The sequence below is a fragment of the Halorubrum coriense DSM 10284 genome (genome assembly GCF_000337035.1).
GTDB classification, from domain to species: Archaea; Halobacteriota; Halobacteria; order Halobacteriales; family Haloferacaceae; genus Halorubrum; species Halorubrum coriense.
The window spans coordinates 1-44950 of record NZ_AOJL01000029.1 but is presented as its reverse complement, the minus strand read 5'-3'; the positions used below and the strand labels follow the sequence as shown (position 1 = coordinate 44950).

The following is a 44950-nucleotide window of genomic DNA, read 5'->3' as shown; positions in this document are numbered from 1 at the left end:
CCGTCCTGTCGGCGACGAGTTCGCCGTCGATCCGCAGCCCGACGTTCGTCGACCCCTCGGCGTCGCCCTCGTTTCGCAGGCGGACGGCCACCTCGGTCTCGGCGTCGGGAGCCACCTCCGCGGCGCCGAGCGACGCCTCCGCGACGGACACGTCGGACTGCGGGCCGCCGACGGCGAAGTACGAGAAGCCGGGGGTCTCGGCGACGTAGGCCCCGTCGCCCTCGTACGTCGTGGGGAGTTCGCGCCACCGGTCGTCGACGTAGCGGTACAGCGAGACGTCCTCGGGCGAGTCGGCGTCCGAGAACGCCGACATCTCCGTCTCGAAGCGGATCTCCGCGGCGTCGACGTCGCCGGAGTCGAAGGTCGTCGGGTCGATCTCGAAGACCGACACCACCTCCGCGTCCTCGTGGTCGCGCACGTCGTCGGGCATCGCGGAGGGCTCCATCGCCGTCACGTCGGTGCCGAAGGAGAGGATCTCGGACGAGGGAGAGACGGAGAGCCCCGCGAGCGTCGCGTTCGACGTCGACGCTTCGTCTGGGAGGTCGGCCTCGACGACCTCGCCGGCCCCGACGCTGCCCGCGGAGACGGTCGCCGTGCCGTTCGCCATCTCGACCGACGCCGCGGTCGTCTCGACGGTGTCGCCGGTCGGCGACGGGGCGACCGCGCCCCCGCCGGTGGCGCCGGAGCCGCCGTCGTCCCCGTCGCTGCCGTCAGAGCCACCGGAGCCGCCGGAACCGTCGCCGCCGTCCGAGCCGCCGCTGCCGTCGGAACCGTCGCCGCTGCCGTCGGAACCGTCGCCGCCGTCCGATCCGTCTCCGCCGCCCGACCCGCCTGAGCCGTCGCCACCGTCCGACCCGTCGCCGACCGAGAGGTCGACCCGGCGGACCTCTCCCGGCTCCCACTCGATCGCCTCGTCGGTCGCGGCGACCTCGCCGTTGACGCGGAACTCCACCGTCGCGCCCGCGTCGGCGCTCGTCCCCTAGGCGACGAGCTTCTGGTCGAACGCCGAGGGTCCGCTGTACGAGCCCGTCTGCGTGGTCGTGAGGCTCCCGCGTAGTTCGCCGTCGACGTAGGCGGTGACCTCGACGCCCTCCGGGGCGGGCTCCCCGTCGATGGTGACGTCCCCGAAGTAGGCGGCGGGCGTCGGCGGGGGCCCGTCCTGCGCGACGGCCGCCGGCGCGCCGGCGACCGCGGAGACGACCAGTACCGAGACGATGACGACCGCTATCGGCGTCGAGCGTGTTCGTGACATGGGGAAACGTCCCACGCCGGTTCGAACGGACCGACCCGTCGGAGGCGTCCGAACGTCGCGGGGGGAGGGACGGGCGGCACCAAGTCGCCCGGTATAAGTAGTTATTAACCGATTGCTACGACGGATTACCGGCGCGGCGTCAGCGGTAACAAGTCGTTTCGACGGCGCGCGATCCGGTTCGGTCCGCCGGTTTCGGAACCGACCGCCGAGCGCCGGCGGCGCGACGAACGCGGTCCCCGCTTCCGGCCGGAGCGCCGACACGCGGCCGCGGCAATGCCTCATGTTCGCGATCATATCGGCCAATACATACGACGGGCCTCGCCGTAGAGAGCAATATGTTACCAATAGACGCGAGACGCGGTCGAGGCGAGGGCGAGCGGTCCCGGTTTCGCGCCGACGGCGGCGCTCGGCGCGGGCGGCCCGACTCGCCGAGAGGCGATCGGGTCGCCGACCGAGAGACGCTACTCGAGATCCTCGGGAACCGTCGTCGTCGGCTCCTGTGGGCGCTGCTCCACCGCAGCGACGGCCCCGTCGACCTCGCGGACGCGTCCCGTCGGGTCGCGGCGCGCGAGCGGGGCGTCGACCCGGCGGCCGCCGGGAGCGAGGAGCGAAAGAGCGTGTACGCGTCGCTGTATCAACACCACTGTCCGGTGATGGCCGAGGCAGGGGCGATCGAGTTCGACCGCGACGCGTCGACCGTCGAGGCGGTCGTCGCGGCCGAGCGACAACGGTTCCTCGACCTCGAGGTCGATTCGCGGGCCGTCGCCCGGGCGGTCGCCGGCGCGCTCGCGGCCGCGGCGGGCGTCGTCGGCGTCGGCTGGACGCTCGGCGCGCCCGTCCTCGGGTCGCTTTCGCTCGCCGAGTTCGGGGCCTCCGTGGGCGTGAGCGTCGCGGTCTCGGCCGCGGTGTACGCGGCGGTGGTCTCGCGCCGGTATCCGGTCCGCCTCGGAGACCTCCTGCGCGCCGCGGACGGGACGGACCGGTGAGTCGGGCGAGCGGACGGGAGACGCGACCGCCGGCTCAGAGGGAGACGCGTTCGAGGTCGGCCTCCAACTCGTCGACGAACTCGTTGTACGCCGCGACGAACTCGCGGAACCGGTCGGCGTACTCCCGGACATCGGCCGCGGAGGGGGCTTCGTACTGCGAGAGGAGGTAGAGCCCGCCCGAGCCGCCGACTCGGAGGTACGAGACGGCCCCCTCGTCGTACTTCAGCTCCCACCGGTCGCCGCCGACGCGCGCCGTGAACGTCCCGTAGTCGTCGCTCTCGTAGCGGTACACCTCCCCGGCGATCACCGCGCAGGCGTCGCGGATCGCGTCGAGGACGCGGTCGCGCTCGGCCACCACGCCGTCGGTCGTCGCCGGGTCGGGGAACTCGGCGCTCACGCCGTCGAGGACGCCGGACAGGGAGTCGACGTGGTCGTTCCACGCCGCCACGAACGCCGCGTAGTCGTCGAGCGCGGTCGCCAGCGCGGCCGGCTCCGGCGGCTGCTTCGTCGATATCACGTACGTGTCCGAGCCCGACTTCGGCGAGAACAGCAGGAACTCCAGCTCGCCCGCCTCGTGTTTCACCGTCCACTCGCCGCCCGGCGTCGAGAGGGTCTCCCGGCCGTAGTCGCCCCCCTGAAGCCGCGCGAGCTGGTAGGCGATCCGTCCGGCGTGGTCGCGGACGGCGGCCACGAGCTCGTCCCGGCGCTCCGCGACGGCCGCGGCGTCCCGCACGTCGACGTCGATCCCGAGTTCGGCCTGCGTCGTCACGGGATCACTCGGCGCGCCACGGGGTTAATCGGTTCGGGTCACCCCCCGAGCCGCGGGCCGGGTCCGACCGACCGGGGTCACTCGATCGTCTCGCGCAGCTCGCGGACCCGCTCCGGCTCGTCGAGCCCCGACCGGATCACGACCGCGGAGACGGCGTCGCCGTCGTGGACCGGCGCGTCGCCGCTCAGGATGGCGTCCGACTCGGTCTCCTCGGCCAGCCAGCGCCGCCCGTCGGCGATCGCCTCCCGGTTGAGCCACGCGGGCGGCCCCCCGACGACGAGCAGCGTCCGGTCGGCGCGCCCGTCGGGGACCTCGACGGTGTTCTTCCCGCGGGTCGCCTTGCGGATGACCGTCTCGATGGCCGACACCGCGGCGCTCGTGTCCACCTCGGCCGGCTCGCCGGAGCCGAACAGCCCGAGCCCGAAGCGCGACCCCGAGTCGGGCGACTCCACCGCCTGCGTCGCGTGGCCGATCGCCGCGATCTCGCCGTCGCTCCCCACCGCGCGTGCGACGTCGCTCGCGTCGAGCACCTGCTGTGGCGTCTCGGTCCCCTCCGGCGTCTCGCCGGCACCGAACAGCGCCGCGACCCGCTCGACCGCGGCCCCGTTGAGCCGGTCGCGAGCCCCGCCGAGCGTCTCGCTCGGGCGGAGCCACGCCGCGTTGTCGAACGGGAAGACCGCCGCGCAGCGGTCCGAGAGCGCGTCGAGGGTCCGCGCGGCGTTCCGCTCGGCGAGCGGGCGGTGTGGAGTCCGGGGCGACTCGCGCTCCCGGGTCCCGCCGGCCGGCCCGTCGTCGCCCGGCGCTTCCGTCTCGCTCGGGACGGGGAGGAACCCGAAGGCGTAGACGGGGGCGTCGTAGAGCCGCGAGAGCTCCTCGGCGAGCGCCGGGGCCGCGCCCGCGCCGGCCGCGCCGCCGAGGCCGACAGCGATCAGGAACGCCTCCGCGAGGGAGGGTTGCTGGTCGTCCATCGCCCTGCCGAGTTCGCTGGCGTGGGCGTCGCCGAGGCGGCGTCCCGCGTGGAGGTCGCCGTCGAGCCCGTCCCCGCCCGCGGCGTCGCCGAACCGGTACCGCCGCTCCTCGCCGAGCGCGTCCAGCGCCCCGAGCGCGTCCATGTCGGTGTCGAAGGCGTTGACGCCCGCGAGGAACGGGTCGGAGCCGTGTGCGGCGGCGAGCCGGTCGGCGACGCGCCCGCCGGCCCCGCCGAGACCGATCACGTGTAGTCGCATACGTGGCCCGGTCGGCGAGCGGGGATATATGACTTCGGCTCGCCGCGAACGAGCGTCGGGTGCGCGGTGTCGCGGACGGGGGGAGAGGAGGCGGCGCGGCGAACGAGGAGCCGACTCAGAACTCGTCGATGCGGCGCTGTCGCTCGGGTATCTCCGGACCCGGGTCGGGTTCCACGCCGAGCAGGCGCAACAGCGCCGTGTTCGCGAACGTCAGCGCCAGCACGAGGACGATCGGCGCGAGGAACAGCCCGTGGAAGCCGAAGACGACCGGCCCGAAGATGTACGCGAGCATGAGCAGGCCGACGTGCGTCGTGTCGCCGCTGAAGTACGGCCGGAGGACGATGTCGGGGATGGTGTCGACGACCACGGCCGCGACGGCGAGGAACCCGGCGACGTACACGAGCAGCGAGACGTCGCCGTCGAGCGCGAGCGGTATCGATATCGCGGCCGCGATCGGAATGTAGACGATCTTCATCCCGATCACCGGGATCAGGCTCGCGACGCCGGTGAGCGCGCCGGCGAGCGTCGGGTAGGGGATCTCGACCGCGGCGGGGGCGACCGCGTTGTACCCGAGGTAGGTGACCACCGCGATGATCGAGATGGCGATGACGTTGAGCAGGTTCCCGTACAACACCGCCTCCAGTTCGTCGTCGGCGGTCTCGAGGTACTCGCGGACGACGGCGTCGTCGTCGAACGTGAGGAGCCACTCGTGGAACCGGGAGCCGTCGATCAGCAGGTAGTAGGTGACGACGACGGTGATGAGGAGGTTCAGGGCGAGCCCCGAGAGGGTGCTCGCGAGCAGGGACGCCTGTTCGGAGACGAGGTCGATGAGGGGATCGAACTGTCCGGACTGGTACGCCGCGAGCAGTTCGTCCGTCGTCGGGTTCGACAGCTCCGCGAGGTCGCCGATCACCGAGTTCTCCGCGCCGATGGTGTCGGCCACCGGGTACGTGTCGATGAACCGCCGCGCCTCCAAGACGAGCAACACGAGGGTGTAGCTGACGAGGCCGATGAGCGGGAGGCCGATGACGGACAGCGACACCACCGCGCGGACCCGAGTCGGCAGCCGGAAGCGTTCGAGCCGCTGGTAGAACCGCCGCGTCGAGTAGTAGAGGAAGACGGCGATCGTGAGCGGGGCGACGAACCGATAGGCCACGTAGCCGGCGACGACCGCGACCGCGAGGCCGAAGAGGGCGACGACGAACCGCTTTTCGTCCATGCGCCACGGTCAGCGGCGTCCGGGATAAACCATGGTGGTCACCGCGATCCCGTGCGACCCGTCGCGCGGATCCCAAAGCCCCTAACGGCGGGCGCTGAAGAGGGGGGTATGACCGACATTCACCCGGACCAGCGCGTCGCGGTGCTGGCGGACTCGCAGAACCTGTACCACTCGGCACAGAGCGTCTACTCCCGAAACATCGACTACTCCGGGCTCCTCGACGGGGCCGTTGCGGACCGGTCGCTCGTCCGCGCCATCGCGTACGTGATCCGCGCCGACTCGCCCGAGGAGGAGAGCTTCTTCGAGGCGCTCCGCGACATCGGCTTCGAGACGAAGATCAAGGAGATCAAGACGTTCGCCGACGGTTCGAAGAAGGCCGACTGGGACCTCGGGATGAGCCTCGACGCGGTCTCGCTGGCGAGCCACGTCGACACCGTCGTCCTCTGTACCGGCGACGGGGACTTCGCCCGGCTCTGTTCGCACCTCCGCCACGAGGGCGTCCGCGTGGAGGCGATGGGGTTCGGCAACTCGGCCGCCGACGAGCTGATCGAGGCGGCCGACGACTTCGTCGACCTCGCCGAGGAGGAAGAGAAGTTCCTGCTGTAAGCGGAAGCGGCGGCACAGCGCTCGGAGGGCTACTCGAGTAGCGCCGCCACCGCGCACTCGACGGTCGCCGCGGCCGCCTCGACCTCGCGCACCCGGACGTACTCCCGCTCGGCGTGCGCGACCGCGCCCGACTCGTCGGCGAGGTCGCCCGGCCCGAACACGACCGTCGGGGCCGGCGCGAAGTACGAGGCCTCGGTCGCCGCGCCGAACGGTCGGACGTCGCCGCCCCGGCCGGTCGGGAGGGCCGCCGCGTCGGTCGCGTCACGCGCCGCGTCGGCGACCGCCCGGACGAGTTCGTGGTCCGGCTCCGTCGCGAACGCCTCTAGGAACGGCGACTCGCGGTCGGTGAGCGCGACCGCGGCGTCGACGCCGCGGTCGGGGGCGAGCGATTCCCGCACCGCGTCCGCGAGCGACTCCCGGAACGCTTCCGCGGTCTCAGGCGGCACGCTCCGCCGATCGACCGTGATCTCGCAGTCCGCCGGCACCTGGTTCGTCGCCGCGCCGCCTCCGATGACGGTCGGCGTGAGCTTCGGAGCCCCCAGCTGCGGGTGGTCGGCCGCGGCCGCGTCGAACGTCCGAATCGCGGCGAGCGCGTCCTCCGCGGCGGCGACCGCGTTCGCGCCCGCGAACTCCGCGGCGTGCGCGGCGGTCCCGGACAGCTCGACGGTCGCTTGGAACCGCCCCTTCGCGGCGGTACAGACGTCGAGGCCCGTCGGCTCGCCGACGACGAACAGGTCGCCGTCGAGGCGGTCGTTGGTCCCCGGAAGCCGTCCGGTCAGCGCCGCCGCGCCGAGCGACAGCGCCTCCTCGTCGGGCGTGAGCGCGAGCGTGATCCGTCCCCGGTCGGGGTCGGCGACGAAGAAGCCCGCGAGGAGCGCCGCCAGCGGCCCCTTCGCGTCGCAGGAACCGCGACCGCGGATCACCGCCTCACCGGCGGCGTCCGACTCGGGTCCGCCGCGCTCGTCCGCGGTCGCCTCGCCGCGCTCGAACGGGACGTGCGGCGTCACCGTGTCGAGGTGCGTGTTCAACACGAGGTGCGGGCCGGCCTCGGGGGCCGGGGAGCGCTTCTCCGCGAGGACGCAGCCGTCCGCGACGACCGCCGGGTCGGCCCCGCGTCGGTCGAGCGTCTCGACGACGAACTCGCGGACCCCGTCGACCGACTCGTGAGAGGGGATCCGAACCGCGTCTTCGAGGAACGAGACCGGGTCGAAGTCGGAGCCGCGACCCGAGTCGGCGTCGCTGCCGGCGCTCATCGCGGGTCGGCGGGGAGCGTCCCCGAGAACTCGTGGGCGACGGGGCCGGTCAAGGTGGCGTGGCCCGCGTCGGGTACGGTGATCTCCAGTTCGCCGCCCGGGGGACGGCTCACCGCGGCCTCGCCGTCGATCAGTCCGAGTCGCCGGGCGGCCGCGACGACCGCGACCGCGCCGGTGCCGCAGGAGCGCGTCTCCCCCTCGACGCCGCGCTCGAAGGTGCGCTGGTCGAGGACCGCGGGGCCGCCGCCGCGCCCGTCGTCGACGACCGCCGCGAGGTTCACGTTCGCGCCCTCGGGGAAGGCGTCGGCGTGCCGGACCGGGGGCGCGACCGCGTCGAGGTCGGCGCCGTCGACCCCGTCGGGGTCGTCGCGGCCGCCGTCGATAAACGCGACCGCGTGCGGGACGCCGGTGTTGACGGCGGTGACGGTCAGCCCTTCGACCGGTTCGTCGATCAGGGGTTCGCCCGCCTCGGGGTCCTCGCGAGCGACCGGGACGCGGCGGGGGTCGAACGTCGGGACGCCCATCTCGATGGTGGCCGCGGCCGCGTCCGCGGACACGGTGGCGCGGCGGGTGCCGGCCTGCGTGTCGATCATGAACTCGCGGTCGCCGGTCCGGTCGTGGGCCCACCGCGCGACGACCCGGGCGCCGTTGCCGCACATCGTCGCGGTGGAGCCGTCCGGCTGGACCAGCGTCATCACGACGCGGGTCGGGTCGAACCGCTCCGCGACGCTGAGGAAGAGGACGCCGTCCGCGCCGCGCCGGTCCGAGCGCGCGCCGCGCTCGTCCGCGTCGAAGTCGCGGCCGTCGACGCCCGTCTCGCGGTCGCAGTGCGCCCGCGAGAACGCCGCGCGGTCCCCGACGCTCTCGGCGGCCGCGTCGACGACGAGGAAGTCGTTGCCCGTGCCGTGGTACTTCTCCACCGGGACGGCGTGGGTGTTCATCGCTCGGCCCCCTGCCGCGCCGCCTCGCGTTCGACCGTCGTCAGGTCCCCGAGCGTCTCTCGGCGTCGGGTCGTCGTCGCGGTTCCGTCGTCGATCGCGACCTCCGCGGGTCGCGGTCGTGAGTTGTATTGGCTCGCCATCTCGTATCCGTACGCGCCCGCGACGCCGACCGCGAGGAGGTCCCCGCGGGCCGGCGCGGCGAGCGCGCGGTCCCTGCCGAGGGTATCGCCGGTCTCACAGATAGGTCCGGCGACCGTGACAGGGGTTGCCTCCCGCTCGCCGGCCGACGGCTCCCCCTCGGCCCCGCCGAGGTTCCGGATCGGGTGGTACGCGTCGTACATCGACGGACGAAGGAGGTCCGTCATCCCCGCGTCGACGCCGACGACCGTCTCGTCCGGCGTCGGCTTCACCGTGTTCACTTGCGTCAGGAGGACGCCCGCGTCCGCGACGACGTAGCGGCCGGGTTCGACCGCGAGGTCGACGCCCTCGGGGAGCGGCGCGACCGCCTCCCGGGTGGCGTCGGCGACGGCCGGCAGGTCGAGCGCCGGGGCGTCCTCCCGGTAGGGGACGCCGAACCCGCCGCCGACGTCGACGTATTCGAGGTCGAGCGGGGCGACGCCCTCGCCGTCCGGGTCGGTCAGATCGCGCGCCAACTCGCCCATTCGCGCGACCAGTTCGCGATGGCTGTCGAGCTGGTCCGGGTCGATCCCGGAGCCCGCGTGGGCGTGGACCCCGACCACGTCGAAGCGCTCGGCCGCGTCCCGTGCCGCCGTCGCGGCGCGGTCGTAGGGGATCCCGAACTTCGCGGCCCCGCCGGTGGTGACCTTCTCGTGGTGGCCCGCGCCGACGCCGGGGTTCACTCGGACGCACACGCGACCGTCGTAGCCGCGCTCGGCCAGCCGGTCCAAGGTGTCGACCGCGCCGACGGTGACGGTGAGGTCCGGGTCGGCCGCCGCGACGCCGACGACGTAGTCGAGGTCGCGGGCGGGCGGATTGACCGCCGTGTAGTGGAGCCGCGAGCCGTCGAAGCCGGCCGCGAGCGCGCGGTCGACCTCGCCCGCCGAGGCGCACTCCGCGTCGAGGCCGGCGTCGCGGACGGCCTCCAAGACCGCTTGGCCCGTATGTGCCTTGACCGCGTACCGCACGTCTGCGTCGGGGAACGCCCCGAGCAGGCGCTCGCAGTTCTCGCGGACCCGGTCGAGGTCCTGGACGTACAGGGGCGTCTCGTGAGCGTCGGCCAGCCCGCGGAGGCGCTCGCCGTCCCAGTCGCTCACGCGACGGACCGGGGGGTCGCCGCCGGTCCCGCCGTCGGTCGCTCCGGCCGCCGCGTCGGGGTCGCTCATTCGCGGAGCGCGTCCTCCCGCCGGGTCGCCTCCAGCGTCTCCTCCTCGACGTGCGTCGCCACGACCGCGGGCTTGTACGCGCCGCCCTCGAAGAGGTCGTGGTCGCCCACCGACGACTCGACCATCCGGGTGAACGCGCGGCGCTCGGCCGGGAGGTGACCGTAGACGACCTCCTCCTCGACGAGGTCGTAGACCGGGATCCGCGGCGTGAGCAGGGTGTTCTCGCCGACGATCGAGTTCTCGCCGACGCGGAACCCGCTCGTGACCCGACAGCCCGCGCCCAGCGAGACGCCGTCCTCGATCACCACCGGCGCGTCCTCGACGGGTTCGAGGACGCCGCCGATCAGCGTGTTCGCGCCGAGCTTAACGTTCTCGCCCAGCTGGGCGCAGGAGCCGACGGTGTCACAGGAGTCGACGAGCGTGCCGTCGCCGACGTACGCGCCCATGTTGACGAACGAGGGGCTCATCATGATACAGTCGCTCCCGAGGTACGCGCCGCGCCGGATGACGGTGCCGTCCGGCGTGTTGCGGGTGCCGCGCTCCGCGAGGTCGTCGGTGTCGCGCAGCGGGAGCACGTCGTGGTAGGTGACGCCGCCGTACTCGCGCGGCGCCGTCTCGCGCAGCCCGAAGTTGAGCAGGATGCCCCGCTTGACCCACTCGTTGGCCTCCCACGAGGTCACGTCGTCGCCGGTCTTCTCGGCGGCGCGGACCTCGCCCGCCTCCAGGGCGGCGAGGAACTCGTCGACGACGGCCGCGTCCGCGTCGGTCGCGTCCGCGGCGGTCAGTCCGTCCTGATAGCGATTCCACAGATCGGCGACGTCGGCTTCGAGACTCATTGGATGGTGTATAGATGAGTGTCGGTATTTACTCGTCGATACTCGCATGTTCGGGAGTTATTCATCGGTCCCTCCGGCGTCCAACACGTCGCCGAACCCGTACCAGCCCGGGTCGCGGTCGGCGAGCCACGCGGCCGCGTCGAGCGCCCCCTCGGCGAACACCCCGCGGTCGCCGGCGCGGTGCGTGAGTTCGAGGGTCTCGCGGTTGCCGGCCAGCAGGACCTCGTGTTCACCGGTCACGTCGCCCGCGCGGCGGGCGTGGACGCCAATCTCTCCGGACCGGCGCGGCGCGTCGCCCTCGCGGCCGTGGACGCGCTCGTCGAGGTCGTGGCGGACGCCCGCCACGTCGTCGAGGATCGACTTCGCGGTGCCGGAGGGGGCGTCGCGCTTCGCGTTGTGGTGCGTCTCGGTCAGTTCGACGTCGTAGCCGGGCAGCGCCGCGGCGGCCTCGCGGACCGCCCGGCGGAGCGCGGCCACGCCGCGCGCGAAGTTCGACGCCTTGAGGACCGGCACCGCGTCGCTCGCGGCGCGGAGGGCGTCGATCTGGGCGTCCGCGAACCCGGTCGTACCCGTCACGAGCGGGACGCCGGCGTCGGCGCAGGCCCCGGCGTACGCGACCGCCGAGTCGGGGCCGGTGAAGTCGACGAGGACGTCCGGCGCCACGCTCGCGAGCAGTTCGTCGAGGCGGTCGGCGTCCTCGACCGCGACGCCAGCCACCGGATCGGTCTCGGTCCGGTTGACGGCGACCGCGACCGCGACACCCTCGCGGTCGGCGGCGGCCTCGATCACCTCGCGGCCCATGCGGCCGCCGGCACCCGTGACGGCGATCCTGAGGTCGGCGGCGGTCGGATCGACCGAGTCGGTCATTCCGCGTCCCCCGTCGCCGCGGGGTCGGCGACCGTCGGGTCGAGCGCGCCCGGCGCGTGCCCGTCGTACGCGGCCAGCAGCTCGCGGAGCGACTCGCGGCGGTCCGCGGAGAGCCGCGATAGCGGCGAGCGGACGCGGGGGCCGCCGCGTCCGCGAATGTGCATCGCCTCCTTCACCGGGATGGGGTTCGTCTCGGCGAACAGCTCGCGGACGAGCGGCGACAGTTCGTGGTGGAGCGTCCGCGCCCGGTCGTAGTCTCCGGAGAGCGCCGCGCCGACCATCGCGCAGGTGCGCTCGGGCTCGACGTTGGCGACCACGCTGATCGTGCCCGTCCCCCCGATAGAGAGGACGGGGAGCGTGAGCCCGTCGTCGCCCGACAGCACCGCGAACGCCTCGTCGCGAGTCCGTTCGACGACCTCGCTGATCAGGTTGAGGTCGCCGGAGGCAGCCTTGTACCCCCGGATGTTCGGATGCTCGGCGAGTTCGACCGTCACGTCCGCCGGGATCGACTCGCCGGTGCGGCTCGGGACGTTGTAGACGATCTGCGGGAGGTCGACCGCGTCGGCGACGGTCCGGTAGTGGTCGAGGAACCCCTGCGGCTCGGGCTTGTTGTAGTACGGCGAGATGAGCAGGAGGCCGTCGGCGCCCGCGTCGGCCGCGCGCCGCGACAGCGAGAGCGCCTCGGCGGTGTTGTTCGAGCCGGTCCCCGCGATCACGGGGATGTCGTCGAGCGCGTCGCGGACCGTCTCGATCACCGCGACGTGTTCGTCGTGGCTCATCGTCGCCGACTCGCCGGTCGAACCGACGGGGACGACGCCGTCGACGCCCGCGCGCTCGAGGTAGCGGGCGTTCGCCGCGAGCTGGTCGTGGTCGACGGCGTCGTCGTCGGTGAATGGAGTCGTCATCGCCGGGTAGACGCCCTCGAAGGGCGCGTCGGTCGGTTCTCGGTCGGTCGTCGCGTACGGCGTGGTTGTCGTCGTGTCCGTCATGGGTTCAGTGTGGGTGGGTGCTGTGTCGATCGCGAGCGGCGTCGGTCGTGAGACGAGACGGTCGCGGGATCCGGTCGCGAGGCGAGACGCCCGCGCGGCCGGAGCGCCGCGAGTCGGGGGTCGTCCGGGACGGGGTCGCCACTCCCGCCGGCGGACGGATCACGCGCGTTTTTTCGAGAAGAGCCGCGTCGCTGGCGCGGACGGCTGACCGCAGGCGAACGCGGGTCGGGTCACACCGACACATGGAACGGTCGCGCGCTTATACGTTGTGTCTCGGGTCGAAACTGCCGCGAGGGCGGTCGACGCGTCCCGCTCCCGGCGGAGAGCCGTCGCGCACCGGACGCCCGGACCCCGCGCCTCGCACATTTATGCCGACCGGGCGACTCTGTGAGACGCATGAGCGACCCTGCCGACGACGCCCCCGACCCGACCGCGAGCGGCGCGCCCGCCGCGCGCGACGAAGTCGTCGACGACACCGACGCGGACCGCCACGAGTACGATCCGGACGCCGCGCACGCGTTCCCGGACGAACGGCTCAACGAGGTCCTCGCGCGGCTCACGTCGGACGAGGAGATCGTCGCCTATCTCGAGGCGCAGAACGTCAACCCGGTCGCCAGGAAGGGGTACAACGACCACGGGGCCAAACACGTCGAGATCGTCCGCGACCGCGCCCTCCGGCTGTACGACCTACTCAAGTCCGGCGGCGTCGAGTTCAACGGCGCGCGCCAGCAGGGGCTCGACGAGGCCGACGAGCCGGTGATCGTCGCGCTGGCGGCGACGCTCCACGACATCGGCCACGTCGTCCACCGCCACGACCACCCGTACTACTCGATCCCGCTGGCGGCGGACCTCTTAGACGACCTCCTCCCCTCCTTCTACGGCGTGGCGGACCGCGTCCGCGTGAAGGCCGAGGTGCTCCACGCGATCCTCTGTCACCACACCGAGGAGCAGCCGCTGACGCTGGAGGCGGGCGTCGTCCGGATCGCCGACGGCCTCGACATGGAGCGCGGTCGCTCGCGGGTCCCCTACGAGGAGGGCGGCCGCGGGATCAACACCGTCTCCTCGCAGGCGATCGAGCGCGTCTCGCTGCGGCAGGGCGACGAGACGCCGGTTCAGGTCGTGATCCGGATGAACAACGCCGCCGGCGTCTACCAAGTGGACTCGCTGCTGAAGGCGAAGATCGACGGGTCCCTCCTCGAAGACCGGGTCCGGACCGTCGCGATCAACACCCACAGCGACGGGACGGACGGGAACGGCCCGATCGTCGACCGGATCGAGCTCTGAGGATCGGTCTCTCCGAGCGTCGCGCAGCCCACCGACGCTCGCGGCACACCGACGCCGGTCCGACTCAGGGGCCGCGAAGCGTGTCGCCCGCGCCGTTGCGGTGCGGCGCCCGGTCCGCGGTGCTCGTCGCCGCGACGGTCGCGGTCCGGGCGAAGTAGTCCGGCGTGAGTCCCCCGCACAGTTGGCTCCCCTCCGCCGTGCCGCCGCCCAGCACGGGGGCCGCCTCGAACCCGTTCGTCGGCCTGCCGACCGCCGCGATGCCGGGCTGGTTGACGACGAGACGACCCGGCGCGAGCCGCTCCGCGACCCGGCGTGCGCGGCGCTGCTGCGTGGTGTGGACCGCCGCGGCGTGGGGCGACCCGAGTTCGGCCGCGAGCGCGGTTGCGGCGTCGAACCCGTCGCGGCCGTGAACCGCCACCGCGGGGATCCCGGGCAGCGTCGCGAGCGGGTCGGCGGCGGAGTCGGGAGCGGCGACGAGGAAGGCGGCGTCGCGGGCCGCGCTCGGGAGGTCGAGCGCCGACGCGAACCACCGCGGCGAGTTCCCGCGCGGGTCCGTCTCGTCGTCGCTGTCGTCCAGAAGCGCGCGGAGGCGGTCGCTCTCGTCCGCGTCCATGACGTATCCGCCCTCCGCTTCGAGCGCGGCGCACAGCGGATCGACCGCGGGCGACACCGTGACGACCGCGGCGTCGCCCGCGGGGTGGGCACCGAAGTCGTAGGTCGCCCCGACGGCGACCCGCGTCGCCACGGCCTCGGCGGGGGCCGACCCGTCCGCGACGGCGACGACGCCGTCGGCGCCGGCGGCGACGTTCGGCGTCCCGCAGCGCTGCCCCGCGGCGACCGTCGCCTCGGAGCCGGCGGCGACCACGAAGTCGGCCCGCTCGAACAGCGCGTCCGTCGCGGGCTTCGAGGCCGGGGCCGGCAGCATCGACACCGCGTCCGCGGGCGCACCGGCGTCGGCGAGCGCGCGGCGGACGGTCTCGACGACCACGTCGCACGTCTCGACCGCCGACGGCGACGGCGCGAAGACGACCGCGTTCCGGGCCGCGAGCCCGTACAGCGAGAGGACCGCGGGGACCACGACCGGGTGCGTCGCGGGGACCGCCGCGCCGACGACCCCGATCGGCCCGGCGACGGTCACCGTGCCGGCCGCGCCGTCGCGGTCGACCACGCCGGCGGTTGGCGCGTCGCGGAGCGACCGGCGGGCGGCGTCGAGCGCCGTCGCGACCTTTTCCGCCTTCGTTCCCGGGTGGCCGCGTCCCGTCTCGTTGGCCGCCGACCGCGCGAGGCGGCTGACCGTCTCCCTGTCGGCCAGCCGCTCGCCGACCGACCGCACGAGCGAAGCCGCGTCGTCGGGGCTCCACGTCGCCAGTTCGTCCGTCGCCGTCCGCGCCGCCGAGACAGCGCGCGACGCGCGACCCGCGAGGTCGGCGCCGCTCGCTCCGCGCCGCCCGTCCGCCGGCGGCGTCCCCTCGGAGCCGACCGCGTTGGGTTCGTCGCACCCGTTCGTCGCCGCCCCGCCGAGCCCGTCCGCGGAACCCGGCTCGTCGCTCTCGCCGGTGGGGTCCCCGTTCATGAGGCCCACTGCGACGGTGTCCGACTTATTCTCACCCGGTGACACACTGTGCCACCACGCGGGATGAGTCGTCATCGAAGAAACAGTTATGTCGGTGGGTGCGGTGTAGGCGGACGTATGACCGAGCCGTCGGAACTCGTGGGCGTCGTCGAATGCCGCCTCGACTTCCTCGAACGGCTCGCCGCGGAGCCGCTCCGCAAGCACGAACTCGTCGACGCGCTCGGACACTCCCGGTCGACGGTGAACCGCGCGATAGACGAACTGGAAGCGGCCGGCCTGGTCGCCGGCGAGACGGACGGCTACCGGACGACGCTCTCCGGTCGGCTGCTCGCGAACAGCTACCGCGAGTTCCTGACGGCCGCCGACGACCTCGCGGCCGCGGGCGACGTGCTCGACCCCCTCGGCGCGGACGTCGACGTCTCTCCGGCGATCCTCCGCGGCGCGGAGACGTACCGGGCCGCAGCCCCGGACCCGTACCGACCGCTGGAGGTCCTCGACGAGGCGCTCGCCGACGCGGACGCGGTCGCCGCCGCGCTGCCGGGGTTCCCCTACCCGCGTGTCGCCGACCGGCTCCGGCGCGCGGCCGCCGGCGGCGGGAGCGTCGACCTCGCGCTGGCGGAGCGGGCGTACCGACACGCGACCGAGCGCTTCGCGGGCGACCTCGGGGCCGTCGCGCGGCGGGACGACTGCCGGATCGCCGCGGTCGACGCCGTCGACGCGGGGGTGGTCGCGGCCGACGACACCGCGCTGCTTCTCACCTTCGACGACGACGGCACGCTCCACGGCGCGGCGGCGTCGACCGACCCGGAGGCGGTCGCGTGGGCCGAGGCGACGGTCGGCGAACTGGTGGACCGCGGGCGCGAGACCGGCGAGGCGTTCGCGGCGATCAACGACACCGAAACGGTCGATTCGGGGAGTGAGCGACCCGAGAGCGGCGACTCGGGCGGGGCGTCCGGCGGTGACGCCGCGGACGCGGCAGACGGGGCGAGCCGGGACGGCGGCGCGGAGCCGAGGGGACGGAGCGACGCCGGCGGGCTCTTCAGCCGGGTCGGGTCGGGCGGCGGCCGCGGCGCGCTCTCGGCACAGGGGTTCCACGCGGTCGACGAGGAACGCCTCGCGGGCGATCCGGACCCGTACGGACCGCTGCGCGCCACGGCGTCGTTCCCCGAGGTCGACGCGGGACACGTCCTCGACAGGACCGCGGTGCGAGACGGCGAGCGGCGCTCGATCGCCGGACTGCTCGTCGACGGGCTCGCGGCGGGGACCGACCACGTGCTGGTCGGACCGCCGGGGAGCGGGAAGAGCACCGTCTGTCGGAGCGTCGCAGTCGAGTGGTTCCGGTCGGGACGCGGCCCGGTGACGTACCGACGGGGCGACGGCGGCGAGGCGTTCACCGCGACGGAACGCCTGCGGGAGCGCGTCGTCGAGGGGGCCGGCCACCACCTCGTGGTCGTCGAGGACGTCGTCGACCCGGGGGCCGCGGAGGCGGTCGCGGTCGCCCGCGAACTGGCCGATCGCGACGACGTGACGTTCCTGTTCGACGCGCGCGAGGAGCCGTACGACGACCCCGACGGGCTCCCGCTCTCGCCCGCGGACCTCCGCTACCGGCGGTCGATCGAGACCGTCCGGATGCCGCGGCTCGACGAGCGCGAGGTGGAGCGGTTCGTCCGCCACGTCGCCGACCGTACCGGGTCCGCCCCGGCGGCCGATCCCGCGGCGCTGCTCGCTGACGTGCGGCGCGCCGACGACGAGCGCGTCGGCGAGCTCCTCGCCCTCGTTCACCGGCTCGTCCGCGCGGCCGACGACCGGACCGACGGCCTCGACGGGGCGGCCGAGGACCCCGACAACGGAGCGGCGGCGGACCGGGACGCGGCGGCGGACCGAGACGCCGCAGCGGCGGACGCGGCTCGCGCGGGCGACGCGGGCCCCCGGTCCGGACTGGAGACGGCGGTCGGGGAGGCGGTCCGAGAACTCCGGAACCGCCCGCCGCCCACCGTGAGCGTCGCGGTGTTGGTAAACCTCCTCAACGTCGCCGGGGTGAGCGACGTCCGGACGCTGGCGTACACGCTCGTCGACGGTCTGGAAGGGGGCGGGGCGGCGGGAACCGACGACCCCTCGCCGAGCGTCGACGCGGTGCGCCGCGCGCTCGACCGACTCGTCGGAACGGCGCTCGTCGGGTCGGGTGACGGGGAGTACCGGACCGTCCACGACGAGTGGTCGGTCCTGTTCCTCGAGCGGCTCTTGGAGCGGGAGTCGGAGCCGGTCGTCGCGAGGTGCGTCGGGCGGGCGGTCTCGCGGGTGCTCGCGCTCGCGGACGACCCCGCGAGGCGCGCCCGCGTCCGGAGAGCCGTCGGCGGGGACGCGGCCACGGTCGACCGGATCGAGCGCGACCCGAGCGCGTGGGCGGCCGAGACGGTCCGAGCGGTGTACGGGGTCGGCCGACGCTACCCTCGGCTCGCGGGGCTGTACGGCCGGGTCCGCTACGCCTGGATCGACCTCCCGGACGCGTGCCCGGCCGACCTGCGCGACCGCCCGCCCGAGTGGGTGGTTCGGATGTACGTCGACGCCGGCGACCTCGCCGGCGCGACGGCGGCGCTGGACGCGTGGCGGCCGGTCGACGAGGCGGGAGCGGCCGAGCGACAGCGGGGCTACGGCGACGTCGCGCGGCGGCGCGGGGAGTACGACGCGGCGCGCGAGCGGTACGAGCGGGCCGAGGAGCTGTTCGGGGCCGCGGGCGACCGCGGCGGCCTCGCGGCGGCGGTCCGGGGGCGGGCGCAGGCGGCCCACTTCGACGGCGACTACGAGGTCGCCTACGAGGCGGCCTCGCGGGCGTACGCCATCGCCGCGGCGCTCGACGACCCCATCGCGATGGCGAAGGCGCTGATGGACGTCGGGAACGCCCTCGACGCGCTCGACGCGACGGACGCGGTGCTCGCCCACTACCGCGTCGCCGGCGACCTGTTTCGGGCGCACGACGACACCCACGGGGAGGCGAACGTCCGGACGAACCTCGCGGTCGCGCTGCGCCGGCGCGGCGACCTCGACGCCGCCACCCGGACGGCGAGCCGCGCGCTCGACGGCTACCGGACGGTCGGGGACGAACACCGGGAGGCGATCTCGCTGTTGAACCTCGCGGCGTTCGCCGAGCAGCGCGGTGCCGTCGGAGAGGCGGTCGCCCGCGCGTCCGAGGCGCGGGCGGTCGCCGAGCGCGTGGGGTCGGAGATGTACGAGGCGTTCGCCCTGAGCCACCTCGGCAGCGCGGCGCACCTCGCCGGCGACCTCGACCGGGCGGAGCGGTTCCTCGCGAGCGCGGCCGACCGCCTCGACGCGCTCGACGCCGACGCCCGGTGCGCGATGGTCGCGGCGATCCAGGCCGAGGTGGCGATCGATCGCGGCGACCTGGCCGCGGCCGAGCGGCGACTGGAACGGACCGCGTCGCTGCTCGACGACCACGCGGGGCACAAGATGCTGGCGGCGTTGGACCGCGTCCGGGGGCGGTTGGCGCTCGCCCGCGGCGACGGCGACGACGCGGCGACGGCCCTGCGGTCCGCGGTCGACGCCGCGCGGGCGGGCGGGTTCACGCACGTCGAGGCGGAGGCGCTCGCGGCGCTGGGAGCCGCGGAAGCGGAGCGCGGCGACGCCGTCGCGGCGGCCGACGGCCTGCGCGCGGCCCTCGATCTGGGCCACCGGATCGAGAGCGCGCGGGCGATCGTCTCCGCGGCCGACCGGATCGCCGACCTGCTCGCCGAGGCGTCCGACGCGGCCGCTGGGACCGATCGCGACGCGCTCGCCGCGGCGCTGCGCGAGTCCCCCCCGGAACCGATCGCGGCCGAGTCGGCGGCGGACCCGGCCGCGTACCGGGCGGTCGCCGATCGCTGGCGCGTCGACGGCGACGGGATCGACGCGGCGTACCCGTCGATCGGCTGACTCCGGTCGGTGTCGCAATCGCTTTCCCCGCGCGGTCGGAACCGCGGGTATGACCGACGCCGAGACGCTCGCGGACCTGCGGACCGCCGCCGACTACCAGTTCGGTGCCGGCGCGGGTGCGGCCCTGTTCCCCCCGGACGACCCGCTCACGGTGCGCCGGTCGAGCGGCGGCCGGCCGCGACAGGTGATCGACGGCAACGTCGACGACACTCCCGGAAGCAGCGAGGGCGACCGCCTCGTCTCGTACGGCACCGACGGCCGGTTCACGCTCGGCCTCGCGGGCGGTCGACGGGTCCACGAGGCGTTCGCGGCCCCCCGACATCGGGTGGTCGTCGGCGAGGAGAGCGAACCGTTCGTGCGCGAGGGGCGCAACGCGTTCGCGAAGTTCGTCACCGCGGCCGACGACGGGATCCGCCCCGGCGACGAGGTGTTGGTGGTCGACGAGTCGGACGAGGTATTCGGCGTGGGGCGCGCCGAACTCTCCGGCGCGGAGGCCGAGGCGCTCGGCTCCGGCGTCGCGGTGAAGACGCGCGACGGGAACCCCGCGGACGACGACTGACGCGTTTTTTACCACGGCGCGTGCCGGCGAGCGGCCGCTTCCGGCGGCCGCGAGGCGCACGCGCGAGGGACGCGGTGAGCGCTCGGAGAGCGCGAACCGCGAGGTTGGGGAGGTGTGAGGTGCTGGGCTGTGCGGTGTGGGGCGGGGCGGGGCTCGAAGGGGCAGCCGCGAGGACGAAGCACGACGACGCAAGCACCGCAAGGAGCGAGTGTGACGAGCGACTGAGGAGCACAGCGAGTCGCGCGAGTCCTCGCGGCTGGGGCTTCGGTGGTGTCCGTATCGGTATTCATGAGCAAAGTCGCCGTACCGCGGGGAAACCGAGCCCTCGGCGAACTCAGTGAACGATCGAACCGGTGCGCCCGAATCGACTCAGAAGAACGCCGCGAGCCCCAGCGCTTCGAGGAGCGGGACGCCGGCGACGACCGAACCGATCAGGTAGCCGCCGATCGCGCCGCCGTTCAACAGCGGGAGCCCCGCGTGCGCCCGGCCCCGGATCACCCACCGCATGAGCACGAGCAGCCCGCCGAGGGTCCCGACCATCGCGAGCAGCGCGGGGAGGTTGACGCCGAGCAACGGGACCGCGAGGTCCGCGGCCGGCGAGAACGTCGCGGCGCTCGCGATCAGCACCGTCGGGATGACGGCGTCGCCGAGGCCGATGAAGAAGGCGTCGCGGTCGCCGGGCTCGGGGGAGTCGAGCTCCTCGCCTCCGGCGTCGACCGCGTCGGCGGCGGTTTCCGCGTTCGCGTCGGCTTCCATCTCCGCGTCAGCGTTCGCGTCCGCGCCGACTCCCGCGGCCTCGTCGCTGGCGGACTCCCCGTCGAGCAGCGAGTACGACAGCGACAGCGGGATCACCAGCACGACGGGGATGTTCAGGTCCATCACGCCCTCCGCGAGCGACAGCATGTGCTCGGTGCCGTAGACGGAGACCGCGTCGTAGACGGCGAGGACGGCGAGCAGGATCAGCGCGGGCAGGAGACCGAACGAGATGCCGAACAACCCGGCCGCGCCCGCGCCCATCAACACCCCGGCGGTGTCGATCACGTACCACTCGGGGTGGACGAGCAGGCCGACCGCGACCGCGACCGCGGGGACGGCGGCGGCGAGCGGCGGGACGAGCGCGGAGAAGACGTACCACGAGAGATACGCCGACACGCCGACGATGACCAGGCGGATCGCGCCGTCGAAGTCGTACCGGAACGCCGCCAGCATCAGCCCGGTCATCGCGACGATGGCGACGACGTACAGAACGCTGTTGGCGGGGTTGTCGGGGTTCTCGACGGCCTGATACCCGCTCGCGGCGAACTCGGGGACCAGCGCCAGCGCGCCCACTTGGACGGTCACGAACAGCCCGACGACGAAGGCGACGCCGCGGTACTCGCGGGGGAACATTCGACCGCGGGTTCGTCGGCCGGGGGTTTCGTCCTTGCGCTTCACTCCGACGGCCGCCGGCCGGAGCCGTCGCTCTCCGGGGTGACACGAACAGAAACGGGTTCGGGCTCGGTGTGGGAGCGGGTGGGCCCGAACCCAAGCCGACGGACGACGGACGGTGGAAGCGAGTGGCCGGCCGGCCCGCCCGAAGCGGGATGGGGCCGACCGGATTCGTCCGCGGCGTTTACACTCTGCCGCGAGCGACGTAAGAACCTACCGACCGAGTTATCAGCATCGATATTTGTATCGGGCGAGGACTCATCCACCTCGCTTCGTTTCCGGATCCCACCGAGAACAGGCGACGGAAACCGTAGACGTCGGTGGCCAAACGGAACGCGAGGTGTCGAAGCCGGACGTGAACGAAAGCGGGTGGGAGCGAAGAGGTGGGCGAAAGGGAGGCGGCGACGAGAGGCGGCGGGCGGCGATGGCCGGACAGCGGACCCCCAGGCTGTCGTCGGCGTCGCCGCCCGGGTGGTCGGGACGGGCGCGCGGATCGATTAGCGCCGAATTCCAACGAGAAAAGCGTCGGTCTTCGGCAGTCGTGAATATGTCCTTCAGGCGTATAAATATGTTAGATCCGGAGCCGCCGCGACGCGCTCTCGTCCTCGGCGGACCGCACTGCCGCTCTCGCGGACGCCGCTACCGTCGGTCGCGGAGCGCGGGGAACTCCTCGCGGACCGCGGCGACCCGCTCGGGGTCCACCGTCGCGGTGACGACCCCGGGTTCGTCGCCGACCGACGCGAGCGTCGTTCCCCACGGGTCGTACGCCGCGCTCCGCCCGCAGAGGGCGTCGTCGCCGAACCGGCCGCTCCCGTTGACCGCGACGACGTACGTGAGGTTCTCGATGGCCCGCGCGCGGCCGAGCGTCCGCCAGTGTTCGACGCGGGGGTACGGCCACGCGCTCGGCACCAGCACGCACTCGACGCCCGCGTCGACCATCGCGCGGAACTGCTCCGGGAACCGGAGGTCGTAACAGGTCGTCACGCCGACCATGACGCCCGCGAGGTCGACGACCGGCGTCCGCTCGCCCGGGACCATCCGGTCCGTCTCCTCGGAGCCGTACCCGAACAGGTGCCGCTTCCGGTAGACGAGCCGCCGCTCGCCGTCGGCGTCGAACAGCACCGCGGCGTTCGCGAGGCCGGCGTCCGCCGGGGTGTCGAGGCCGTCGGCGGCCGACGCCGACAGGTCCTCCACGACCGTCCCGGCGAGGACAGCCACGTCGTGCTCGTCCGCCGCGGCGGCGAACCGGCCGAGGCGCTCGCCGGCGAGGCTCTCCGCGGCGCGGCCGTACGCGTCGAACGCGAAGTACCCGACGTCGAACAGCTCGGGCAGGACGACGAGGTCGGCCCCCTCGGCGGCGGCCGCCCGGACGCGGTCGAGCGCGCGCTCGACGTTCGCCTCGACGGCTCCGCCCTCGACCCCTAGCTGGACGCCCGCGACCCTCATGCCGGCGAGGCCAGCGAGGCGCGGAGCGCCGCCTCCAAGTTGTCGAGTTCGGCGTCGAAGTTGCGTTTGAAGAACGACTCGACGCCGGGAAGCTTCCCGTCGACGACGAACTCGTTGGCGAGCCGGCAGCCGCCGTCGTCGGTCTCGGTTATCTCGTGTTCGCCGGTCACGCGGAACGCCCGCGACTTCCCGACGAACTTCACTCGGTTCGGCGGGTCGCGCGCGACCTCCTCCGTCTCGACGTCGATCGTGGAGCGGATCATCGGTATCGGGAGCGCGACGTGCCAGGTCGCGGTCCCGTCGTCGTGAACGTCGAAGGAGTCGACCACGCTGATCGCGCCCGCGCGCTGCTCCGCGTCCGAGATGAACGCCCACACGTCGGCCGGCGGCGCGTCGAACTCGAACGTCCGGGAGACTCGAACGGTCATACGTTCACGTTTGGGACCACGGGGGTTAAAAATGCGCGCGTCGACGGAGTCGGGATCGGAGTCGGGGAACGCACCGAGGCGCGGCTGCTCGCGAAACGGCGCGCCGGTCGCGCGCCCGGGCGTCACCCGTCCGGTGTCACGCGCCACGTCGTCGACTTTGCGCGCCCCCACTTCTCGATGTCGACGTCGTCGGACTTCTCGGCGAGGCGCGGGAGGCGCGACCCCACCTGTTTCGCGGTGAGACCGATCGCGTCGGCGATCGTCTTCGAGCGAACGTACCGCTCGCCACGGGTGACGCTGTCCGTGAGGTACGCGAGGATCCGCTGTTCCTCCTCGGTGTACTCGCTCATTATCAGACATACGCGTCTGACGTTCTTAACGGTTTCTCGTCTGCGGGGCTGGTCGGCCGGAGCGCCCCGAGACGCGGACCGAGCGCGACGGTCGAAGCGTCGCGGGTGCGTCCGGGAAAGCGGCGCGTCGGCGCGTCGGAGGACGCGATCAGTCGAACAGCTGAACCGCGCCGACCGCGAGCGTCGCGAAGACGAACGCGCCCGCGAATCCCCACGCCTTCCCGAGCTGTCCCGGGTACGCCAGCATCACTACGGCCCCGACGACCGCGATGGCACCGAGCGCGAGCGCGACGCCGACCTCCTTGTCCGATTCGATGGAACCCTCGCTCATACGAGTCGCTTCGCGGGGGGCCACTTAGTTCATGCGAACCGCGCGACGCGACCGACGCCGGGAGTCCGAGACACGCGACCGACGCCGGGAGTCCGGGACTTCACACGCTCGGACGACGGCGGCGAGCGAGCACAGAACCCCGCGAGCCCGCGGATCAGATGATCTCGACGTGCTCCGACTCCTCGTTGAGCGCGAGGTTGGCCGCGATCTCCGCGTTCCGCATGGCGTACTCCGCGGTGTGCTGGAGGCTGACGAGCACCTCGCGGGTCATGAGCAGCGTCTCGTTGTCCAGATCGTTCGGCAGCTCGTCGAGGATCTCCTGTTCGCGGTCCTCCAGCCGCGAGAACAGGTCGCGACACTCGACGGTGAGGTCGTAGTCGCGCTCGACGACGGCCCGCACCGCGAGCGCGGTCAGGTCGTCCACTTGGTCCGTGAACTCGCGGATCTGCCGCATCGTCGCGCTGTCGACGTTGAGAGTGTGCCCGTCGGCCTCCATCACGATCTCGGCGATGTCCTCGGCGTTGTCCGCGGTGAGTTCGAGGTTCTTCGCCACGGAGCGGTAGCCGATCAGCGGGAACCCCTCTTCGAGACCCACCGCGCGGGCGAGGTTCGGGTTCTGGTAGGCGGTGAAGATGAGCCGGAGGAGGAGGACGAAGATCTTGTTCGCCTGCCGCTCGCGGTTGAGCGCGCGCTGCGCGAGGTCTGGGTTCCCGTGCGCGAGGGCCTTCACGGCCTCGCCGCGCATCGTCGAGCCGGTGTTCTCCAGCCGTTCGAGGAGGTTGTCGAGGGTGAAGTCCTCGGGGTCGACCGAGCAGCGGATGGAGATGTCCTCCGGCGTCTCCTCGATGACGCCGAGCCCCATGAGCTGGGTCTCCGCCTTGTAGACGGCGTTGATGTGTTCGCTGTCGAGCGTCCCCTCGCTCCGGACGTGGATCACGCGCCGCCCGAGCACGTACTGCGCGACGATGGCCCGCTCCAGCGACCTGGCGTCGAGCCCGTCCGCGTTGATGACCGCCTCCGACTCCTCGGTGCTCACCGACTCGGGGAGCACCGTGAGCGTCCCCTTTCCGCCCATTCGAAGCGACACCTCGTCGCCCTTGTTCACGCCGTGTTCCTGCGCCCACTCGGCCGGGAGCGTCATCGCCAGCGTCGACGGCCCCAACCGTTGGACCTTCCGCGTTTCCATACGCGACCGTATCGCGGGATACACCTTAACCTTATTCCCATGTTCATTATATGCTTTCTCGAATATACAAGGGATACCCGCCGCTGCGGCGTCGCCCCTCCGACGCGGATCGGGGCCGGCCGCGCGCTCTCCCCGTCCGTGGCGGGGGATCCGGGCGCTTATGTCGGTCAGGCGGGGATAACATGTATGACCGAGCGGGTACTCGTTGTCGACGACTCTTCGTTCCAGCGGACCGTCGTCCGGGACGCGCTGGAGGAGCGATACGAGGTCGTCGACGAGGCCGAAAACGGCGCAGAGGCGGTCGAACTCTTCGAGGCGTACGAGCCGGACGCGGTGTCGATGGACGTCGTGATGCCGGAGATGACCGGGATCGAGGCGACCGCCGCGATCAAGGATCGCTGGCCCGACGCGGTGATCGTGATGTGTACGAGCGTCGACCAGCAGGAGAAGATGATGGAGGCAGTGAAGGCGGGCGCGGACGGCTACGTGACGAAGCCCGTCGACGCCGCGGAACTGGTCGGCGAGTTCGAGAGCCACCTCGGGTAGCGCCGTCGGCGTCAGGCCGAGTCGAACGACCGGAGGATCGACGCGAGCGCGCTCGCCAGCTCCTCGAACCGGTCGATCTCCATCGAGTCGGTGGTCACCCAGACGCCGTGGTCGTTCGCGATCACCCGCGTGAGGTAACCGTTCTCGAACACGCGAACCGTGAACTGGTAGTCGCCGAGCTGGGTGTCCGCGTACATCGACTGCGCGTGGAACCCCTGTCGCTCGTTCTCCGCGAAGCCGACCAGGTCGGCGGTCTGGTTCAGGTCGCTCCGGAGGTACAGCTGTTCGACTGTCTCCCTCGTGAAGTACGTCAGACTCCGCAGTTCGTCGCCCGTCGCCGTGCGGGCGGCGCTCAGCAGTTCGTCGGCGTGTTCGCCTGATGGGAGAGACATACACCCACGATCAATGCTCACACACATGAGCGTGTGGGTGGCCGTACGCCTCGTCCGGCGGGCCGGGAGGGACAGAGTTTACCGACTGCCCCGTGATCGCTCGCCTGATGAGCGATCACGACGACGTCTGCGTCCTGCTGCCGACGATGAACGAGGCCGAGACGGTCGCACGCGTCGTCGCTGACTTCCGAGACGCCGGCTTCGAGAACGTCCTCGTGATCGACGGCGGCTCGACGGACGAGACGCGGTCGATCGCCCGAGAGGCGGGAGCCCGCGTCGTGGAGCAGTCGGGCCGCGGCAAGGGACAGGCGGTCAGGGAGGCGGTGCGGCACTACGTCGACGCGCCGTACGTGCTGATGGCGGACGCCGACGCCACCTACGACGCCGAGGACGCGGCGGCGATGCTCGACCCGCTCTTCGATGGCGAGGCCGACCACGTGATCGGGAACCGCTTCGCGGACATGCGCCCGGGGGCGATGACCCGGCTCAACCGGATCGGGAACCGGATCATCAACCTCGCGTTCCGGGCGATCCACCGCGAGGGCTACCGCGACATCCTCTCGGGGTACCGCGCGTTCACCCGGGAGTCGTTCCTGCGACTCCACCTCACCGCCGACGGGTTCGGCATCGAGACCGAGATGGCCGTCGAGTGCGTGAAGAACCGCCTCCCGGTCGCCGTGGTGCCGATCACGTACCGCGAGCGGCCGGGGGGGTCCGCGACGAACCTCCACCCGATCCGCGACGGCGGCGTGATCTTCTTGGAGCTGTACCGGAAGGCGAAGACGAACAACCCGCTGTTCTACTTCGGCGGGGCCGGCGCGATGGCGACCGCGGTGGGGGCGGCGATGACCGCGTTCGTGTTGTACAGGTACTTCGCGTTCGGGATCAGCCACGAGGTCATCGCCGTCGGTGCGGTCGGCGCGACGATCCTCGGGATCCAGCTGTTCGTGTTCGGCGTGCTCGCGGACATGATCCACTCCCTCCACCGCGAGCAGATGGCGCGGTACGAACGCACTGTCGGCGGCGAGACGCCGGACCGTGCGTCCGAGAGGCGGGAATCGGACGCGGTCGCGGGCCGCGAGTCCGGGGACGACGCAACCGGATCGACGCGGCGCGGGACGGCCGAAGAGGCCCGCGACTGATCCGGAGAGGGAGACCGCCTCCGACCGCTCGCCGCGCCGCACGATCCGGGATACCGGCCGCTTTTATCGGTCCGGAAACATCCCTGAGTATGGGTTCCGGTGACACGTCGTTACGAGACAGGATTCGCGAACCGGCGTACACCGGTGAGAACCGGTGTCTCCCGTGTACCGTCGTGAACGTCGTCCTCGCCGTCGCGCTGACCGCCGCGGCCGCGGTGTTCGGCCCGGTGGTCGCGGCGGCCGTGCTGGTCGCGTCGATGGGAAGCATCTACTACCGAGGCTATCTGGTCCCCAGAACGCCGGATCTGACGAAGCGGTACCTCCCGGACCGCGTGCTCCGTCTGTTCGGCAAGGCCCCCGAGGGCCCCCGAGACGGCTGGGAAGGGGCGTCGACGCGCTCGGGCGAGGTGACGGTGACCACCTTCGAGGCGGACAGGACCGCCGACGGGACCGACGCCGCTGAGCAGACCGACGCGGATACCTCCGTCCGGACCGGCGCGGAGGACCCAGACCGGACCGACGCCGGCGAGGCGGCCGACGACGAACCGGAGTTCGAGACGGTCGAGCGGATCCGCGACCAGCGCGAGAACGCCGTCGACCCGATCGAGTTCCTCCTCGACGTCGGCGTCGTCGAGGCGACGGACGACGGCGAGGACGTGGTCTTCGAGGCCGACTTCGCCGAGGCGGTCGAGTCGAACGTCTCGTCGCTCGACCGCGAGAACGTGGGGGCGGAGACGCTCGCCGAGATGTTCGGCGTGGATCCGGACGGCGTCGCGTTCGAGGACCGCGCGTACCCCGCGGTGACCGTCCTGCGCCGCGTCCGGAAGTGGCCCGGCGACGGCGCGTACCTCGCCGACGTGGCCTCGCATCTCGCTCTCGTCGACCGCACCGACCGCTGGCTCGACGTCCCGCCCGAGCAGCGGCTCTCGATGCTCCAGTCGCTCCGCTCCTTCCTCTCGTCGTGTCCGGTGTGCGGCGGCGGCGTGGCCGCGACCGCGGACACCGTCGAGTCCTGCTGTATGGCGCACGAGGTGATCGCGATCCGCTGTGAGGACTGCGGCGAGCACATCCTCGAACTCGAACCGGAGAAGGTCGCGACGCCGGGCGACGACACGGGCATCACGCCGTAGGTCCGGCCCGGACGGCGTCACCCCGTCTCGACCCGCGGGCCGAGGTGGCCGCAGGCCGCGTTCCGAGCGGGATTGCCGACGGATCGAGGCGAGAGCGGTCAGTCCACCGACGAAGCGGTCGCGCCGAGTCAGGGGACGATCCGGACCGTCGTCTCGTCGGTCAGCCCGCGTTCCTCGGCGTCCGTCGCGTTGATCGCGACGCCGATCGTGTGGGTTCCGGCCGCCGCCGGCTCCCACTCGCTCTCCGAGACCCTGAACAGCTGGTCCCACCGCTTCCGGAACTCCTTCCGCTCGCCGCGGTCGAACGAAAGCTGCCCCTCCTCGTCCGGCGGGTCCCGGACGGAGACCTCGGCCGCCTCGACGTTACCGTCGACGGTCCACCGCCAGAGGAGCGGGGAGCGCGTCGGGATCGATATCGGGACCGGCAGACGGTTGCGGAGAGTCACGCGGAACGGGATCGGTTCGCCGGTCTCGTACTCGTCGTCCGGCGTCTCCACGTCGACCGACACCGGGAGGTGGCGGAACCGCCGGGGGATCAGGAAGTCGCTCAGCGTCGACGACGGGACCGATCGCAGCGCCTGGAGCTTGGTCTTCCGCTCCTTCTTCGACGGAGCGTGCGCTTCCTCGTCGTCGCGGTGGAGGGCGTTCGACTCGTAAATCCGACGCATTGGACGCACAACGAGGGGCGAGAGATAAAACGTTACGTCACGGCGCGGCCGTCGGCGCGTCGCCGAGCGCGGGCCGCCGTCGGAATCGGTCCGAGAGCGCATCGCGGCCGGACGATCCGGACCGGTCGCCGGTTACGCCGCGTTGCCGAACAGCTCCCGCTCGGAGTCGAACCGGTCGTCGAACCGGAGACAGGAGATGTGGTGGTCCTCGCCCGCCTCGTAGGCGGCCGGCTCGTGCGTCGAACACGGCGAGGTGAACGCGTCGTCCAGCGTCGTCGCCGCCGCGGAGAGGTCCTCGTCGCGGAGCAGGTCGATCGCCTCCGACACCGCGGCCTCCGCGTCGCCGTCCGACAGGCTCTCCGGGAGGTCGAACTCGGTCCGGACCATCCGGCCGAACTCCTCGCGCGACGCGTCCGTCGGGTCGAGCCGCGACCCCTCCTCGCTCTCGATCTCCGCCGTCACCGAGCCGACCGAGTCCGACTCCCGCGTCCGGAGCTTCAGGTCCATGACCGACCGCCACGTCTCCTGCGGGAGGTCGTAGTCGCCGTCGCGGATCACCTTCGGACACCGGGTGTGGAACCGACAGCCGGACGGCGGGTTCAGCGGGGACGGGACGGTCCCGGACAGGAATATCTGCTCGCCCTCCCAGAGCGGGTCCGGCTCCGGGATCGCGGAGAGGAGCGCCTCCGAGTACGGGTGGTACGGCGGCTGGAACACCTCCTCCGTCGGGGCGATCTCCGCCACCTCGCCGAGGTACATGACCGCGATCCGGTCGGAGATGTGCTCCACGACGCTGAGGTCGTGGGCGATGAACACGTACGAGAGCCCGAACTCCTCCTGGAGGTTCTCCATGAGGTTGAGGATCTGCGCCTGGACGCTCACGTCGAGCGCCGACACCGGCTCGTCACAGACGATCACCTCGGGGTCGACGGCGAGCGCGCGGGCGATGCCGATCCGCTGCCGCTGGCCGCCGGAGAACTCGTGCGGATAGCGGTTCGCGTGGCTCGGGTTCAGCCCGACGGTCTCGAGCAGCTCGTAGATCCGCTCTTGCCGCTCGTCGCCGGACGCGATGTCGTGGATGTCGAGCGGTTCCCCGATGATGTCGCCGACGGTCAGCCGGGGATTCAGACTGGAGAACGGGTCTTGGAAGATGTACTGGACGTCCTTGCGGAGGTTCCGGAGGTCAGAGCTGGACAGGTCCGTGATGTCCTCGCCCTTGTAGTAGACGGAGCCGCCCGTGGGCTCGATCAGCCGGAGCATGCTCCGGCCGAGCGTGGTCTTCCCGCACCCGGACTCGCCCACGACGCCGAGCGTCTCGCCCTCGTGGAGTTCGAGGTCGACGCCGTCGACCGCCTTCACCCACTGCGACCGTCCGAGGAGCTTGTCGATGAACCCGCCGGTCGAGTCGTAGTACTTCTCTAACCCCTCGACGCGGAGGATCGGCTCCGCGCTACTCATCGCGATCACCCTCGACGTACTGCGCCGCGGCACCGTCCGCCGGGCCGGTCGTCTCGACGGAGTACGTGAGCCCCTGTGAGAGCCCCTCCGTGTACTCCAGACAGGCGGCGGAGTGTTCGGTGTCGAGCGTGGCCTCCTCGCCCGACTCGACGTCGGTGAGCGACGGCTCCGTCCGCGTACACTTCTCCTCGGCGAACGGACAGCGCGGGTGGAAGCTACACCCCGACGGGAGTTCGACGAGGTCGGGCATCACCCCGGGGATCGTCTGAAGCCGCTCCCGCTTGTCGTTCACGCGGGGGATCGAGCTCATGAGCCCGACTGTGTACGGGTGTTTGGGGTCGTAGTAGAGCTCCTCGACCGGCGCCTTCTCGACCGGTTTGCCGGCGTACATCACCATCACGCGGTCGCAGATCTCGGCGATGACGCCGAGGTCGTGGGTGATGAGCTGGATCGACGTGTCGAACTCGTCGGCCAGTTCCGTGAGCTCGTCGAGGATCTGCGCTTCGATCGTCACGTCGAGCGCGGTCGTCGGCTCGTCCGCGACGATGAGGTCGGGGTCGCACGACAGGGCCATCGCGATGATCGCCCGCTGTTGCATCCCGCCGGAGAACTCGTGCGGGTAGTCGGAGAACCGCTCTTCGGCCTCCGGGATTCCGACGCGGTCGAGCAGCTGGATGGTGCGCGCCTTCGCCTCCTCGCTGCTGTAGTCCATGTGGTGCTCGATCGCTTCCGCGATCTGCCCGCCGACGGTGTAGACGGGGTTGAGCGCCGTCTGCGCGTCTTGGAAGATCATCGATATCTCGTTGCCGCGGATCGAGCGGATCTCCGACTCGGACATCTCCAGCAGGTTCTCGCCTTTGAACAGGATCTCGCCGCTCTCGATCTGGCCGGGGCTCTCGATCAGCCGTAACACCGAGAGCGCGGTCACGCTCTTGCCCGCGCCGCTCTCGCCGACCACGCCGAACTTCTCGCCCCGCTCGATGCGGTACGAGAGGTCGTCGACGGCGGTCACCACGCCCTCCTGGGTGTAAAACCGGACGGTGAGGTCCTTCACTTCGAGCAGCGACATCAGTCCTCACCCCCGCGACCGACACCCGTCTGCTGTGCGTCCAGTGCGTCGTTGATACCGTCGCCGATCATGTTCATTGACATCACGAAGATGAAGATGGCCGCGCCGGGGTAGACGGTCGCCCACCACGGTATCTGTCCGCCCGGTCCTTGAATGAGCGTCGACCGGGTGGCGTTCAGCATCGTTCCCCACTCGGCCGAACTGGGATCTAACCCGAGCCCGAGGAACCCGAGCGCCGCGACGCCGATGACGACGCTGCCGATGTTCAGCGAGGCCAGGACGATGAGCGGCGGCATCGCGTTGGGCGCGATGTGTCTGAACACGACCGAGCGGTCGCGCGCGCCGAGCGCCTTCGCCGCCAGCACGTACTCGTTCTCTTTGATCTTCAGTACCTCTCCGCGCACGAGGCGGCCGTACCCCGCCCAGCCGAAGAGGCTGAAGGCCAAGACGAGCTGCCAGTACCCGCCGCCGAGGATGGCGACGATGATGAGCGCCAGGATGAGTCCGGGGAACGCGAAGATCGTGTCGACGATCCGCATCATCAGCTCGTCGACGTTCCCGCCGTAGTATCCCGAGATCGAGCCGTAGATCAGGCCGAACGACGCGGTGAGGCCGACGACGATGAAGCCGATAGAGAGGCTGTACCGCCCGCCGACGAGGAGTCGCGAGAACAGGTCGCGACCGGAGCCGTCGACGCCCATCGGGTACTGCCACGACGGCGGGTCGTACACGTTCACGCTCGAGTCGACCCCGAGGTAGAGGATCGTCGTGGGGTCGTACGGGGCCAGCGAGAACGGTTGGACGACCACGCCGAACATCTCGACGGGACGCGCGAAGAACGACGCCAGCGCCATCACGACGACGACGACCAGCGCGCCCATCGCGGACCGGTTCCGCTTGAACTTGCGGAACCCGCGCCGCCATCGGCCGACCGTTTCGCCGCTCGATTCGTCGGTCCAGTCGGATATCGGCTCTCGGTCTCGGACGCGGTCCGAATCGAAGCCGGAGACTTGGATCCGACCGCGGTCCTCGTGTATGTTTCTATCAGTCATATCGGATCCTCGGATCGAGCGCCGCGTACACGATGTCAGCGACGAGGTTCGCGAGAATGACGAAGAACCCGGTGAACAGGGTGATCGCCATGACGACGTTGATCTCGCGTTGGTTGATGGCGTCGATGAACTCCCGCCCGAGCCCCGGCCAGTTGAACACGACTTCCACGACGACCGAACCAGCAACGATGGACGCCGTGAGCGTCGCCGCGAGGGTGACGACCGAGATCAGGGAGTTCCGCAGGACGTGTTTGAGTATCACCGTCCGCTCGGGAAGCCCCTTCGCGCGGGCGGCGGTGACGTACTCCTTGTTCAGTTCCTCCGTCATCGAGGTCCGCATCACGCGCATGATGCTCGCAGCGGACGCGGTCCCGATGGTGATCCCCGGGAGGATCAGATACCACAGCATCTCCGGCGAGAGGAGCGACTGCCTCGAGGGCGCGAGCACCGGGAACAGGCCCAGGTACAGCGAGAATATCAGGATCAGCATGAGGCCGAGCCAGAAGTTCGGGATCGAGATCCCGGACAGCGCGAGGAAGCGGCTGATCGTGTCCCCGAGATTGTCCTTGTTGATCGCCGCGTAGATACCCGCCGGGATGGCGATGACGAGCGCGAACGCCCAGCCGAAGAGGCCGAGCGCGATCGTCTCCGGGAGTCGGCTCCACACGATGTCGGACACTTCACGGCCCGTCTGGAGCTCCAGCCCGAAGTCGCCCACGAGCACGTTCGAGATCCAGTCGAGGTACTGCTCCCACACCGGGCCGGACAGTCCCCAGCGCTCGCGGAGCGCGGCCTCTTCGGCCGCGCTCACGTCGGGGTTCAGTGCGACAAGTTGGGTGACCGGATCGCCGGGGGTGAGGTGGAACATCCCGAACGTGATCACCGACACCCCGAACATGATCGGGATTATCGACAGCGTTCGTTTCAGGATGAAACGTTGGAGGCTCATCGTTGCGTGGTTACCGTGGTGGGTTCAGTTGTCAGTAAATGGGGCGAAGTCATTTGTTGTATCGAAACGGGGTGTCCGCGGAGCGCCTTAGTTGTCCGCGGCGACTTGTTCGAGCAGCTCTTCGGCGCGTTCGACGTTGTACTCGTTCATCGGCTTGAGCTCTTCCTCGAGCGCGTCGGCGTCGGCGGTCCCGCTACCCTGCGCTAGCTGCGGGATGGGCGTCCACGCCGGGCGACCGTAGCCGCTGAACACGTTCTCGACGATCCGTTCGCGCGGGATCAGGTGGTTGATCGCCTGCCGGAGCCGGGCGTCGTCGAACGGCGCGACGTTGACCGGGTACTGGATGTACTCGTAGCCGCCGGTCTCGACGCCGTAGACGAGGAACTCCTCGGAGGACTTGAAATCGTCGAGCGTCGACGTGTTCAGCCCGTACGTGGAGTCGATCTCCCCGTTCTGGAGCGCGCCGGAGCGGGTGGAGTTGTCGGGGACGATCTCGACCTCGAAGCCGTCGATGACGGGGCCGTCCGGGAACTCGTCGGAGCCGTCGAACCAGCTGAACGCCTCGCTGACGCCCTTCTGTTCGGTCCAGTAGTTGTCGAACTTCGTGACCTCGTAGTACTGGGCGTCCTCGAACTCGGCGAACTCGTAGGGGCCCGTACCGACGGGGAGATTACCCTCGCGCGGGTCGATGTTGCCCTTCTCGACCGCCTCGATCTGCGAGGCGTTGAGGATGAGCAGTCCGGGGAGTTCGCGCTCGGCCTCGGCGTCGGGGACCTGCGCGTACAGGTCGACCGTGTACTCGTCGACCTTGACCGCGGTCAGCAGCGAGTCGAACGTCTGCGGGGCCAGCACGGAGTTCTCGACGTACTCGTAGGTCGCGACCACGTCGTCCGCGGTGAGTTCGTCGCCGTTGTGGAACTCGACGCCCTCCTGGAGGTTGTACCGGTACTGCATGCCGAAGGTCCCGTCCTCGGCCGCCGCGGTGGCGTCGTCGGGGAGCAGCACGCGGACCTCGTCGTCCTCGGCGGGGCTGTCCTCGGGGTGCTGCATGACGACCTGCTCGTCCGTGTCGATGGCACCCTCCTCAGTCGTGCCGACGGTCGACATGTAGTCCGCGTACGCGATCCGTTCGATGCTGCTCGTGTTGAGCAGCTCGTAGCTCTCGGCGAGCCACGGGTAGACGTTACCCTGCGCGTCGTTGTCGGTGAGGCTCTCGAAGAGGAAGTTCTGTGCCAGCGTCGACGTCGTGTCGCTGCTGTGCGGCGGGTCGAACGACTCGATGTTCGCGCCGAACGCGAGCGAAAGCGTGCCACCCTCGCTGAGGTCCGAGAGTTCAGAGTCGCCCGCGGCGTTGTCGCGGTCAACCCACATGATCTGCTCGTCCTGAGGCGCGAACATGTTGTAGCTGTACATCCCATCTTGGAAGGGCCACATCTCGAAGCCGTGGAGGTCGGTGTTCGAGACGGACGTGGCGAGGTTGAAGTGAGTGATCGAGCTGTATCGCTCCTCGGCCAAGTAGTTCCAGACCTCGTCGTACCGCTCCGCGCGCAGGTCGGCGTCCTCGGCGACGTCGACGCCGTACCGGGCGGAGTCCATCAGCTCGTCGATCTCGGGGTCTGAGATCCCGTTGAGGTTACAACACGCCCCGATGTTGGTCGAGTGGTGGAGGGCGTTAGAGAAACTCCCCGGGTTGAACGTCCCGGATAACCCGATACAGGGGATGAACCCGTTGTTCTGGTACTCGGGGTCGAGGACGCGGCCGACGTACGTGTTCCACTCGTACGTCTCGACGGTCGTGTTGAAATACCCGGTCTGCTCCATCGACTCGGCGATCAGCTCGACCATCTGGAGCCGGTCGCTGTTGTCGGCGTTGACCTCTAGCTGAACGTCGAGGGGGAAGAGGTTGCCGCCGTCGCCACCGTCACCCCCGTCGCCGCCATCACTGCCGTCGCCGCCGGACTGCCCGCCGCACCCGGCCAGGCTGGCCGCCCCGGCTGCCCCGATGGTGGCGATGACGTTCCGGCGATTTATCTGTCGATTGCTGTCCGATGAGTTGTGCCGGCTTGGCATACAACATGCTACAACTGACTACTATAATATGTTGCGATACGTTGGTGAGCGGCATCTAGCGCGTATAATTGGACAAAATAGATTTATACACCGACAATGATTTCGAACTACGAACGTTTCGGTCCACAGGGTGACAATGAAACATGAACAATGATTATGGATTGAAACAATATTTGCGACTTGAGCTGCGGTGGCGCTGCCGTCTCTCCTCTCGTGACGGCACTCGCTGTTCGTCGGACGCTCGTTGAGGGTGGTGGTGTCGCTCTGGAAGCGGTGAGCGACGACTGCGCCGACGCGCGCTTTGGGGCAGGCGGTCCTGTGCCGACAGCGTGGGAATATCTCATGCGATCCGACTCCGGAAATGTCAGACAGACATCACGGAGCGCCCAGATCAGAGTAAACTCGACAGATTTGACGGAGATATGGTACGGAGTCTGAAGTTTTTAGTATGGTCGTTCGTAGCATGGTGTATGTCACGTCGAGACATAGAGGATCGCGACGACTCCCGGCACGTCGACCGGCGGCAGTGGCTCTCTGCGCTCGGCCTCGCCGGCGCGGTGACGCTCGCGGGCTGTTCCGGAAACGGGGGCGACGGTGGCGACGGCTCCGACGGTGGCGACGGCTCCGACGGCGGGGAGAGCCTCACGCTGCCCGACTTCCCGGAGTTTGGCGTCGACGACCTCTACGGTCGAGATGTCGCGCACACCTTGGCGGAGCGCGCGTTCGAGGAGTCCGAATACGACTACAGCTTCGACGGGGACACGATGGTCAACCCCGACGGAGACCAGGTCGAGATCAACATCTATCACAGCGCAGGTCAAGAGACCTCGCAGCTGACCGCCGACTTCATCGCTCAAGAGCTCGGGCAGAACCTCGGCATCAGCGTCACCGTCGAGGCCATCGACGGCACGCGGTTCAACAACGAGTACTGGACCCAGCCGGAGCCCGAAGGAGGGACCGACACGGTCAACGGCGAGGAGGTCACCTGGGAGAACCCGACGCCGCAGAACCCCGGGCCGCGCTCGGTCACGAGCAACGAGTCGTGGGACATGTCGATCGTGTTCGGGCTGAACACCTACCCGCTCAACCCGCTCACAAACTCGGTGTTCTTCGACGGCGCGAACCCGTTCTACAATCCGGTCGGCTACTACCCGCAGTTCGACGCGCAGGAGCTGTTCTCGCAGGCCCGGCAGGCGACAAGTACCGACGAACTCCGTGAGGCGTTCGTCGAGATCTTCGAGAACCTCGCGTACGAGCAGCCGTACATCACGCTGCTGTTCAGCGACGACATCGTCGGCTACAACCCCGACCTCGAGGGGCCGATCGAGAACTTCTCGAACGGTTGGGACCTCCCCGCGTGGTACGAGGGGGAGTCGAACGTCAGCGGCTCCTACGACACCGTCACCTCGGCGCGGTTCACCACGCTGAACCCGCTATTCAACACCGAAAACGGCGCCGGGGAGGCGATAGAGCGCGCCCTCGATCCGGCGTACACCTTCGACGAGGAACAGGAGTACTTCCCGCTGCTGTATGATATGTCCACCGAGGACGGGGAGGTGTGGACGTTCGACATCCGGGAGAACCTCCAGTTCAGCGAGCCGTACGGACAGGTCACGGCCGAGGACTTCATCTACCTCGTTCAGGAACTCCACCAGGCTGACTGGGCGCCCACCGCGGCGTCGAGCAGCTGGGACGGCGTGACGGTCGAACAGACCGGCGAGTTCCAGTTCCAAGCGACGCTGGAGTCGTCGAATATCCTGTGGCCCAAGACATACGACCCGACCCTGTACCCGATCCCGAAAGACCTCGTCCAGCCGTACGTCGAGGAGGAGGACGTCGAGGGGCTCCAGCAGGACGAGGAGCTGCTCGAACTCCAGTTCGCGGGCAACCTCGGGCCGTTCGAGCTCACCGAGTGGAACCGCGGCTCGGGCACCGAGTACGTCCGCAACGACGAGTACTACCTCCGCGACATCGACGAGGGTCCCGACCTGTTCTCCGAGGGACCGCTGTTCGAGGAGGCCTCGATCAGCGTCGTCCAAGAGCAGGCGTCGCGTCTCGGCGCGCTCGAAACCGGCGAGGCTGACTCGGCGGCGATTCCGCCCGAGCAGTACGAGTCGTACAATCAGAACGACAACGTCACGGTCCGGCAGGTCCCCACGCCGTACAACACGATACTCTCTGTGAATCAGCGCGCGAACGGCTGGAACGCCGGCCCGGGGAACCTCTTCCAGCTGGTTCCCTTCCGGCAAGCGCTGGCGGCGGCGATCAGCAAGCAGGACCTGATCGACGGCGTCTATCGCGGACTCGCCTCGCCGCACTTCACATGGCAGCCCCGCTGGTCCGAGTTCTATCCGGTCTCGGACGAGTAAGCCCGAACCACCCCGTACTCACCTCACCATTATAACCTCACATGGGATTTGGAAGGTACCTCAGCGCTCGGGTCCTCTGGGCAGGAGTCGTATCGCTCATCATCGTCACGGTCACGTTCCTGATGCTCGCGGCCGCCCCGAACCCGGCCGTCCGGCAGGCGGCGACGCAGGCGGCGCTCCAAGGCGGCGACCCGGCGGCGGCCGCCGAGCGCGCGCGCGAGCTGCGCGGCCTCAACGAGCCGCTTCACGTCCGGTACTTCGATTTTATCCAGAGTGTGTACACGCTCGACTGGGGTTGGTCCGTAAGCCGGAGCCAACCAGTCATGGAGGCGGTCACGCAGGCGCTGTACTATACCGCGCAGTACTCGATCCCTTGGACGATTCTCACGATCATCCTCGGGCCGCTCGTCGGCGTCTACTCCGCCGCGAACATGTACAGCTGGAAGGACCACGCGGCCACCGGATTCGCCTTCTTCGGCTACGCCATCCCGAACTTCTTCTTCGGGATCATCCTGCTGCTGGTCTTCGGGGTGTGGCTAGAGTGGATCCCCATCACCTACAACACGGGCGTGCCGGTGTTCAGCGTGGAGAACGCGATCCAGTTGGCGATCCCGGTGTTCGTGTTGGTCACCGGGTCGATCGGCGCGGTGATGCGCGTCTCCCGGAACGAGTCCGCGGAGTTCCAGAACGCCGACTTCATGAAGACCGCGAAGGCCAAGGGAGTTTCCCCGCTCCGCGCGTACGCGTACCACGTCATGCGGCCGACGCTCGTCCCGCTCTCGACGACGCTCGTCGGGCAGCTCCTCGCGCTGTTCCTCGGCGCGTCGCTGCTCGTTGAGGTCGTGTTCGCGATTCCCGGGCTCGGACGGTTGACCTACGAGGCACTGATCGCACAGGACACGAACCTCGTGTTGGGGACGACGCTGTTCTTCACGTTCGTCGCCGTCATCGGAAACCTCATCGAGGACCTCGTGTTCACCGTGCTCGACCCGCGGATCAGCTACGATGACAGGTAACACAACTGAGACCAATGGCAACTGAAGAGTCCGAACGGTTCGACCAAGTCGACTGGAACGACCTCTCGCGGTCGGGACGGTTCGATCTGTCGATCAACTCGCTCGGGATGCTGCTGACAACGCTCCCGCTCGCGTTGCTCGGCGTGTACGACTGGCAGTTCACCGGCCGCCGAACGCCGACCTTCGAGTTCATCGGCCTCGACCGGGGTCTAGAGACGATCGACTTCTTCTTCATCTTCACGCTGTTGCTCGCGTTCTGGTACCTCGTCGTGCCGCTGTACCAGAACCCGCGGATGACGCGGTACTACTGGAAAGAGTTCAAGCGCAATCGTCCGGCGGTCGTGAGCCTCGGCTGGCTCGCGATCGTGTTCGTCGGCGGGCTCTTCGGGCCGCTGATCATGGACCCGCCGCAGCAGGAACTGCTCATCGCCTACCAGCCGCCGGTGTTCACCTCGGTCGTCGACACGACGCCGGCGACCTGCGTCGGCGAGGTGGTGAGCGGGCAGTGTCAGGGCACGTGGCAACACCCGCTGGGAACCACGCAGGGCGGGAAAGACGTGTTCACGATGATCGTCTACGGGATGACGATCAGCATGCAGATCGCCTTCATCACGACGACCATCGTCGCCGTGATCGGGGTCACGTTCGGGACGCTGAGCGCGTACGCCGGCGGCTGGGTCGACGAGGTCATGATGCGGTTCGTCGACATCATCCTCTCGTTCCCGACGTTCCTGATGTTCCTGCTCATCCTGTACATCTACGGCGGCGGGCTCGGGATGTTCATCGTGGTGTTCTCGCTGTTCGCCTGGGGCGGCATGGCCCGGTACGTCCGGAGCAAGTCACTGTCGATCTCCGAGGAGGAGTTCATTAAGGCGAGCCGGATCAGCGGCGCGAGCACCTACCAGGTGATCCGGGGACACGTTGTGCCGAACGCGGCGAGCAGCATCATCACCAACCTGACGCTGCTCATCCCCGGCTTCCTGCTGTTCGAGGCGCAGCTGGCGTTCCTCGGGATCGGCGACTCGGCGGTCCCCTCGTGGGGGCAGCTCATCTCCGCCGGTCGGAGCGACCTCTCGTTCGCCCCGTGGATCGTGCTCGCGCCCGGTATCGTGCTGTTCTTGACCATCCTCGCGTTCAACTTCCTCGGCGACGCGCTGTTGGACGCGCTGAACCCCGAAGCGGAGGCGGAGAACGCATAATGGCCGACGATCAGTCACTACTCGAGGTCGAAGACCTCACGACGACGTTCAGCACCGACAACGGAACCCTCACCGCGGTCGACGGGGTCGACTTCAGCGTCGACACCGGCGAGACGGTCTGTATCGTCGGCGAGTCGGGGTCCGGGAAGACCGTCGCGACGGAGTCGGTCACCAAGATCATCAAGACGCCGCCGGGACAGATCGAGGGCACCGTCCGCTACAAGGGGCGCGACCTGCTGTCGCTCCCCGAGTCGGAGCTCCGTCAGGTCCGGGGCAACGAGATCGCGCACATCTTCCAGAACCCGCAGGAGGCGATGAACCACTGCTACACCGTCGGGTGGCAGATCACCGAGGCGCTCCAGATCCACCAGGACGTCTCCGACGACGAGGCCCGCGCGAAGGCGGTGGACCTGTTGGACCGCGTCGGGATCGCGAACGCGAGCGCGCGGTTCGACGACTACCCGCACGAGTTCTCCGGCGGCCAGAAACAGCGCGTGATGATCGCGATGGCGCTCGTCGGCGACCCCGACCTGCTCATCGCCGACGAGCCGACGACCGCGCTGGACGTCACGGTTCAAGCGCAGATCCTCCGACTGCTCGACGACCTCCAAGACGAGTTCGACATGGGGATCCTGTTCGTGACCCACGACCTCGGCGTCGTCGCGGAGATCGCCGATCGGATCGTCGTGATGTACGCGGGGAAGGTGATGGAGCGGGGCGACGTCCTCGACATCTTCGACCACCCGGGACACCCGTACACCCAGCAGCTGTTGGAGTGTCTCCCGGAGTTCGGGGCCACGGGCGGCGGGATACCGGGAACGCTTCCCGACCCGCACGACCCGCCGGACGGCTGTCGGTTCGCCCCCCGCTGCGAGTACGCCGAGGAGGCGTGCCGAACCGGCGAGCAACCGGCGGAGATAGAAGTCGCGCTGGACCAGCACGTCTCCTGTGTCCACTACGGACCGGGCGGAAACCCCTCGATCGTTCGCAGCGAGGGGCTCGGACCGGGCGACGAGAGCGGGTCGGTCGGCGGCGACAGCGAGGTGGGTCCCGCCGATGACTGAACCGCTGCTCTCCGTCCGCGACCTGAAGAAGCACTACCCGATCCGGAAGGGGATCTTCAACCGACAGGTCGGGGCCGCCCGCGCCGTAGACGGGATCAGCTTCGATATCGCGCCGGGGGAGACGCTCGGACTCGTCGGCGAGTCCGGTTGCGGGAAGTCGACCGCGGCGAGTTCCGTCATCCACCTAGAAGAGCCGACCTCGGGAGAGGTCATCTTCAACGGGAACGGTCGCGAAGGTGCGACCCGCGATCCCGACGGAACCCACCCCAACGACGTGACGGCGTTCGACGACGACGAGCTGATGGAGTTCCGTCGGGGCGCACAGATGATCTTTCAGGACCCGTCTTCGAGCTTCGACCCGCGGATGTCGGTGGGGAACGCGGTCGGCGAACTCCTCAAAGTCCACGGGATGAGCGACCGCCACCGGCGTCGCGCCATCGTCGAGGACCTGCTCGAACGCGTCGGGCTCTCGGCGAACGACTTCGACCGCTACCCGCACGAGTTCTCCGGCGGCCAGAAACAGCGGATCGCGCTCGCCCGGGCGCTCGTGTTGAACCCGGACCTGATCATCGCCGACGAGCCGGTGAGCGCCCTCGACGTCTCCATTCAGGCGGAGATCCTCTCGCTGATCGACGACTTCCAAGAGGAGTTCGGGCTGTCACTGCTGTTCATCAGCCACGACATGTCCGTCATCCGCCAGATATGCGACCGCGTGGCCGTGATGTACCTCGGCGAGATCGTCGAGATCGGTCCGGTCGAGGAGATATTCACCGACCCGCAACACCCGTACACCGAGGCGCTGTTGTCGTCGATTCCGACGCCGGACCCGCGCGCGAGCGTCGGCGGCATCGAACTGAAGGGGACCGTCCCCAGCCCGACGAACCCGCCGAGCGGCTGCCGGTTCCACACGCGGTGTCACAAGGTGATCCAGCCGGAGGGCGTCGAGGTCGATCAGGACGACTGGCGGGGACTGTTGAACTTCCGCGACAACGTCAATGCCGGGGAGGTCGACGTCGAACAGGTTCGAGAGAACGTCGCCGCCGGCGGAACCGACCCGACGGAGTCGGAGGTCCGAGCCGAGATCCGCCGTGAGTTCGACATCAGCGAGACGGTCGACGATCCGGACCTCGAACGGACGCTCTCGGAGGCGCTCGACCTCCTGATCGAAGGCGAGTCGGAGCGTGCCGGAACCGTCCTGTCGGACGCGATCACGACGCCGTGCGCCCAGCGCCAGCCCGATCGGACGGTCCACGCCCCCGATCACGAATCCGCCTGTCTCCGGCACGAGGGACGGGCGGCCGCCGAGCCGAGCCCCGCGGACGACTGACTCGGTCCCGGCCGGAACCGGGGCCGTTCACTCGGCCGTCGGCGCGATCGACGCCGGATCGAGCCGCCGCGGCTCCGGCACGCTCGCGGCCGCCGGGGCGATCGCCACGTTGCCCCGGGAGTCGTCGCCCGCCGCTTCTCCGTCGTTCGCCGTCGCAAGCACCGCTGTCCCGCCGACGGAGAGCGGGGCGACGAGCCCGGCGGCGAGCGCCGGGTGGTCGGAGAAGGGCCCTCTGAGAACCACTCGCGTCTCCTCGTCGATGTCGGCGGCCTCGACCGCGGCCGCGGCGAGCGAACACAGTTCGCGGTGACTGACGTCCCCGTCAGCTTCCCGGGCGACGGGATCGTCCGGGGCGACGTCACTGGGCGGCATACCCGGGTTCTCGCTCCACAGCTCCTGCTCCCAGTGCGTGGTTTCGGGGCGGTCCGGCGGTCCGCCGAACGCGGCGAGGTTCGTGCCGGGCGTCGGGTCGAACGCCGCGGCGGTCGCGACCGGAGCGAGGACGACGCGGTCGCCGGCGTCGATCCCCGCCGCCGGGTCGAACCGAACGGGCGCGCCGACGGCGGCGGCGCCGAGGAACGCGAGGGTCGTGTGAAACCCCGGCGTCGGCTCGACGGCGACGGTCGCGCCCGTCCGGACGCCGAGGTACCGGAGCACGTTCGCCGCCTTGTAGCCGTTCGTGATCAGGTCGTGGTATGTCCGCTCCCGACCGTCCGGCGTCACGAGCGCCAGGTCGCGGGTGCGTCGGTCGCGCGCGAGGAGATCGCCGACGAGGTCCATGTCTGATCTTCGGACGCCGCGCGTCTTAACGCTACGGCGTCGCGGGGCCGACCCCGCGGTCCGGCCAGAGGGAGTCCGGTTACCCTCAGGGCGCGCCGGCGATGACCATCTTCGAGCCGTCGGCGGAGAAGGCGAGGTCGCGGGCGGACTCGGGGTCGACCCGCACCGCGTCGCCGGGGGCGAGGTCGACCGCGTCCCCGTCGACGGTGAGCGTCGCCTCGCCGTGGAGCAGCACGTACACCTCCTCGTGGTCGGCGTCGCCGTGGTCGTGTTCCATCCCCTCCCAGCCGTCGTCGGCCTCGACGACGGTCACGCCGAGGTTCTCGCAGTCGAGCGCCTCCCGGAGGAAGAACATCCCGGGCGCGCGCGGTTCCACGTCGTCGTAGGCCGTCGTGTCGTAGCCCATACGTCGGCCGTCGTCCCGGAGGGCTGAAAAGCTACGCGCCGCGGAGGGCGACGGACCGAGCCGCGAACGCCGCTCAGAAGGAACTCTTCAGCTTCTCGAAGAAGCCGCCGCCGACGTCGATGTCCTCGCCGCCGGCCTCGGCGAAGGCCTCCAGCGCCTCGCGCTGTTCGTCGTTGAGCGACTCGGGGACGACGACGCCGACCTGAACGTAGAGGTCGCCGCGGCCGCGGCGGCGGAGCCGCGGCATCCCCTTCCCCTGAAGCCGGAACGTCTCCCCGCTCTGTGTGCCGGCGGGAACGTCCATCTCGACGGTCCCGTCCACCGTCTGTACACCGACCGTGTCGCCGAAGACGGCCTGCGGGAAGGAGACGGCCTCGTTGACGCGGAGGTCGTCGCCGTCGCGCTCGAACCGGTCGCCGACGTCGACGTCGACCTCGATGAGCAGGTCGCCCTTCGGGCCGCCGTTCTCGCCCGGCGCGCCCTCGCGCTCCATGCGGAGGCTCTGTCCGGAGCGGATGCCCGCCGGAATCTCGACCGACAGCGTCGCCTCCTCGCGGACGACGCCGTCGCCGCCGCAGTCGGCGCAGTCCTCGCTGTACAGTTCGCCCTCCCCCTCGCAGCGGGGACACGTCGTCGTCTGCTGGACGCGCCCGAGCGGCGTCTGCTGGACCTGCTGGACCTGTCCGCGGCCGTTACACTGCGGACACGTCTCCACGTCAGCGTCCGGGGGGTGGCCCGCGCCGCCGCAGGTGTCGCACTCGGTCGGTCGCGTGAGCGTGACCTCCTTGGTCGCCCCGTGGAACGCCTCTTCGAGGTCGATCGTCAGTCCGGTCTTGAGGTCGCGGCCCTGCCGCGGCCGGTTGCCGCCGCCGCCACCGCCGCCGAAGAACTGGTTGAAGATGTCCTCGAACCCGCCGGCTCCGCGTGCCCCGCCGGCGCCGCCGAAGGGACCGCCGGCCCCGCCCGGACCGGCACCGCCGCCGGTCGCGCCGCGCTTGTCGGCCTGGGTGAACCGCTCGTGGCCCATCTGGTCGTACTGCTGGCGCTTCTGTTCGTCGGTGAGCACCTCCTTGGCCTTCTGGATCTTCTTGAACCGCTCCTCGGCGTTCTCGTCGTCGCTGACGTCGGGGTGGTGTTCGGCGGCCTGCTTGCGGTACGCCTTCTTTATCTCTTCCTCGCTGGCGTCCCGCGACACGCCGAGGACGTCGTAGAAATCTTCGCTCATGCGTTACGTTCGGTGAGTTGTGTTGATCGACGGGTCGGTTTAAGCGGCAGGGTCGGGAGTTCGAGAGTCGGGTCGGAGTAGGTTACTCCTCGTCGTCTACGTCACCAGAACTGCGGAGCAGTTCTGGTCGGCTGACGAGAACGACTACTCGTCGTTCTCGTCAACGTCTTCGAAGTCGGCGTCGACGTACTCCTCGTCGTCGGCGTCGGGACCGGCACCGCCGGGGCCCGCCGCGCCGCCGGGACCGCCCGCGCCGCCCATCCCCTGTCTCTTATACACATCTCTGATG

Annotated in this window: 41 protein-coding genes; 13 read left to right on the top strand and 28 right to left on the bottom strand. The window is 70.3% G+C overall.

Going from position 1 to position 44950, the window contains the following annotated elements:
• Both C464_RS07335 and C464_RS19605 read right to left on the bottom strand, forming a co-directional pair.
• Nucleotides 1-952, bottom strand: a 952-nt coding sequence (locus C464_RS07335; protein WP_006113002.1) for a PGF-pre-PGF domain-containing protein, incomplete at its 3' end; no start/stop codon positions are given.
• Between the two features lie 27 nt (nucleotides 953-979).
• Nucleotides 980-1252: a hypothetical protein gene (locus C464_RS19605; RefSeq protein WP_006113001.1), complete on the bottom strand. Its 273-nt coding sequence runs from the start codon at nucleotides 1250-1252 to the stop codon at nucleotides 980-982.
• A gap of 335 nt (nucleotides 1253-1587) precedes the next feature.
• On the opposite strand from C464_RS19605, the gene C464_RS07330 reads away from it, so the two are divergent.
• A complete protein-coding gene (locus C464_RS07330) occupies nucleotides 1588-2238 on the top strand; it encodes a DUF7344 domain-containing protein (RefSeq protein WP_006113000.1) in 651 nt (216 codons plus the stop codon).
• A 34-nt stretch (nucleotides 2239-2272) separates the two neighbouring features.
• On the opposite strand, the gene C464_RS07325 is transcribed toward C464_RS07330, so the two are convergent.
• The 3 genes from C464_RS07325 to C464_RS07315 all read right to left on the bottom strand — a co-directional run bounded on the left by C464_RS07325 (nucleotide 2273) and on the right by C464_RS07315 (nucleotide 5452).
• Nucleotides 2273-3007, bottom strand: coding sequence for a hypothetical protein (locus C464_RS07325; RefSeq protein WP_006112999.1), 735 nt, complete (start codon nucleotides 3005-3007; stop codon nucleotides 2273-2275).
• A gap of 77 nt (nucleotides 3008-3084) precedes the next feature.
• Complete coding sequence (locus C464_RS07320; RefSeq protein WP_006112998.1) at nucleotides 3085-4233, bottom strand: FtsZ/tubulin family protein; 1149 nt, start codon at nucleotides 4231-4233, stop codon at nucleotides 3085-3087.
• Nucleotides 4234-4348: 115 nt separating this feature from the next.
• Entirely contained in the window at nucleotides 4349-5452 is a 1104-nt protein-coding gene (locus C464_RS07315) for an AI-2E family transporter (protein ID WP_006112997.1), read from the bottom strand.
• 108 nt (nucleotides 5453-5560) lie between these two features.
• Between C464_RS07315 and C464_RS07310 the strand changes: the two genes are divergently transcribed.
• A complete protein-coding gene (locus C464_RS07310; RefSeq protein WP_006112996.1) occupies nucleotides 5561-6058 on the top strand; it encodes a LabA-like NYN domain-containing protein in 498 nt (165 codons plus the stop codon).
• Nucleotides 6059-6087: 29 nt separating this feature from the next.
• On the opposite strand, the gene C464_RS07305 is transcribed toward C464_RS07310, so the two are convergent.
• Genes C464_RS07305 through dapA form a run of 6 tightly spaced genes read right to left on the bottom strand, consistent with a single transcriptional unit; the run spans nucleotide 6088 to nucleotide 12287 of the window.
• Complete coding sequence (locus C464_RS07305; protein ID WP_006112995.1) at nucleotides 6088-7311, bottom strand: M20/M25/M40 family metallo-hydrolase; 1224 nt, start codon at nucleotides 7309-7311, stop codon at nucleotides 6088-6090.
• Nucleotides 7308-8252, bottom strand: a complete 945-nt coding sequence (dapF, locus tag C464_RS07300; protein WP_006112994.1) for a diaminopimelate epimerase — start codon at nucleotides 8250-8252, stop codon at nucleotides 7308-7310. Before dapF ends, C464_RS07305 begins: the two co-directional genes overlap by 4 nt.
• Complete coding sequence (gene lysA / locus C464_RS07295; protein WP_006112993.1) at nucleotides 8249-9595, bottom strand: diaminopimelate decarboxylase; 1347 nt, start codon at nucleotides 9593-9595, stop codon at nucleotides 8249-8251. The genes dapF and lysA overlap by 4 nt, the downstream gene beginning before the upstream one ends.
• Nucleotides 9592-10431 (bottom strand): 2,3,4,5-tetrahydropyridine-2,6-dicarboxylate N-succinyltransferase, encoded by an 840-nt coding sequence (locus C464_RS07290; protein WP_006112992.1) that lies wholly within the window; start codon nucleotides 10429-10431, stop codon nucleotides 9592-9594. The genes lysA and C464_RS07290 overlap by 4 nt, the downstream gene beginning before the upstream one ends.
• A 57-nt stretch (nucleotides 10432-10488) precedes the next feature.
• Nucleotides 10489-11298, bottom strand: coding sequence for a 4-hydroxy-tetrahydrodipicolinate reductase (gene dapB, locus C464_RS07285; RefSeq protein ID WP_006112991.1), 810 nt, complete (start codon nucleotides 11296-11298; stop codon nucleotides 10489-10491).
• Nucleotides 11295-12287 carry a 4-hydroxy-tetrahydrodipicolinate synthase gene (dapA, locus tag C464_RS07280; RefSeq protein ID WP_006112990.1) on the bottom strand — a complete coding sequence of 331 codons (993 nt, stop codon included), beginning with the start codon at nucleotides 12285-12287 and terminating at the stop codon, nucleotides 11295-11297. Before dapA ends, dapB begins: the two co-directional genes overlap by 4 nt.
• 396 nt (nucleotides 12288-12683) lie before the next feature.
• On the opposite strand from dapA, the gene C464_RS07275 reads away from it, so the two are divergent.
• Nucleotides 12684-13571, top strand: a complete 888-nt coding sequence (locus C464_RS07275; protein WP_006112989.1) for an HD domain-containing protein — start codon at nucleotides 12684-12686, stop codon at nucleotides 13569-13571.
• A 64-nt stretch (nucleotides 13572-13635) separates the two neighbouring features.
• Here the strand turns inward: C464_RS07275 and C464_RS07270 are convergent, their stop codons facing one another.
• On the bottom strand, nucleotides 13636-15144 hold the full coding sequence (locus C464_RS07270) for an aldehyde dehydrogenase family protein (protein WP_006112988.1): 1509 nt from the start codon (nucleotides 15142-15144) through the stop codon (nucleotides 13636-13638).
• A 117-nt stretch (nucleotides 15145-15261) separates the two neighbouring features.
• On the opposite strand from C464_RS07270, the gene C464_RS07265 reads away from it, so the two are divergent.
• Nucleotides 15262-19071, top strand: a complete 3810-nt coding sequence (locus tag C464_RS07265; RefSeq protein ID WP_006112987.1) for a transcriptional regulator FilR1 domain-containing protein — start codon at nucleotides 15262-15264, stop codon at nucleotides 19069-19071.
• 49 nt (nucleotides 19072-19120) lie between these two features.
• A complete protein-coding gene (locus C464_RS07260) occupies nucleotides 19121-19630 on the top strand; it encodes a PUA domain-containing protein (RefSeq protein WP_006112986.1) in 510 nt (169 codons plus the stop codon).
• Between the two features lie 369 nt (nucleotides 19631-19999).
• Here the strand turns inward: C464_RS07260 and C464_RS07255 are convergent, their stop codons facing one another.
• From C464_RS07255 to C464_RS07230, 6 genes are all read right to left on the bottom strand, one after another.
• Nucleotides 20000-21019 carry a presenilin family intramembrane aspartyl protease PSH gene (locus C464_RS07255; RefSeq protein ID WP_006112985.1) on the bottom strand — a complete coding sequence of 340 codons (1020 nt, stop codon included), beginning with the start codon at nucleotides 21017-21019 and terminating at the stop codon, nucleotides 20000-20002.
• 678 nt (nucleotides 21020-21697) lie between these two features.
• Nucleotides 21698-22504 (bottom strand): carbon-nitrogen family hydrolase, encoded by an 807-nt coding sequence (locus C464_RS07250; protein WP_006112984.1) that lies wholly within the window; start codon nucleotides 22502-22504, stop codon nucleotides 21698-21700.
• Complete coding sequence (locus tag C464_RS07245; RefSeq protein ID WP_006112983.1) at nucleotides 22501-22932, bottom strand: SRPBCC family protein; 432 nt, start codon at nucleotides 22930-22932, stop codon at nucleotides 22501-22503. Before C464_RS07245 ends, C464_RS07250 begins: the two co-directional genes overlap by 4 nt.
• A 122-nt stretch (nucleotides 22933-23054) precedes the next feature.
• Nucleotides 23055-23282 carry a DUF7123 family protein gene (locus C464_RS07240; protein ID WP_004598402.1) on the bottom strand — a complete coding sequence of 76 codons (228 nt, stop codon included), beginning with the start codon at nucleotides 23280-23282 and terminating at the stop codon, nucleotides 23055-23057.
• A 148-nt stretch (nucleotides 23283-23430) separates the two neighbouring features.
• Nucleotides 23431-23613 carry a DUF7525 family protein gene (locus C464_RS07235; RefSeq protein WP_004598401.1) on the bottom strand — a complete coding sequence of 61 codons (183 nt, stop codon included), beginning with the start codon at nucleotides 23611-23613 and terminating at the stop codon, nucleotides 23431-23433.
• A 154-nt stretch (nucleotides 23614-23767) separates the two neighbouring features.
• Entirely contained in the window at nucleotides 23768-24799 is a 1032-nt protein-coding gene (locus C464_RS07230; RefSeq protein ID WP_006112982.1) for a phosphate signaling complex PhoU family protein, read from the bottom strand.
• Nucleotides 24800-24985: 186 nt separating this feature from the next.
• On the opposite strand from C464_RS07230, the gene C464_RS07225 reads away from it, so the two are divergent.
• Nucleotides 24986-25345, top strand: a complete 360-nt coding sequence (locus C464_RS07225) for a response regulator (protein ID WP_006112981.1) — start codon at nucleotides 24986-24988, stop codon at nucleotides 25343-25345.
• An 11-nt stretch (nucleotides 25346-25356) separates the two neighbouring features.
• Here the strand turns inward: C464_RS07225 and C464_RS07220 are convergent, their stop codons facing one another.
• Entirely contained in the window at nucleotides 25357-25737 is a 381-nt protein-coding gene (locus C464_RS07220) for a DUF7522 family protein (protein WP_006112980.1), read from the bottom strand.
• Nucleotides 25738-25844: 107 nt separating this feature from the next.
• Between C464_RS07220 and aglJ the strand changes: the two genes are divergently transcribed.
• On the top strand, nucleotides 25845-26879 hold the full coding sequence (aglJ, locus tag C464_RS07215) for an S-layer glycoprotein N-glycosyltransferase AglJ (RefSeq protein WP_049910944.1): 1035 nt from the start codon (nucleotides 25845-25847) through the stop codon (nucleotides 26877-26879).
• 89 nt (nucleotides 26880-26968) lie between these two features.
• Nucleotides 26969-28009, top strand: coding sequence for a hypothetical protein (locus tag C464_RS07210; RefSeq protein ID WP_006112978.1), 1041 nt, complete (start codon nucleotides 26969-26971; stop codon nucleotides 28007-28009).
• A gap of 128 nt (nucleotides 28010-28137) precedes the next feature.
• On the opposite strand, the gene C464_RS07205 is transcribed toward C464_RS07210, so the two are convergent.
• The 6 genes from C464_RS07205 to C464_RS07180 form a co-directional block, all read right to left on the bottom strand.
• Nucleotides 28138-28677, bottom strand: coding sequence for a hypothetical protein (locus C464_RS07205; protein WP_006112977.1), 540 nt, complete (start codon nucleotides 28675-28677; stop codon nucleotides 28138-28140).
• A 132-nt stretch (nucleotides 28678-28809) separates the two neighbouring features.
• A complete protein-coding gene (locus C464_RS07200; protein WP_049910945.1) occupies nucleotides 28810-30135 on the bottom strand; it encodes an ABC transporter ATP-binding protein in 1326 nt (441 codons plus the stop codon).
• Nucleotides 30128-31204, bottom strand: a complete 1077-nt coding sequence (locus tag C464_RS07195; RefSeq protein ID WP_006112975.1) for an ABC transporter ATP-binding protein — start codon at nucleotides 31202-31204, stop codon at nucleotides 30128-30130. Before C464_RS07195 ends, C464_RS07200 begins: the two co-directional genes overlap by 8 nt.
• On the bottom strand, nucleotides 31204-32256 hold the full coding sequence (locus C464_RS07190; RefSeq protein WP_006112974.1) for an ABC transporter permease: 1053 nt from the start codon (nucleotides 32254-32256) through the stop codon (nucleotides 31204-31206). The genes C464_RS07195 and C464_RS07190 overlap by 1 nt, the downstream gene beginning before the upstream one ends.
• Nucleotides 32249-33205 (bottom strand): ABC transporter permease, encoded by a 957-nt coding sequence (locus C464_RS07185; RefSeq protein WP_049910943.1) that lies wholly within the window; start codon nucleotides 33203-33205, stop codon nucleotides 32249-32251. Before C464_RS07185 ends, C464_RS07190 begins: the two co-directional genes overlap by 8 nt.
• 87 nt (nucleotides 33206-33292) lie before the next feature.
• Nucleotides 33293-35050, bottom strand: a complete 1758-nt coding sequence (locus tag C464_RS07180) for an ABC transporter substrate-binding protein (RefSeq protein ID WP_006112972.1) — start codon at nucleotides 35048-35050, stop codon at nucleotides 33293-33295.
• Nucleotides 35051-35745: 695 nt separating this feature from the next.
• Between C464_RS07180 and C464_RS07175 the strand changes: the two genes are divergently transcribed.
• From C464_RS07175 to C464_RS07155, 5 genes are read left to right on the top strand one after another with little or no spacing between them, the layout of a single operon-like run.
• Nucleotides 35746-37644 carry an ABC transporter substrate-binding protein gene (locus tag C464_RS07175; RefSeq protein WP_006112971.1) on the top strand — a complete coding sequence of 633 codons (1899 nt, stop codon included), beginning with the start codon at nucleotides 35746-35748 and terminating at the stop codon, nucleotides 37642-37644.
• Between the two features lie 41 nt (nucleotides 37645-37685).
• Nucleotides 37686-38660, top strand: a complete 975-nt coding sequence (locus C464_RS07170) for an ABC transporter permease (RefSeq protein WP_049910942.1) — start codon at nucleotides 37686-37688, stop codon at nucleotides 38658-38660.
• A gap of 14 nt (nucleotides 38661-38674) precedes the next feature.
• Nucleotides 38675-39859, top strand: coding sequence for an ABC transporter permease (locus tag C464_RS07165; RefSeq protein WP_006112969.1), 1185 nt, complete (start codon nucleotides 38675-38677; stop codon nucleotides 39857-39859).
• Nucleotides 39859-40923: an ABC transporter ATP-binding protein gene (locus tag C464_RS07160; protein WP_006112968.1), complete on the top strand. Its 1065-nt coding sequence runs from the start codon at nucleotides 39859-39861 to the stop codon at nucleotides 40921-40923. Before C464_RS07165 ends, C464_RS07160 begins: the two co-directional genes overlap by 1 nt.
• The gene (locus tag C464_RS07155; RefSeq protein ID WP_006112967.1) at nucleotides 40916-42250 is read left to right on the top strand and encodes an ABC transporter ATP-binding protein; all 1335 of its coding nucleotides are present in this window, start codon (nucleotides 40916-40918) and stop codon (nucleotides 42248-42250) included. The genes C464_RS07160 and C464_RS07155 overlap by 8 nt, the downstream gene beginning before the upstream one ends.
• Before the next feature lie 27 nt (nucleotides 42251-42277).
• On the opposite strand, the gene C464_RS07150 is transcribed toward C464_RS07155, so the two are convergent.
• The 3 genes from C464_RS07150 to dnaJ form a co-directional block, all read right to left on the bottom strand.
• The gene (locus C464_RS07150; RefSeq protein WP_006112966.1) at nucleotides 42278-43030 is read right to left on the bottom strand and encodes an acyl-CoA synthetase family protein; all 753 of its coding nucleotides are present in this window, start codon (nucleotides 43028-43030) and stop codon (nucleotides 42278-42280) included.
• A gap of 85 nt (nucleotides 43031-43115) precedes the next feature.
• A complete protein-coding gene (locus tag C464_RS07145) occupies nucleotides 43116-43436 on the bottom strand; it encodes a cupin domain-containing protein (protein WP_006112965.1) in 321 nt (106 codons plus the stop codon).
• Between the two features lie 73 nt (nucleotides 43437-43509).
• Nucleotides 43510-44661: a molecular chaperone DnaJ gene (gene dnaJ, locus C464_RS07140; RefSeq protein WP_006112964.1), complete on the bottom strand. Its 1152-nt coding sequence runs from the start codon at nucleotides 44659-44661 to the stop codon at nucleotides 43510-43512.
• Nucleotides 44662-44950: the final 289 nt, after the last annotated feature.

What these genes read in the sequence shown, in the direction of transcription:
- C464_RS19605 (WP_006113001.1), bottom strand. Translation starts at nt 1,252, where the DNA reads ATGTCACGAACACGCTCGACGCCGATAGCGGTCGTCATCGTCTCGGTA.
- C464_RS07330 (WP_006113000.1), top strand. Translation starts at nt 1,588, where the DNA reads ATGTTACCAATAGACGCGAGACGCGGTCGAGGCGAGGGCGAGCGGTCC.
- C464_RS07320 (WP_006112998.1), bottom strand. Translation starts at nt 4,233, where the DNA reads ATGCGACTACACGTGATCGGTCTCGGCGGGGCCGGCGGGCGCGTCGCC.
- C464_RS07315 (WP_006112997.1), bottom strand. Translation starts at nt 5,452, where the DNA reads ATGGACGAAAAGCGGTTCGTCGTCGCCCTCTTCGGCCTCGCGGTCGCG.
- C464_RS07310 (WP_006112996.1), top strand. Translation starts at nt 5,561, where the DNA reads ATGACCGACATTCACCCGGACCAGCGCGTCGCGGTGCTGGCGGACTCG.
- C464_RS07305 (WP_006112995.1), bottom strand. Translation starts at nt 7,311, where the DNA reads ATGAGCGCCGGCAGCGACGCCGACTCGGGTCGCGGCTCCGACTTCGAC.
- dapF (WP_006112994.1), bottom strand. Translation starts at nt 8,252, where the DNA reads ATGAACACCCACGCCGTCCCGGTGGAGAAGTACCACGGCACGGGCAAC.
- lysA (WP_006112993.1), bottom strand. Translation starts at nt 9,595, where the DNA reads ATGAGCGACCCCGACGCGGCGGCCGGAGCGACCGACGGCGGGACCGGC.
- C464_RS07290 (WP_006112992.1), bottom strand. Translation starts at nt 10,431, where the DNA reads ATGAGTCTCGAAGCCGACGTCGCCGATCTGTGGAATCGCTATCAGGAC.
- dapB (WP_006112991.1), bottom strand. Translation starts at nt 11,298, where the DNA reads ATGACCGACTCGGTCGATCCGACCGCCGCCGACCTCAGGATCGCCGTC.
- dapA (WP_006112990.1), bottom strand. Translation starts at nt 12,287, where the DNA reads ATGACGGACACGACGACAACCACGCCGTACGCGACGACCGACCGAGAA.
- C464_RS07275 (WP_006112989.1), top strand. Translation starts at nt 12,684, where the DNA reads ATGAGCGACCCTGCCGACGACGCCCCCGACCCGACCGCGAGCGGCGCG.
- C464_RS07270 (WP_006112988.1), bottom strand. Translation starts at nt 15,144, where the DNA reads ATGAACGGGGACCCCACCGGCGAGAGCGACGAGCCGGGTTCCGCGGAC.
- C464_RS07265 (WP_006112987.1), top strand. Translation starts at nt 15,262, where the DNA reads ATGACCGAGCCGTCGGAACTCGTGGGCGTCGTCGAATGCCGCCTCGAC.
- C464_RS07260 (WP_006112986.1), top strand. Translation starts at nt 19,121, where the DNA reads ATGACCGACGCCGAGACGCTCGCGGACCTGCGGACCGCCGCCGACTAC.
- C464_RS07255 (WP_006112985.1), bottom strand. Translation starts at nt 21,019, where the DNA reads ATGTTCCCCCGCGAGTACCGCGGCGTCGCCTTCGTCGTCGGGCTGTTC.
- C464_RS07250 (WP_006112984.1), bottom strand. Translation starts at nt 22,504, where the DNA reads ATGAGGGTCGCGGGCGTCCAGCTAGGGGTCGAGGGCGGAGCCGTCGAG.
- C464_RS07245 (WP_006112983.1), bottom strand. Translation starts at nt 22,932, where the DNA reads ATGACCGTTCGAGTCTCCCGGACGTTCGAGTTCGACGCGCCGCCGGCC.
- C464_RS07240 (WP_004598402.1), bottom strand. Translation starts at nt 23,282, where the DNA reads ATGAGCGAGTACACCGAGGAGGAACAGCGGATCCTCGCGTACCTCACG.
- C464_RS07235 (WP_004598401.1), bottom strand. Translation starts at nt 23,613, where the DNA reads ATGAGCGAGGGTTCCATCGAATCGGACAAGGAGGTCGGCGTCGCGCTC.
- C464_RS07230 (WP_006112982.1), bottom strand. Translation starts at nt 24,799, where the DNA reads ATGGAAACGCGGAAGGTCCAACGGTTGGGGCCGTCGACGCTGGCGATG.
- C464_RS07225 (WP_006112981.1), top strand. Translation starts at nt 24,986, where the DNA reads ATGACCGAGCGGGTACTCGTTGTCGACGACTCTTCGTTCCAGCGGACC.
- C464_RS07220 (WP_006112980.1), bottom strand. Translation starts at nt 25,737, where the DNA reads ATGTCTCTCCCATCAGGCGAACACGCCGACGAACTGCTGAGCGCCGCC.
- aglJ (WP_049910944.1), top strand. Translation starts at nt 25,845, where the DNA reads ATGAGCGATCACGACGACGTCTGCGTCCTGCTGCCGACGATGAACGAG.
- C464_RS07210 (WP_006112978.1), top strand. Translation starts at nt 26,969, where the DNA reads ATGGGTTCCGGTGACACGTCGTTACGAGACAGGATTCGCGAACCGGCG.
- C464_RS07205 (WP_006112977.1), bottom strand. Translation starts at nt 28,677, where the DNA reads ATGCGTCGGATTTACGAGTCGAACGCCCTCCACCGCGACGACGAGGAA.
- C464_RS07200 (WP_049910945.1), bottom strand. Translation starts at nt 30,135, where the DNA reads ATGAGTAGCGCGGAGCCGATCCTCCGCGTCGAGGGGTTAGAGAAGTAC.
- C464_RS07195 (WP_006112975.1), bottom strand. Translation starts at nt 31,204, where the DNA reads ATGTCGCTGCTCGAAGTGAAGGACCTCACCGTCCGGTTTTACACCCAG.
- C464_RS07190 (WP_006112974.1), bottom strand. Translation starts at nt 32,256, where the DNA reads ATGACTGATAGAAACATACACGAGGACCGCGGTCGGATCCAAGTCTCC.
- C464_RS07185 (WP_049910943.1), bottom strand. Translation starts at nt 33,205, where the DNA reads ATGAGCCTCCAACGTTTCATCCTGAAACGAACGCTGTCGATAATCCCG.
- C464_RS07180 (WP_006112972.1), bottom strand. Translation starts at nt 35,050, where the DNA reads ATGGTCGAGCTGATCGCCGAGTCGATGGAGCAGACCGGGTATTTCAAC.
- C464_RS07175 (WP_006112971.1), top strand. Translation starts at nt 35,746, where the DNA reads ATGTCACGTCGAGACATAGAGGATCGCGACGACTCCCGGCACGTCGAC.
- C464_RS07170 (WP_049910942.1), top strand. Translation starts at nt 37,686, where the DNA reads ATGGGATTTGGAAGGTACCTCAGCGCTCGGGTCCTCTGGGCAGGAGTC.
- C464_RS07165 (WP_006112969.1), top strand. Translation starts at nt 38,675, where the DNA reads ATGGCAACTGAAGAGTCCGAACGGTTCGACCAAGTCGACTGGAACGAC.
- C464_RS07160 (WP_006112968.1), top strand. Translation starts at nt 39,859, where the DNA reads ATGGCCGACGATCAGTCACTACTCGAGGTCGAAGACCTCACGACGACG.
- C464_RS07155 (WP_006112967.1), top strand. Translation starts at nt 40,916, where the DNA reads ATGACTGAACCGCTGCTCTCCGTCCGCGACCTGAAGAAGCACTACCCG.
- C464_RS07150 (WP_006112966.1), bottom strand. Translation starts at nt 43,030, where the DNA reads ATGGACCTCGTCGGCGATCTCCTCGCGCGCGACCGACGCACCCGCGAC.
- C464_RS07145 (WP_006112965.1), bottom strand. Translation starts at nt 43,436, where the DNA reads ATGGGCTACGACACGACGGCCTACGACGACGTGGAACCGCGCGCGCCC.
- dnaJ (WP_006112964.1), bottom strand. Translation starts at nt 44,661, where the DNA reads ATGAGCGAAGATTTCTACGACGTCCTCGGCGTGTCGCGGGACGCCAGC.